The 57,671-nt window shown below is 53.1% G+C and carries 56 protein-coding genes (2 of these 56 running past the window's edge); 14 read left to right on the top strand and 42 right to left on the bottom strand.

Features of this window, described 5'->3' with window-relative positions; all coding sequences use genetic code 11:
- Positions 1 to 772 carry the 3' portion of an ABC transporter permease gene (locus MKX64_RS15145; protein ID WP_095264796.1) on the top strand. The gene continues 62 nt to the left of window position 1, outside the view, so 772 of the gene's 834 nt are visible here — the last part of the coding sequence; its start codon lies off the left edge, out of view; it ends in the stop codon at positions 770 to 772.
- A 2-nt stretch (positions 773 to 774) separates the two neighbouring features.
- Positions 775 to 1,695, top strand: coding sequence for a glycine betaine ABC transporter substrate-binding protein (locus MKX64_RS15140; RefSeq protein ID WP_155618817.1), 921 nt, complete (start codon positions 775 to 777; stop codon positions 1,693 to 1,695).
- 119 nt (positions 1,696 to 1,814) lie between these two features.
- Here the strand turns inward: MKX64_RS15140 and MKX64_RS15135 are convergent, their stop codons facing one another.
- Positions 1,815 to 2,792 (bottom strand): LacI family DNA-binding transcriptional regulator, encoded by a 978-nt coding sequence (locus MKX64_RS15135; RefSeq protein ID WP_095399286.1) that lies wholly within the window; start codon positions 2,790 to 2,792, stop codon positions 1,815 to 1,817.
- 284 nt (positions 2,793 to 3,076) lie between these two features.
- Between MKX64_RS15135 and MKX64_RS15130 the strand changes: the two genes are divergently transcribed.
- Positions 3,077 to 3,250 (top strand): hypothetical protein, encoded by a 174-nt coding sequence (locus MKX64_RS15130; protein ID WP_176475650.1) that lies wholly within the window; start codon positions 3,077 to 3,079, stop codon positions 3,248 to 3,250.
- A 74-nt stretch (positions 3,251 to 3,324) separates the two neighbouring features.
- Here MKX64_RS15130 and MKX64_RS15125 read toward each other — a convergent pair whose 3' ends face one another.
- From MKX64_RS15125 to groES, 5 genes are all read right to left on the bottom strand, one after another.
- Positions 3,325 to 4,137: an undecaprenyl-diphosphate phosphatase gene (locus MKX64_RS15125; RefSeq protein ID WP_095264793.1), complete on the bottom strand. Its 813-nt coding sequence runs from the start codon at positions 4,135 to 4,137 to the stop codon at positions 3,325 to 3,327.
- Positions 4,138 to 4,252: 115 nt separating this feature from the next.
- Positions 4,253 to 5,353: a copper amine oxidase N-terminal domain-containing protein gene (locus MKX64_RS15120; protein WP_341036468.1), complete on the bottom strand. Its 1,101-nt coding sequence runs from the start codon at positions 5,351 to 5,353 to the stop codon at positions 4,253 to 4,255.
- A 494-nt stretch (positions 5,354 to 5,847) separates the two neighbouring features.
- Positions 5,848 to 7,208 (bottom strand): IS1182 family transposase gene (locus MKX64_RS15115; RefSeq protein ID WP_095268202.1). Its coding sequence is split into 2 segments (ribosomal slippage): positions 5,848 to 6,641 and positions 6,641 to 7,208, totalling 1,362 coding nucleotides; the frame shifts between segments, so codons are not numbered across the junction.
- A 170-nt stretch (positions 7,209 to 7,378) separates the two neighbouring features.
- Positions 7,379 to 9,001, bottom strand: a complete 1,623-nt coding sequence (gene groL, locus MKX64_RS15110) for a chaperonin GroEL (RefSeq protein ID WP_095264787.1) — start codon at positions 8,999 to 9,001, stop codon at positions 7,379 to 7,381.
- Positions 9,002 to 9,062: 61 nt separating this feature from the next.
- Positions 9,063 to 9,344: a co-chaperone GroES gene (gene groES, locus MKX64_RS15105; protein WP_095264786.1), complete on the bottom strand. Its 282-nt coding sequence runs from the start codon at positions 9,342 to 9,344 to the stop codon at positions 9,063 to 9,065.
- 379 nt (positions 9,345 to 9,723) lie between these two features.
- On the opposite strand from groES, the gene MKX64_RS15100 reads away from it, so the two are divergent.
- The gene (locus MKX64_RS15100) at positions 9,724 to 10,311 is read left to right on the top strand and encodes a TetR/AcrR family transcriptional regulator (RefSeq protein ID WP_155618071.1); all 588 of its coding nucleotides are present in this window, start codon (positions 9,724 to 9,726) and stop codon (positions 10,309 to 10,311) included.
- Positions 10,312 to 10,492: 181 nt separating this feature from the next.
- On the opposite strand, the gene tatC is transcribed toward MKX64_RS15100, so the two are convergent.
- The 5 genes from tatC to MKX64_RS15075 all read right to left on the bottom strand — a co-directional run bounded on the left by tatC (position 10,493) and on the right by MKX64_RS15075 (position 13,520).
- On the bottom strand, positions 10,493 to 11,269 hold the full coding sequence (gene tatC / locus MKX64_RS15095; RefSeq protein ID WP_155618070.1) for a twin-arginine translocase subunit TatC: 777 nt from the start codon (positions 11,267 to 11,269) through the stop codon (positions 10,493 to 10,495).
- 81 nt (positions 11,270 to 11,350) lie between these two features.
- Complete coding sequence (gene tatA, locus MKX64_RS15090; RefSeq protein WP_095264783.1) at positions 11,351 to 11,587, bottom strand: twin-arginine translocase TatA/TatE family subunit; 237 nt, start codon at positions 11,585 to 11,587, stop codon at positions 11,351 to 11,353.
- A gap of 214 nt (positions 11,588 to 11,801) precedes the next feature.
- Positions 11,802 to 12,293 carry a MogA/MoaB family molybdenum cofactor biosynthesis protein gene (locus tag MKX64_RS15085; protein ID WP_155618069.1) on the bottom strand — a complete coding sequence of 164 codons (492 nt, stop codon included), beginning with the start codon at positions 12,291 to 12,293 and terminating at the stop codon, positions 11,802 to 11,804.
- A 58-nt stretch (positions 12,294 to 12,351) separates the two neighbouring features.
- Entirely contained in the window at positions 12,352 to 12,834 is a 483-nt protein-coding gene (gene moaC, locus MKX64_RS15080; RefSeq protein ID WP_095264781.1) for a cyclic pyranopterin monophosphate synthase MoaC, read from the bottom strand.
- A complete protein-coding gene (locus MKX64_RS15075; protein WP_155618068.1) occupies positions 12,825 to 13,520 on the bottom strand; it encodes a 5-formyltetrahydrofolate cyclo-ligase in 696 nt (231 codons plus the stop codon). The genes moaC and MKX64_RS15075 overlap by 10 nt, the downstream gene beginning before the upstream one ends.
- A gap of 176 nt (positions 13,521 to 13,696) precedes the next feature.
- Between MKX64_RS15075 and MKX64_RS15070 the strand changes: the two genes are divergently transcribed.
- A complete protein-coding gene (locus tag MKX64_RS15070; RefSeq protein WP_095398113.1) occupies positions 13,697 to 15,646 on the top strand; it encodes an ABC-F family ATP-binding cassette domain-containing protein in 1,950 nt (649 codons plus the stop codon).
- A 537-nt stretch (positions 15,647 to 16,183) separates the two neighbouring features.
- Here MKX64_RS15070 and tsaD read toward each other — a convergent pair.
- From tsaD to MKX64_RS15040, 6 genes are all read right to left on the bottom strand, one after another.
- Positions 16,184 to 17,221: a tRNA (adenosine(37)-N6)-threonylcarbamoyltransferase complex transferase subunit TsaD gene (gene tsaD, locus MKX64_RS15065; protein ID WP_341036465.1), complete on the bottom strand. Its 1,038-nt coding sequence runs from the start codon at positions 17,219 to 17,221 to the stop codon at positions 16,184 to 16,186.
- Positions 17,218 to 17,688: a ribosomal protein S18-alanine N-acetyltransferase gene (gene rimI / locus MKX64_RS15060; RefSeq protein WP_095264823.1), complete on the bottom strand. Its 471-nt coding sequence runs from the start codon at positions 17,686 to 17,688 to the stop codon at positions 17,218 to 17,220. Before rimI ends, tsaD begins: the two co-directional genes overlap by 4 nt.
- 74 nt (positions 17,689 to 17,762) lie before the next feature.
- A complete protein-coding gene (tsaB, locus tag MKX64_RS15055; protein ID WP_155618066.1) occupies positions 17,763 to 18,551 on the bottom strand; it encodes a tRNA (adenosine(37)-N6)-threonylcarbamoyltransferase complex dimerization subunit type 1 TsaB in 789 nt (262 codons plus the stop codon).
- Between the two features lie 3 nt (positions 18,552 to 18,554).
- Positions 18,555 to 19,037, bottom strand: coding sequence for a tRNA (adenosine(37)-N6)-threonylcarbamoyltransferase complex ATPase subunit type 1 TsaE (gene tsaE / locus MKX64_RS15050; RefSeq protein WP_413773608.1), 483 nt, complete (start codon positions 19,035 to 19,037; stop codon positions 18,555 to 18,557).
- A gap of 361 nt (positions 19,038 to 19,398) precedes the next feature.
- Positions 19,399 to 19,581: an H-type small acid-soluble spore protein gene (locus MKX64_RS15045; RefSeq protein ID WP_095264776.1), complete on the bottom strand. Its 183-nt coding sequence runs from the start codon at positions 19,579 to 19,581 to the stop codon at positions 19,399 to 19,401.
- Positions 19,581 to 19,874, bottom strand: coding sequence for a hypothetical protein (locus tag MKX64_RS15040; RefSeq protein ID WP_095398116.1), 294 nt, complete (start codon positions 19,872 to 19,874; stop codon positions 19,581 to 19,583). Before MKX64_RS15040 ends, MKX64_RS15045 begins: the two co-directional genes overlap by 1 nt.
- A 266-nt stretch (positions 19,875 to 20,140) precedes the next feature.
- On the opposite strand from MKX64_RS15040, the gene ku reads away from it, so the two are divergent.
- The 3 genes from ku to ligD are packed head-to-tail and all read left to right on the top strand — an operon-like array spanning position 20,141 to position 22,898.
- Complete coding sequence (gene ku / locus MKX64_RS15035; RefSeq protein ID WP_095264774.1) at positions 20,141 to 21,070, top strand: non-homologous end joining protein Ku; 930 nt, start codon at positions 20,141 to 20,143, stop codon at positions 21,068 to 21,070.
- 37 nt (positions 21,071 to 21,107) lie between these two features.
- Positions 21,108 to 21,977 carry an ATP-dependent DNA ligase gene (locus tag MKX64_RS15030; RefSeq protein ID WP_230875690.1) on the top strand — a complete coding sequence of 290 codons (870 nt, stop codon included), beginning with the start codon at positions 21,108 to 21,110 and terminating at the stop codon, positions 21,975 to 21,977.
- Between the two features lie 3 nt (positions 21,978 to 21,980).
- Positions 21,981 to 22,898: a non-homologous end-joining DNA ligase gene (gene ligD / locus MKX64_RS15025; protein WP_095398118.1), complete on the top strand. Its 918-nt coding sequence runs from the start codon at positions 21,981 to 21,983 to the stop codon at positions 22,896 to 22,898.
- Here the strand turns inward: ligD and MKX64_RS15020 are convergent.
- The 3 genes from MKX64_RS15020 to cls all read right to left on the bottom strand — a co-directional run bounded on the left by MKX64_RS15020 (position 22,881) and on the right by cls (position 26,639).
- Positions 22,881 to 23,870, bottom strand: a complete 990-nt coding sequence (locus MKX64_RS15020) for an SPL family radical SAM protein (protein WP_095398119.1) — start codon at positions 23,868 to 23,870, stop codon at positions 22,881 to 22,883. The genes ligD and MKX64_RS15020 overlap by 18 nt on opposite strands.
- Before the next feature lie 258 nt (positions 23,871 to 24,128).
- Positions 24,129 to 25,046: a YitT family protein gene (locus tag MKX64_RS15015; RefSeq protein WP_095264770.1), complete on the bottom strand. Its 918-nt coding sequence runs from the start codon at positions 25,044 to 25,046 to the stop codon at positions 24,129 to 24,131.
- Positions 25,047 to 25,208: 162 nt separating this feature from the next.
- Positions 25,209 to 26,639 (bottom strand): cardiolipin synthase, encoded by a 1,431-nt coding sequence (gene cls, locus MKX64_RS15010; RefSeq protein WP_095264769.1) that lies wholly within the window; start codon positions 26,637 to 26,639, stop codon positions 25,209 to 25,211.
- Positions 26,640 to 26,943: 304 nt separating this feature from the next.
- Here cls and MKX64_RS15005 point away from each other — a divergent pair, with 304 nt between their 5' ends.
- Together MKX64_RS15005 and MKX64_RS15000 are read left to right on the top strand one after the other, a co-directional pair.
- Entirely contained in the window at positions 26,944 to 27,915 is a 972-nt protein-coding gene (locus MKX64_RS15005; protein WP_341036463.1) for a M23 family metallopeptidase, read from the top strand.
- 27 nt (positions 27,916 to 27,942) lie between these two features.
- The gene (locus MKX64_RS15000; RefSeq protein ID WP_095398120.1) at positions 27,943 to 28,362 is read left to right on the top strand and encodes a bactofilin family protein; all 420 of its coding nucleotides are present in this window, start codon (positions 27,943 to 27,945) and stop codon (positions 28,360 to 28,362) included.
- A gap of 125 nt (positions 28,363 to 28,487) precedes the next feature.
- Here the strand turns inward: MKX64_RS15000 and MKX64_RS14995 are convergent, their stop codons facing one another.
- From MKX64_RS14995 to MKX64_RS14980, 4 genes are all read right to left on the bottom strand, one after another.
- A complete protein-coding gene (locus MKX64_RS14995) occupies positions 28,488 to 29,261 on the bottom strand; it encodes an ABC transporter permease (protein ID WP_095398121.1) in 774 nt (257 codons plus the stop codon).
- A complete protein-coding gene (locus tag MKX64_RS14990) occupies positions 29,254 to 30,165 on the bottom strand; it encodes an ABC transporter ATP-binding protein (protein WP_095398122.1) in 912 nt (303 codons plus the stop codon). The genes MKX64_RS14995 and MKX64_RS14990 overlap by 8 nt, the downstream gene beginning before the upstream one ends.
- A 141-nt stretch (positions 30,166 to 30,306) precedes the next feature.
- Positions 30,307 to 30,474, bottom strand: coding sequence for a hypothetical protein (locus MKX64_RS14985; RefSeq protein ID WP_341036459.1), 168 nt, complete (start codon positions 30,472 to 30,474; stop codon positions 30,307 to 30,309).
- Positions 30,475 to 30,823: 349 nt separating this feature from the next.
- A complete protein-coding gene (locus tag MKX64_RS14980) occupies positions 30,824 to 31,774 on the bottom strand; it encodes an LCP family glycopolymer transferase (protein WP_341036458.1) in 951 nt (316 codons plus the stop codon).
- Positions 31,775 to 32,815: 1,041 nt separating this feature from the next.
- Here MKX64_RS14980 and MKX64_RS14975 point away from each other — a divergent pair.
- A complete protein-coding gene (locus MKX64_RS14975; protein WP_095264761.1) occupies positions 32,816 to 33,184 on the top strand; it encodes a helix-turn-helix domain-containing protein in 369 nt (122 codons plus the stop codon).
- A gap of 115 nt (positions 33,185 to 33,299) precedes the next feature.
- On the opposite strand, the gene MKX64_RS14970 is transcribed toward MKX64_RS14975, so the two are convergent.
- The 5 genes from MKX64_RS14970 to MKX64_RS14950 form a co-directional block, all read right to left on the bottom strand.
- Complete coding sequence (locus tag MKX64_RS14970; RefSeq protein ID WP_341036455.1) at positions 33,300 to 33,446, bottom strand: hypothetical protein; 147 nt, start codon at positions 33,444 to 33,446, stop codon at positions 33,300 to 33,302.
- A 408-nt stretch (positions 33,447 to 33,854) separates the two neighbouring features.
- Positions 33,855 to 38,450 carry a glutamate synthase large subunit gene (gene gltB / locus MKX64_RS14965; protein WP_341036454.1) on the bottom strand — a complete coding sequence of 1,532 codons (4,596 nt, stop codon included), beginning with the start codon at positions 38,448 to 38,450 and terminating at the stop codon, positions 33,855 to 33,857.
- Positions 38,451 to 38,860: 410 nt separating this feature from the next.
- On the bottom strand, positions 38,861 to 41,128 hold the full coding sequence (locus tag MKX64_RS14960; RefSeq protein ID WP_341036452.1) for a YhgE/Pip domain-containing protein: 2,268 nt from the start codon (positions 41,126 to 41,128) through the stop codon (positions 38,861 to 38,863).
- A gap of 72 nt (positions 41,129 to 41,200) precedes the next feature.
- A complete protein-coding gene (locus MKX64_RS14955; RefSeq protein ID WP_341036450.1) occupies positions 41,201 to 41,332 on the bottom strand; it encodes a hypothetical protein in 132 nt (43 codons plus the stop codon).
- Positions 41,333 to 41,818: 486 nt separating this feature from the next.
- A complete protein-coding gene (locus MKX64_RS14950) occupies positions 41,819 to 42,412 on the bottom strand; it encodes a TetR/AcrR family transcriptional regulator (RefSeq protein WP_341036448.1) in 594 nt (197 codons plus the stop codon).
- A 376-nt stretch (positions 42,413 to 42,788) separates the two neighbouring features.
- On the opposite strand from MKX64_RS14950, the gene MKX64_RS14945 reads away from it, so the two are divergent.
- On the top strand, positions 42,789 to 43,958 hold the full coding sequence (locus MKX64_RS14945) for an MGDG synthase family glycosyltransferase (RefSeq protein ID WP_095264746.1): 1,170 nt from the start codon (positions 42,789 to 42,791) through the stop codon (positions 43,956 to 43,958).
- Between the two features lie 176 nt (positions 43,959 to 44,134).
- On the opposite strand, the gene MKX64_RS14940 is transcribed toward MKX64_RS14945, so the two are convergent.
- The 3 genes from MKX64_RS14940 to thpR form a co-directional block, all read right to left on the bottom strand.
- Positions 44,135 to 44,818, bottom strand: a complete 684-nt coding sequence (locus MKX64_RS14940; protein WP_341036445.1) for a metal-dependent hydrolase — start codon at positions 44,816 to 44,818, stop codon at positions 44,135 to 44,137.
- Between the two features lie 45 nt (positions 44,819 to 44,863).
- Positions 44,864 to 45,766, bottom strand: a complete 903-nt coding sequence (locus tag MKX64_RS14935; protein ID WP_095264744.1) for a cell wall hydrolase — start codon at positions 45,764 to 45,766, stop codon at positions 44,864 to 44,866.
- A 94-nt stretch (positions 45,767 to 45,860) separates the two neighbouring features.
- Positions 45,861 to 46,442 (bottom strand): RNA 2',3'-cyclic phosphodiesterase, encoded by a 582-nt coding sequence (gene thpR, locus MKX64_RS14930; RefSeq protein WP_095264743.1) that lies wholly within the window; start codon positions 46,440 to 46,442, stop codon positions 45,861 to 45,863.
- A 253-nt stretch (positions 46,443 to 46,695) separates the two neighbouring features.
- On the opposite strand from thpR, the gene MKX64_RS14925 reads away from it, so the two are divergent.
- Positions 46,696 to 47,649, top strand: coding sequence for a D-2-hydroxyacid dehydrogenase (locus tag MKX64_RS14925; protein ID WP_095264742.1), 954 nt, complete (start codon positions 46,696 to 46,698; stop codon positions 47,647 to 47,649).
- Between the two features lie 34 nt (positions 47,650 to 47,683).
- Positions 47,684 to 48,004, top strand: a complete 321-nt coding sequence (locus MKX64_RS14920; protein ID WP_095264741.1) for an MGMT family protein — start codon at positions 47,684 to 47,686, stop codon at positions 48,002 to 48,004.
- 405 nt (positions 48,005 to 48,409) lie between these two features.
- On the opposite strand, the gene MKX64_RS14915 is transcribed toward MKX64_RS14920, so the two are convergent.
- The 10 genes from MKX64_RS14915 to MKX64_RS14870 all read right to left on the bottom strand — a co-directional run.
- On the bottom strand, positions 48,410 to 49,390 hold the full coding sequence (locus MKX64_RS14915; RefSeq protein WP_341036441.1) for a TRM11 family SAM-dependent methyltransferase: 981 nt from the start codon (positions 49,388 to 49,390) through the stop codon (positions 48,410 to 48,412).
- 18 nt (positions 49,391 to 49,408) lie between these two features.
- The gene (locus MKX64_RS14910) at positions 49,409 to 50,476 is read right to left on the bottom strand and encodes an MsnO8 family LLM class oxidoreductase (protein ID WP_341036439.1); all 1,068 of its coding nucleotides are present in this window, start codon (positions 50,474 to 50,476) and stop codon (positions 49,409 to 49,411) included.
- Between the two features lie 102 nt (positions 50,477 to 50,578).
- Positions 50,579 to 51,994 (bottom strand): deoxyguanosinetriphosphate triphosphohydrolase family protein, encoded by a 1,416-nt coding sequence (locus MKX64_RS14905; protein WP_341036438.1) that lies wholly within the window; start codon positions 51,992 to 51,994, stop codon positions 50,579 to 50,581.
- 202 nt (positions 51,995 to 52,196) lie between these two features.
- The gene (locus MKX64_RS14900; RefSeq protein WP_095264737.1) at positions 52,197 to 52,973 is read right to left on the bottom strand and encodes a glycoside hydrolase family 73 protein; all 777 of its coding nucleotides are present in this window, start codon (positions 52,971 to 52,973) and stop codon (positions 52,197 to 52,199) included.
- Positions 52,960 to 53,412 (bottom strand): phage holin family protein, encoded by a 453-nt coding sequence (locus MKX64_RS14895; protein ID WP_095264736.1) that lies wholly within the window; start codon positions 53,410 to 53,412, stop codon positions 52,960 to 52,962. Before MKX64_RS14895 ends, MKX64_RS14900 begins: the two co-directional genes overlap by 14 nt.
- Positions 53,413 to 53,558: 146 nt before the next feature.
- Positions 53,559 to 53,696 (bottom strand): XkdX family protein, encoded by a 138-nt coding sequence (locus MKX64_RS14890; protein ID WP_095264735.1) that lies wholly within the window; start codon positions 53,694 to 53,696, stop codon positions 53,559 to 53,561.
- Complete coding sequence (locus tag MKX64_RS14885; RefSeq protein WP_341036434.1) at positions 53,689 to 54,297, bottom strand: hypothetical protein; 609 nt, start codon at positions 54,295 to 54,297, stop codon at positions 53,689 to 53,691. Before MKX64_RS14885 ends, MKX64_RS14890 begins: the two co-directional genes overlap by 8 nt.
- 12 nt (positions 54,298 to 54,309) lie before the next feature.
- Positions 54,310 to 56,895 (bottom strand): hypothetical protein, encoded by a 2,586-nt coding sequence (locus MKX64_RS14880; protein WP_341036432.1) that lies wholly within the window; start codon positions 56,893 to 56,895, stop codon positions 54,310 to 54,312.
- Positions 56,895 to 57,440 (bottom strand): YmfQ family protein, encoded by a 546-nt coding sequence (locus tag MKX64_RS14875; protein WP_095264732.1) that lies wholly within the window; start codon positions 57,438 to 57,440, stop codon positions 56,895 to 56,897. The genes MKX64_RS14880 and MKX64_RS14875 overlap by 1 nt, the downstream gene beginning before the upstream one ends.
- Positions 57,437 to 57,671: the final stretch of a baseplate J/gp47 family protein gene (locus MKX64_RS14870; protein ID WP_095264731.1), read on the bottom strand. Its footprint extends 824 nt past the window's final position; only the last 235 of its 1,059 coding nucleotides appear in the window; the start codon falls outside the window, past its right edge — the gene reads right to left on this strand; the stop codon is at positions 57,437 to 57,439. Before MKX64_RS14870 ends, MKX64_RS14875 begins: the two co-directional genes overlap by 4 nt.

Raw genomic sequence — 57,671 nt, 5'->3', positions numbered from 1 at the left:
CGCCGGATTATTTGATACGATTGCATTCATTATTCAAAAGGTTGTTGGATTCTTCAATTATGTATTCATGCTGCCGCATCCTTATCTGTTCATTCTGATTCTGGCGGTGCTTGCTTGGTTCCTGGGTCGACTGCCGCTGACGCTGTTCACGGCCATCGGGTTCCTCGTCATTGATAATCTGGGCTACTGGTCCCAGACGATGAGCACGCTCAGTCTGGTCATTACATCGGCCTTGATATCCGTACTGCTCGGTGTGCCGCTAGGCATTCTGACCGCCTACAGCAAGACCGCATCACGCATCTTGATTCCGATTCTGGACTTTATGCAGACGATGCCGGCGTTCGTATATTTGCTGCCTGCGGTTACATTCTTCAGCCTGGGCGTGGTACCGGGCGTGATCGCATCCGTTATCTTCGCGATTCCGCCAACCATTCGCCTGACCCGTCTTGGCATTATGCAAGTATCCGGCGAACTGACCGAGGCCGCAGACGCCTTCGGCTCCACATCGGCGCAGAAGCTGTTCAAGGTTCAGCTGCCGCTGGCACTGCCAACCTTGATGGCAGGGATTAACCAGACGATCATGCTGTCCCTGTCGATGGTCGTCATCGCCTCCATGATCGGTGCGCAAGGTATTGGCGCCGAGGTGTATCGCGCAGTTACCCAGCTGCAGATTGGTAAAGGGTTTGAAGCCGGCCTGGCTGTCGTCATCTTGGCGATTGTGCTGGACCGCTTTACACAAAATATATTTAAATCTAAAAAAAGGGGTGCTTAAGCATGAAAAAAACGAAGCTTTGGCTGATGTTTAGCCTTGTCGCCGTCTTGATGCTGTCCGCATGTAACAGCGGAACTAACAGTGATCAGGGCAACAACGGAGGAACGGGTGAGGGAGAGTCTTCCGCTTCTGTCGGATCTCAAGTGAATCATCAAATCATCGGTATTGATCCAGGCGCAGGTATTATGAAAGCAACCGCTACCGCTATCGAGGAATACGGTCTGAGCGACTGGACGCTTGTGGAAGGCTCCGGTGCTGCGATGACAGCTACGCTGGATAAAGCGATCAAGAATGAAGAGCCCATCATCATTACAGGCTGGACACCACACTGGATGTTCGCCAAGTATGATCTGAAATATTTGGAGGATCCAAAGCTGGTCTATGGTGAAGCCGAAGAAATCCATACCGTGGTTCGTCTCGGCCTTCAAGAGGACCAGCCGGAAGCCTATCAGTTCCTGAGCAACTTCAAATGGACTTCCGATGAGATGGGCGAAATTATGACAGCTATCCAAGAAGGACAGGACCCTGAGGAAGCCGCTCGCGCTTGGGCGGAAGCCAACAGCGACCGGGTGGACGAATGGACTGAAGGCGTGAATCCTGTAGACGGTACAGAGTTCAAATTCAGCTATGTCGCTTGGGATTCCGAAATTGCAAGCACCAACCTGCTGAAAGTGATTATGGAAGACAGACTTGGCTTTAAAGTAACGGCCCTTCAGGTCGAAGCCGGCCCAATGTGGACGGGTGTTGCCAACGCCGATGTGGACGCTACGGTTGCCGCATGGCTGCCGCTGACGCACGCCGACTACTGGAATCAATTCCAGGATCAAGTTGAAGACCTTGGCGCCAACATGGAAGGTGTAAAAACCGGCCTGGTCGTTCCAGCTTATATGGACATTACCTCGATTGAGGATCTTGCCAACTAACAGCATCGAAGATTGTTCCATCTAATAAACGCCCCGATCCTTTCTGCCTGTGCAGAAGGATCGGGGCGTTTTCAGGCATTCGCCTGTCTATCTTCTTTCAGGTGTTTCGGCGTGCCTATTCAGACCGAGGCCCGTTCGATCAGCTCAAAATCCAGCTCATGGCGGACAGGTGCGGTCTGGGTGCCTTCAATGTGCTCATGCAATATCGCAAAGGCCATCTCCCCCATCTGCAGCAGCTGATTATCGATGGTGGTGAGTCCAAGCATCCGGCCTATCGGATGATTGTCAAAGCCGATCACAGCCAGCTCCTTCGGAATGCTAACCCCCCGCCGCTCCGCTTCATATATCAGTCCGGCCGCAACGTGATCCCCCGTCACCAGCAGGGCGCTGGGGCGCTCCTTCATGACGAACAATCGCTCCATAATCGCTGCCCCGTCTTCAATATCCAAACACCGGTCCAGTATCCATTCCTTGCGATAAGGCTCTCCCAGCTCCTCCAGCATCTCCCGGTAAGCAATAAGCCTCGCCTCCGTGCTCGGACTGTCCATTCTCCCCACCGTAAAGCCGATATGCCGATGGCCCTTGCGGATCAGATACCGAATCGCCTTTCGAAACGCTTCGGTATGGTTGATATACACGGATGAGAATCGCCTCTCTCCGGCATCCTGACAGCATACGACCGGCCCATACGCACAGTATGCCTCAATCTCTGTCGGAGAAATGGAGGATGACAGCACCACGATGCCGTCCACCTCGCGGTTTCGCAGCATATCCAGCGCTTCCCGCTCCTTATCCTGGCTGTACCCCGTCTGGCACAAAATAAGCCGGTAGCTGGCCGATAACGCTCCTTTCCCCACCCCTTCCATCAAGGCGGAAAAGTAAACATGGTTGACAAACGGCAGCATAATCGCGATATTCATCGTCCTGCCTGTGATCAGGTGGACGGCATTCATGTTTCTGGCATACTTCAACTGCTTTATCGTATCCATAACTCGATTACGCTTCTCTTCACTCACGTAGGGGTGATTGTTCAGCACCCGCGATACGGTTGACACCGACACCCCTGCCTGTCTGGCAATCTCTTTAATATTCGCCATCGTCCGTCATAAGCCCCTTTCACCGCTGACTTCCATGTCTGCATACTACCATGAATGCGAAGCGATGTTCAAAACCTTCCGCAACATGTCACACAAAAAGCTTGCTCTGAAATGCGTTTCATCCTGTATGTTAAAGCTGCGGGGCTCTTCTGCATGTCAGCGTGACCACCAGGGCGTGATGGCATGCAGAAGAGCCCCCGTTTGTACCGACTGAAATTTCCGTAACCTCCATGAAACTTAGACTCTCTCTCCGCGTATAATCACAACAAAAGGAGCTGATGGATTTGGAAACATTCGGAAGAGGCTGCCTCTATATTATCGTGGGCATGATCTTGCTACTGCTGGTGGCTATTCTGTTGCAGACATCGATTCATATTCCCTGGTTCATTTTTATTCCGCTCGTGATCATAGCATTTGTTATCGCGGCCAATCGAAGCAACAAGAATAAGGACGATTAACCCGAAAAAAAACAACCGTCCCTCGCCACAAAAGGCAAGGCCACGATTGTTCCTGTCACATTCAACCTGATGAGTTACAAAAAGATCAACAGCAAGGTTCCCGCCAAGAAGCAGTAGTACGCAAAGTATTTCAGATTGCCGCGGGCCATAATGTTCATCAGCCATTTCATGGCAAAATACGTACATATCAACGTAGCTACAAATGCGATAAGATAAGGCACAAACAGTGTCGAGCGTTCAGGATCGCCCATAATATCCGACACACCAAGCACCGCACCGCCGAGACTGACCGGGATGTACAGCATGAAGGCAAAGCGCAGCGCGGTATCCTGTTTCATGCCGACAGCAATCGAGGCAATGACGGTAGCACCCGAGCGGCTGATGCCCGGTATAAGCGCTACGGCCTGCGCCAAACCGACGATAGCCGCGTCCTTCACCGACAGATCCCCGTCCCGCTTGCGGCCGCGAAGGTTCCGGATCAGCCATAGCGCAACCCCGGTGAACAAGAGCGCAATTGCCACGGTATGTACGGAGGAAAATACAGCTTCAATCTGCTCTTTGAACAGCAGTCCGATCACCATCGCCGGGATCGTACCGATCACGATATACAGCACAAACATAAAATCCGATCTGTACTCGGCCTTGCGCGTCCGCAAGAAAGCGAGTCCGTTCACAATCAATCGAGCGATGTCTTTGCGATAAATAAACAGGATGGCTGCAAGCGAAGCCGTATTCGTCAATATTTCAAATGACAACCCGTTCTGCTCCATACCCATCAACCGCTGGGCAATGATAACATGCCCGCTGGAGGATACCGGAATCGGCTCCGTCACCCCCTGAATAATGCCTAGCACGAGATACTTTAACCACAATATTAAATCTTCCATAGTTCTCCCACTCTATCTTATGATCATTTTTACATTCCAATCTATCATATCGTAAATCATAGGGAAGGGGCAAACCCGGATCGATTTCAGTCCGGAGAGCAAGGGTACCATCACGTTAGCGAATGCGGTATTTCTCGAATTCCGGGAACGGATGGAAAGTGACGGCAACCGGCTCGAACCCGCGCTCTGACCGGTCATACTCGAACTCAAAATCTCCGATATAATTCGCGAATCCAATATTAGCGGCAGCTTCGGCCGTCAGCTTCCCGCCGTCCACATCGTAATAGATAACCCCGCCAACACCGACCTGGCTGTTATAATGATCGCCCGGCTCAACATCCGGAATTCGGAACGACCATGCCTGTGGCGTCTCCCCTTTAAGCTTCACGTCAATAACCAGCTCCGAGCCTTCCAGGGTGATGCGGGATTCAATCCATTCATCGGCCGCCTGCTCTGCAGACAACACCGGAATCTCTTGACCGTCCAGCGGATCTACCACATGAATTTCTTCCATGTGCAGCCCTGTGCCAGTCCCGGTCGTGAATATGACAACAACCTCCGGCTGGCCGTCCCCGTCCACATCTTCCGCATGCAGCACCGGTTCATAACTCGGCAGCCTAGGCGCCTGCCAATCGTAGGAATAGCGGGCAGCTCCGGCCTCCAGAATGAAGCCTCTGTAATTCTGTCTGTCCTTCAAGGCAGCATACAGCTTGTAGCTGCTGTCCTCTGCGGTCGCCAGCGGTTCCTTCGGTTCCCGGACGCTGATGCTGACCGATCCCGATGTAATTGTCACATCCTCGATAGAACGATACGTTACTTCTGCCCCGGTCAACGATGAGAGGGAATCGACCGGAATGTACACATGCCCTTGCCGAAGCAGTACCGGTGCATCAAGCTGAAACAAAGCTTCGCCCTGCACAGTTACCTCTCTACTGCCGCTTTTGAGGATAACTACTCCGTCCGGTGCATCAAGCTGCAAGCTTTTCTCCGCATTATCCCAACGGAAAGTATACGGATAGTACGTCCCCATCACCCTTGCCGGGACATATAAAATATCACCGGAATAAAAAGGATACCCTGGCGAAGGAACAGCTTCCCCGTCCACAATCACGATTGGGGCTGCCTCATCCTGCGCTTGCACGCGGTCCTGAAGCAGCTGGCTCATAATGACGATAAGCAGTAAAGCGGTAATGCCTGCGATGATGTACGATTTCAATGTCTGATTCCCCCCATGAATAAGCTGCTTCTTCAATTATAAGGGGAGAAAAATCGCTTTACATTACTTGATTGTAACAATTTGGAGACAAGCTTGTGACCATCTTTCTTGCGGCCATGCCTGATGTGATCATCCTGCATGCACACGCGAAGGAGCCCCTTCGGATCTCGGTTCGAAGGGGCTCCTGCATCTATGTTAAGGGGTATCTTTATATTAGGACGCCAATCTTAATATAAGCTTAAAATGCGATTAGAATAACATAAATTCATTTTTTCTTGTCAGCCCTTATCCACGGCCAACAGGAAATTCCGAAGCTCACGACTGCACCGAGGACATGTTCATCCGACTCGCCTCCTTTCCGGTCGACGCACTCAAGCTGTAATGAAAAAGGCTCCCTCCCGGGAGCCCCAGATTGTCGAGAAACCCTGCACTTTTTTCAAAGTACAGGGTTTCTCCCTTTTTAAGTGGTCACTTCAAGAGGGGAAATGGGGGGATTACCCCCTGTTTTCCAGGCGATCCAAGTGGATCGCCATCTTCTTCATATTCTGCACGGTTGCTGTCATCAGAGCTTGTTCCCTGACGTTTTGCAACCCGCGCAACCGGCAATAGCGAAACCCATGGAGCTCTTTGGCATCCGCGAAGCTTCGCTCAATCGTTTCTTTTCGTTTTCGGTATAAATACTTACCGGATCGACTGAGCCGGTTGTTTCGTACCCATTCCTTGCTGTCTTCCCAGACATGGCGCGTGACGACCTTGCGGTGATTCCGTGAACGGGTACATTGCTCCAGCATCGGGCAAGTCTTGCAGTGCTTCGGGTCGGAGGCATATTGCCGGTATCCTTCTCGATTCGTGGTGCGATACAACAATTCATGCTGGAGCGGACAAATATAACGGTTACGCTCGGCATCATAGGTAAACTTCCACTTCGGAAACAAGCCTTGGGTCGGATGAAATCTCCGGTGAGCAATCACGCCAAAGATCCCCCGTTCCTGCAATCCTTTGCAGATGGGGGTTGTTAAATAACCTGAATCCAGGGCAACGGCTTCAACTTCAAAACCAAATCGCTCTCGTTGGCGATCCAAACGCGACAAATACGGTACAGAATCATGAACGTTTCCCGGCGTGACGTGGACATCGGTAATCAGATTGTATTTTAGATCAACGGTCCGGTGATCTAAATAAAAGAATCCTTCCGGTTTGCCATCGCGAATCATATAACCGCTATCCGGGTCGGTTTTGCTCACCTTGATTTCTTTCTTCTCGACCACATCCTCTCTGGGTTTTAAAGCTTTTTTCCATGCGCCTTCCGGTCGGCTTCTACTGCGCCATTGAGTTCGTCCATGTAATCTCGTGTGTTTTGTAGAACCTGCTGCTTGGTGTACTGGTGTTTGTTCGCATTGGCCTTCACATGCGTGGAATCCGAAACCAGGACTCGTCCGCCGACCATGCGATGCTCGATTGCCTGCAGCACAATCTCATCGAAGATATCTTGAAAGATAGTAGTGTCTTTGAAACGAGTCCGTCGGTTCCAGCTAATGGTGGTATGGTCCGGAACTTTGTCTGTCAATCCCAAACCAAGAAACCAACGGTATGCCAGATTTGTCTGAATCTCGCGTTCCAGTTGACGTTCTGAACGGATGCCGTAAAAATAACCGAGGAAAATCATCTTAAATAACACGACAGGATCGATGGCTGGTCGCCCATTATCAGCACAGTAAAGCGGACGGACCTTTTCGTCGATGAAAGAGAAATCGATATACTTGTCCACTTTACGAAGCAGATGATCGTGGGGAACCAATTCTTCAATCGAAACAAACTCGTAAGCCTGCTGTTTTTCTCGGTTAGAACGCAACATATTTAACACCCTTCCGAACAGTTTATTTACTAAATATTATACAATATTAACGCGGTGTCGTGTTGAACTAAATACACAAAAAAATAGCTGTCGAGACTTTCTCGACAGCCTGAGGCTCCCTCCCGGGAGCCCTTCATCTTGCCATATTGCAGGGTTGTTGAACCCTTATATTACATCATGCCACCCATGCCGCCCATGTCTGGAGCAGCAGCTGGTTTTTCCGGTTCTGGCTTGTCAGCGATCACCGCTTCAGTCGTCAGGAACATCGCTGCTACGGAAGCAGCGTTTTGCAGTGCGGAGCGAGTGACTTTCGCAGGGTCAACGATACCTGCTTCGAACATGTTCACCCACTCGTCAGTAGCTGCGTTGTAGCCGATACCGATTTGTTCTTTCTTCAGACGCTCAACGATGACGGAGCCTTCTTGACCCGCGTTCGCAGCGATCGTACGGATTGGCTCTTCAAGCGCACGCAGCACGATGTTCACGCCTGTCTTCTCGTCGCCTTCTGCGTCTACAGCAGCAACCGCTGCGTATACGTTCACGAGAGCCGTACCACCACCGGATACCATACCTTCTTCCACAGCAGCACGCGTAGCGTTCAGAGCGTCTTCGATGCGCAGTTTGCGCTCTTTCAGCTCAGTTTCCGTAGCTGCGCCGACTTTGATTACGGCTACGCCGCCAGCCAGTTTAGCCAGACGCTCTTGCAGCTTCTCTTTGTCGAACTCGGAAGTGGTTTCTTCGAGCTGCGTACGGATTTGTTTCACGCGAGCTTCGATGTCTTCCTTGTTGCCTGCACCGTCAACGATGATGGTGTTTTCTTTCGTTACACGCACTTGACGAGCGGTACCGAGCTGCTCGATCGTTGCGGATTTCAGGTCAAGACCAAGCTCTTCGGTAATCACTTGACCACCAGTCAGAGCAGCGATGTCTTGCAGCATCGCTTTGCGGCGATCACCAAAGCCAGGCGCTTTAACAGCTACAGCGTTGAATGTGCCGCGCAGCTTGTTCACGATCAGCATCGCTTGCGCTTCGCCTTCGATGTCCTCTGCGATCAGAACAAGGGATTTGCCTTGTTGTACGATCTTCTCAAGGATTGGCAGAATTTCTTGCGTGTTGCTGATTTTTTTGTCGGTGATCAGGATGTATGGATTTTCAAGCACAGCTTCCATTTTATCCGTATCCGTAATCATGTATGGAGAGATGTAGCCACGGTCGAATTGCATACCTTCTACGATTTCCATCTCTGTCAGGAAGCCGCGGGATTCTTCAACGGTGATAACGCCGTCTTTGCCCACTTTTTCCATCGCTTCAGCGATCAATTGTCCTACTTCTTCGTCCGCAGCGGACACGGAAGCAACCTGAGCGATTTCCTGCTTGTTTTTCACTTCTTTAGCAATGTTGTGCAGCTCGGTTACAGCCGCTTTAACCGCTTTGTCGATCCCTTTGCGAACGACCATAGGGTTAGCGCCAGCGGTTACGTTCTTCAGCCCTTCGCGAATCATCGCTTGAGCGAGCACAGTAGCTGTCGTTGTACCGTCACCGGCAACATCGTTTGTTTTCGTAGCAACTTCTTTAACAAGCTGAGCACCCATGTTCTCGAATGCATCTTCCAGCTCGATTTCTTTAGCAATGGTCACACCGTCATTCGTGATGAGCGGGCTTCCGAATTTTTTCTCAAGCACCACGTTGCGGCCTTTAGGACCGAGCGTTACTTTTACTGCATTAGCCAAAGCATCTACACCGCGAAGCATTGAGCGACGGGCTTCTTCACTGAACTTAATATCTTTTGCCATGGTATAACATACCTCCCTAGTCGATTATGGATATTCAAACATGATATATGCAGGCGCGTGATTAGCCTAAGATCGCGTGGATGTCGCTTTCTTTCATAATCAAGTATTCTTTACCTTCATATTTGATCTCTGTTCCGGCGTATTTGGAGAAAATGACACGGTCGCCTTCCTTCACTTCCAAAGGTACGCGAACACCGTCTTTCAGGGAGCCGCTGCCTACAGCAATGACTTTGCCTTCTTGCGGCTTTTCTTTAGCGGAATCAGGAAGTACAATCCCGAATGCCGTAGTTTCTTCTTGTTCGATCGGTTCTACCAATACGCGTTCACCTAAAGGTCTGATCATGAAAAATAGCCTCCTTTAAATATGTTGTACATGCTTTTATTACAAAAAGCCATATGTATTAGCACTCGACGTCTGCTAGTGCTAACAACCAACTTTATGATACTCAAGTTGTCACAAGATTTCAAGCCCTTTGCTCATTTTTTGATCAATTTTTTGGGACATGAAATCCTGCTTGCCCATGGCTGAAAACACCCCTCACCATTGTATCCAAGCCTGACCGAAATATGCCTATTATCCCGCGTGTCGATCCCCGTCGCTGCCAAGGCCGGAACCGGCCTCGAAATTTATCAAAACCCGTTTCCTGACCGATATGTTATGAAGAAACGCACGCTTAACCTGTCGGATTCTGAAGTCTAAAGCGAGGTCGAGGTGATCAATAATGTATGAGCTCACCGATGAATGCAGCATGGAGCACAGCACCCAGGCGATGAAGTCCGCCCTGATCGAGCTGATTCTGGATCAAGGCTACGATCAGGTAACCCTCTCCGATATCGTCCGAACAGCGGGCACCCATCCGGATACCTTCCGCGAACATTTTGCGGACAAAGACGAACTGCTCGAGCGGGTGACAAACGATTTTCTGAACGGTCTGGGACATGTCTTGATTCGCCCCTATGTACGATCTCGAACGCTCCACGCCAATCAGCTGGCTGCTGAAGCACTACGAATCTTTCGCTATATCTATGAACACCGGCCGGTATTCCAGGCGCTGCTGGCCGCTCCTGCCAATCTGCATCAGCGACTGTACAGCCGGATTCGGTCGCATCAATCGACCACGGTCCGGCTGCTGAGCGGCCGACCTGAAGAGATCGATGACGACCTCCTGATCAGCTACACCATAACGACAGCTCTGGGGCTTGTGATGGAATGGACCAGGCAGGGCTTCAAAGCTACCGCCGTCGACATGGTCCGGCAATTGAACGAGCTTGTAGGCACGAGACTCAGCAATCCGGCCTGCCGGCCATAATCCATCGGCCACACGAGCTGCCGCATCCCCGCTCCCTTGAACCGCCCATAAAAAAAGACAGATCGCTTATTCCATAGGTCACGATCTGTCCACTGTTAATATCCTGATTGTTGAATGGCTTGGCAGCCTGTCAGCTAAGCTCTTTCCCTGCTGAACCCATCGCCCGCTGAGCCTGAACTGCCTAGTTGTCGTCCTCGCTGACCTGCACATACCGGCTTTCTCTTTCCATATCCGCCTCCAGCTGCTTCCGGTAGATCGCTGCCGACAGGAACACACTGAACTCATACAGCAGCAGTAGCGGAATCGTCACCAGGAAATCGGAGATGAAATCCGGCGGCGTAATAACAACCGCGATAAAGACCAGTGCAAAATAGGCCAGCTTGCGCATCTTTTTCAATCTTAACGGATTTAATATCCGGATTCTCGTCAAAAACATGACCACCAGCGGCAGCTCAAACACCAGCGCCAGCGGCAGCACCAGATTAAACATGAAATTGAAATACGAGATAATTCCGTACGTCTCCGTCAGTCCCATGTTCTGGGTGATCGTTGTCGTAAACGTCAAGGTCATCGGGAAGACGATATAGTAACCGAACAGCACCCCGACAATAAACAACAGAAACGCATAAGGAATATAGGCGACCGTGGCCTTCTGCTCCTCCTTGCGTAGTCCCGGCTTCACAAAGGCCCAGAGCTGGTAGATGATGAACGGAATCGAGATGACGAGCGAGAACACGGCTGCAATCTTCATGTAAATGCCAATGCCATCCCAAAAAGAGAGCGCATGCAGCTCGAACGTGCGGGCATGCTTCGCTTCAATCAAGTATCTGTAAATCGGATCCGCCACGAACAGCCCCGCAATCAGCCCGGCTACAAATACAATGAGGACCACAATGATCCGCTTGCGCAGCTCGCCCAAATGCTCCGTTAACGCCATTTGCTTCATTTGATCAGACATATTTGAACTCACACCATCCTATCTGTAACCCGTGACATAAGAAAATCCCTCCCGAAGGAAGGGATATTCCCACACCAACCGTTATTCAGGCAGACGTTTGTTATCCGCCTTCGTTTCTTCCACTGCAGCCGTCTGGCGAGCTTGATCTTCCTTCTTCGGAGCCGGCTCGTCTTCGATAATCTCACGGGCGCCGTTCTTGAATTCACGGAACGTTCTTCCGACCGCACGGCCAAGCTCCGGCAATTTATTCGGACCGAACAACAGCAGCGCCAAAATCACGAGCAAGATTAAGCCCGGTACACCTATTGTACTACCCATTCTATGTTTCCTCCTTGTCCTGTGTTGCTGACCTTCAAGGACCTATTGGGATATTTGTCCACAGTCGATACTCCGGCACAGCTTGCCATCATTGTCACATTGATTCCAGCATACCATAATATTTAACAACTATACAGATGACGTTCTTGCAAAAAGCGCGAAAGCGCGAAAGAATTACCGGCTCGACAAGCCTGAAACGCCTGTCCGATCTGTCCTACAACTGCTCCCGGTATTGCCCCGTCACCATCAAGAGCGCTTCGGGAAGCTGATCCATGACGGCCGCCAGATTCTCATGGACACCCTTCGGGGACCCCGGCAGGTTCAGAATCAGCGTCCGCCCGCGGATGCCGCATATTCCGCGGAACAGCATCGCTGCCCGGTTCTTCTGCATCACCGTCGCTCTCATCGCCTCGGCGATGCCAGGGACCTCGCGTTCGATGACCCGCTTGGTCGCCTCTGGTGTGACATCCCGAATCGCCAGCTCCGTTCCGCCGGTTGTCAGCACCAGATCCAGCTGATAGTAGTCTGTCAGTTCAATCAGCGCCGCAATAATTTCATCCTGCTCGTCCGGGACGATCCGGTATTCAATAATTTCTCCACCAAGCTCTTCTTCCACCAGTTCCCGGATAACCTGGGCGCTCGTATCTTCACGCTCCCCCCGCGCGCCTTTGTCACTCGCGGTCAGGATCGCCGTTTTCCACACCATGAAGGCCCCTCTCCCTTCCCTCTCTATCCGAAACTTTGTATTTATCCTGCTCTTTAATTCATTGCTCGCTCTGTTCCTTTATGTAATCGCCGCTTTTTCCGCCGGTTTTGCGAACCAGCATCGTCGGCCCGATCACCATATCCTTCTGAAGCGCCTTGCACATATCATAGACGGTCAGCGCCGCAGCCGAAACGGCCGTCAAAGCCTCCATCTCAACCCCCGTCTTGCCTGTCGTTCTCACTGTGGCCTCGACATACAGCTCGTCCTTCGCATTATCGGCGAACGTGATGTCAATTCCGGTCAGCGGCAGCGGGTGGCACATCGGGATGAAGTCCGCTGTTTTCTTCGCCGCCATAACGCCAGCCACCTGGGCCACCGCCAGCACGTCTCCTTTACCGATCTTGCCCTCCTGAATTTTGACCAGGGTATCCGGATGCATCGTAACCGTCGTGCGGGCCGTGGCCGTGCGGGCGGTCACTTCCTTGTCGCTAATATCGACCATGCGGGCTCTGCCCTGTGTGTTAAAATGACTCAGTTCCATCCTTCACCCTCCGTATGCTGCTCGTTTCGTGTCGTACAGCCCTCGTTCGTAACCAGGCCGTCCAGTACCGCATCATGCCTGTCCATGGGCACCTGATCCACGACTTGAATCTCGTAGGCAAGCCCCATCCACATCGTGCTCTTGCTTGTGCCAGGCGCATTCCGTTCCGGGTCCTGACGCAGCCTGTTCAACTTGTCATGCAGCCGGTCGTAGTACCCTCCCCCGTATCCGAGCCTGCCTCCCTTCCTGTCAAAAGCAAGTCCCGGGACCCACACGATATCCGGGGCAGCATCCTCATGCCGCTCTGCAACAGCAGGGTCCGGCTCAAGAATGCCGTAAGCTCCCGGTACGAGCTGATCCCAGCTGCGCAGCAGGTACAGCTCCATCGACCTGTCGCGGGGAATGCTTCGCGGCACGAGCACCTCGATGCCTGCCCCCCACGCCCATTCAACAAGCGGCCGGGAATCCAGCTCGGAGCGAAACGGGACGTAGACCAGCATCCGCTGCAAGCCGCGCTGCTCCATTAGCTGGGCCGCATGCCGGCAGGCAAGGAACGAAAGCTCCTGCCGCGCTTTCTCGGCAAGCGCATCTCGCCGCTTCGACATCTGCTGCCTGAGCTGCTGTTTCAACTGACGCTGCTGCTTGGCCGGAGGTCCGATCTGATACTCACTCTCAAAAGGCAACATGACCTGTCCCCTCACGTTGATTTAAGTTTAGTTTACCACTGTTACCCTCGTTCGCCAAGAATCCCCCCAGCCTCTTTCAAGGTCGATTGTTCGACCATTTTCATGTAAACTGAAAATTAAGAATCGAAGATTTGCATATCATCGATGCATACAGAAATATGGAGGTTCCTTATCATATGCTGCTGCAAGCTAATGGCATTACGAAATTATATGGTGTTACCCCTGTGCTTGAAGGAATCCATCTTCAGGTGCTGGAAAGAGAGCGGATCGGTCTTGTCGGCGTTAATGGCGCAGGCAAGTCGACCCTTCTGAAAATACTCGCAGGCGAGATGTCCTATGACAGCGGACAAATCTTCAAGGCCAAGGAAACGACCGTCGGTTATCTCGCCCAGAATAGCGGACTGCAATCCGCGCGGACCATCTGGGAGGAAATGCTCGACGTATTCACCCCGCTGCTGGAGACTGAACGGGAACTGCGCCAGATGGAGCAGCTGATTGCCGATCCGAAATCGAGCGAGGACCCGAAGCGCTACCAGGACCTGCTGGACCGCTACGCCGTCCGCTCAGACTGGTTCAAGGACCACGGCGGGTATGAGATCGAAACGCGGATTCGCAGCGTACTGCACGGGATGGGCTTCGGCTCCTTCGCACCGGACACGCCGATCGCCACGCTCAGCGGCGGGCAGAAGACCCGGCTGGCGCTGGCCAAACTGCTGCTGCAAGCTCCGGACCTGCTGATGCTGGACGAGCCGACGAACCATCTGGACATCGCCACGCTGACCTGGCTCGAAGACTACCTGCGCGGCTATGCAGGCGCACTCGTCGTTGTGTCCCATGACCGCTACTTTCTGGATCGGCTCGTGACGACCATTGTCGAGATTGAACGCCGCCACTCGAAGCGTTACACCGGCAATTACAGCCGCTACATCGAGCTGAAGGCGGCCGAATACGAATCCCAGATGAAGCAGTACGAGAAGCAGCAGGATGAGATTGCCCGCATGGAGGCGTTCATTCAGCGCAATCTGGTCCGGGCTTCAACGACCAAGCGTGCGCAGAGCCGGCGCAAGGCGCTGGAAAAGATGGATCGCATGGACAGACCGATGGGGGAGCTAAAGAAGGCTCACTTTTCGTTTGAAGTGGAATATATGTCTGGCAAAGACGTGCTTCAGGTGAGCGGTTTATCCGTCGCCTTTGAACCGGGAAGTCCGCTGTTCCGGGACGTCTCTTTCGATCTGCATCGCGGCGAGACCGTGGCGCTGATCGGGCCCAACGGTGTCGGCAAATCCACGCTGCTCAAATGCCTGATCGGCACGATGCAGCCTTCAGAGGGAAGCTTTCAGTGGGGCACGAAGGTCAAGCTCGGTTATTACGACCAGGAGCAATCGGAGCTCAATCCGAACCATACCGTGCTGGAAGAGCTGTGGAGTGCTTATCCGCATATGGAAGAAGCCCGAATCCGGACCGTGCTTGGCAACTTCCTGTTCAGCGGCGAAGATGTGCTCAAGAAGATCAGCTCATTAAGCGGCGGGGAGAAAGCCAGGGTCTCTCTGGCCAAGCTGATGCTCCTTGAAGCCAACATGCTCATTCTGGACGAACCGACCAACCATCTGGACCTGTATAGCAAAGAGGTGCTGGAATCCGCCCTCATGGATTATGAGGGGACACTCCTGTTCATCTCCCATGACCGCTACTTCCTGAACAAAATGGCCGAGCGCATCGTCGAGCTTCATCCGGACGGCGTTCAGCATTTCCTGGGCAATTACGACGACTACACCGAGAAGAAGCAGGAGCTGCTGGACTTCAACGATGAGCCCTCCGAGCCCTTTGCGCGGCATTCGGCCAAGACGGAGCATAAACCGGAGGCTCCGGAGAAGCAGGGCGCAGTATCCTTTGAAGCCGAGAAGCAGGCGAAACGGGAGGAGCGCAGCCGCAAACGGAAGCTGGCGAGCCTGGAGAAGCAGATTCATACACTGGAGACGGAGATTGCCCAGATTGAAGAAGAGATGACCCGTCCGGAAATTTTTCAGGATTATGTGGCGCTTCAGGAGCGGCAGGAAACTGTCGACAACAAAAAAGAATTGCTCGAGCAGATTTTTGCCGAATGGGAGTCCCTGCTGGAGGAATAAAAAAATTTCACAAACCTGTTTCAAAATCGAATATTGCACTTATGCACAGCGTTATCCCCAGCTTTAGTGTATAAGTAGGATTTGAAAATGGCCTTCGCGGCCATTTTTTTGTTGTTCTGCACCCATTTCCGCGCAATATCCAGCTTTATCCACTAAATTATTCACATTATCCACAAAAAAATCCCGGGTTTCTGAAAAGAATATCCCCTCTTTTCAATCCGTCTTCAAACGCCGTTATTTCGACATTTTTCTTACTTATACACAATTTTCACAGGATATGTGGATAACGTTGTGCACATCTTGACAAGAATCGCCACACTTTTGCGGACATCCTTGCGACCTCCATCACGATAAAAAAGAGCGGTCCCGTTTGGACCGGACACACTCCCGGCAGCCGCCGCCCAAGTCAAGATCTCATCTCGACGAACGTCTGCAAGGGGAATGCATCCGGTCAACCCGGAACTGCCCTCTGGTATATTCATGGAACTATCGCATGCCATCGCCACAGCATGCCAAGCATGCCGCTAACGTTTTGGCTTACATCCAGCTTTCCAGCGAAAGCTGCGGATCTGCCTTCAAATCAAGCGGATCTTGACGCTCCCGCTTCCATTTCAGATGTGCGGCCGCCGCAATCATCGCCCCGTTGTCCGTGCAATACTTAAACGGCGGGATGGTGAGCTGAATCCCTTCGGCCTCGCAGCGGTCTGTCAGCGCCGTCCGCAGGCCCTTGTTAGCAGCCACACCGCCGCATAGCAGCAGCTGCTTCGCTCCGAACTGCTTCACAGCCCGGACGGCCTTCTCCACCAGCACTTCCACCACCGATTCCTGGAAGCCGCGGGCAATCGCTCCGGCCGGCACGTCTTCCCCGCGCATCTTGCTCTTGTTAACCGCGTTCAGCACTGCGGATTTCAGTCCGCTGAAGCTGAAGTCATAGGAGTCCGCCTCCAGCCAGACGCGCGGCAAATCGGCTGCCGCCTCGGCTTCAAGCGCGAGACGATCCACGTGAGGCCCACCCGGATACGGAAACCCGAGCGCACGGGCTACCTTGTCGTACGCTTCGCCCACCGCATCATCTCTCGTTCTGCCGATCAGCTCGAAGCTGCCTTCCTCTTTCATATACACCAGCTCCGTATGTCCGCCGGATACGACCAGCGCCATCGACGGATATTCAATCTCGCCTACGAAGCGGTTCGCATAGATATGCCCCGCAATATGATGCGTGCCAATCAGCGGCTTATTCAAGGCAAACGCCAGGCTTTTCGCCGCCATCATTCCTACGAGAAGCGCCCCGACCAGCCCGGGCCCCTGCGTCACCGCAATCGCCGACAAATCGTTCTTCCCGATGCCGGCCTCGCGGATGGCTTCCTCTATAATGTTCGTAATGCTCTCGACATGTTTCCGCGATGCCACCTCAGGCACCACCCCGCCAAAAGCCTTATGGGTTTCAATCTGGCTGGCGATGACGCTGGAGAGCACCTCGCATCCGTCCTTCACCACAGCGACCGAGGTTTCGTCACAGCTTGTCTCAATCGCCAATATACAGCTATGCTGCCGATCCGTCTTTATATCATTCATGATAGCCTTTGACTTCCTTCCGTGCCTTCGTCCTCCCGGTAGGGAGGCAAGTCCGCCCACATAATCATCGCATCCTCATGGTTATCGGAGTAGTATCCTTTGCGGATGCCGGCTGGCCTGAACCCTTTTTTCAAATAGAGCCTCTGGGCAACATGGTTGGACACCCGGACCTCCAGCGTAATCTTCTCCATCCCCATATAAGCCGCCGTCTTCATCAGCTCCGTTAACAGCCGGTCCCCCCATTTGCGGCCGCGATAGGCCTCCTTGAGGGCAATGTTCGTAATATGCGCTTCATCTACGATCGTCCACATGCCGGCATACCCGATCGTCCGGCCTTCATATTCCATCACCATATAATGAGCAAAATGGTTCAGCTTCAGTTCATTATGGAACGCTTCCTCCGTCCAGGGGACGGTGAAGGCTTCCCTCTCCACGGCCAGAACATCAGGGATATCCTGCTCCGTCATTAATCTGAAGCTCAAGCCTTCCTCATCCCATGGCGCGCTCGATTGCGACTCGTTCACTCGTTCCGACGCTCCCTTCACCGTTTCCGAAGCAGGTTCGCTTCCGCCTCGGACAACTGTGTGTAGTTCGGCACCAGCGAATGCGGCTCGTCCGCCTCTTGGGCCAACAGCCGCTTGGCGCCGAGATACCCGACCCAGCGGCCCTCCAGCGAATAAGGCGAAATCGATACCCCGGTCCCCGCGAATCCTTCCAGCTCCCTTGCCGCCTCGGCATGAATGTCGACCTCGCCGACAAAAAAGACGTGCTGCGGCCTCCGCTGCTCAGGCAGCCCGGCAATCCGCTCCTTAATCTCTTGAAGCCACGTCTGCATCAGACGGATGCCGTCGTTCTCCAGACGCACCGGCGCGCTCATCTCGCTGCCCTCCGTCCCGAACAGGGCGGTATACACCTGCCCGCGCCGCGCGTCCAGCAGCGGAACGATCCAGCTGCCGCCTTCGGGCGGCTGCCCATTCTTCCCCGCAGCCGCAAGGCCGCCCCACGCCAGCGCGTGCAGGCTGGACACGCCGACGACCGGCAGATTCAGTGTCCAGGCCAAGGTTTTGGCTGCCGTAACGGCAATGCGTATGCCCGTATAAGAACCGGGGCCGACACCGACCGCTATGCCACTTACCTCGTCCATCGTCATCCCGGCTTGCTGCAGCGCCTCGGCCATGACCGGATGAAGATGCACCGAATGGTTGCGCTCTGCGCTTGTGTTCATTTCGGTCAGCAGCGTCATTTCCTCCAGCACCGACACGGCCAGCTGCGCCGTGGACGTATCTAACGCCAAAAACCGCTGGCGCGGCTCTGTGTTATGATCATTCATTTTCTATTTACCCCATTTTTCAGTCAATTCCCGGCACCAGCTGCCGTACGGCTCGCCAACGCTTGTCAGCGTGATGGTGCGGTGAAACTCATCGATCGTCTCCATGTGAATATGAAGGTATTGCTCCGGCAGCAGCTCCGTAATGAGACGGCTCCACTCCACAATGCATACCCCATCTCCGTAAAAATATTCATCCAGCCCCAGCTCGTCCGCCTCATCCAGCGACAGCCGATAGACATCCATATGATACAGGGGGAGCCGTCCCGCATACTCCTTAATAATCGTGAACGTCGGACTGTTCACAACGCCGCTGACGCCCAGCTGCTTCGCAAAGCCCTGGGAGAATGCCGTCTTCCCGGCCCCGAGATCCCCGTCCAGCCCGATCACCGTGCCCGGCCCCGCCTTGTCTGCCAGCCAGGCAGCCAGCCGCTGTGTATCCTCCGGCCCCGAGGAGGTCAGTTGGAACTGTGCTTCGCTATGGCTTATATCCACCGTTAACCCACCTTTATCCTGCTGCATGAAGATGAACAACTTGTCCCCTATCCATGCTGCAATAACCTGATCTTCATTATATCGGTCCGCTTTCCCCCCTGCAAGGATTGTTGATCAGCAAGGAAGCCCGGAGTCCAAACATAATCCGGCAGCATACCGCATATCTTCATCTACAGCGCTGGGTGCAGTTATGAAAAAACACCTTAATCCTCGCCCGGCCTTCATGTACAAGCACGGAATCGGATGAAAGGTGTTTGACGTTCGCTTAATCTCGATATCGCATCTATATCATTGTATATCGGTGCACATACAGAATGAAGCATAAGGCAGCAGCTAGGCAGCCGGGAGCATGCTGCTATTCATCTTCCTTGAGCCTATCTACGTTTACGGTCAGCGTATTGGTTGGACGCGAACCGACCTGAACTGTCGCCATGCCATTATGCGGGTCCACATGCTCAATCCATACCGGCTCGCCTTCCAGGCTCACCTTATAGGTTTCGCTGGCGTTATATATATCCATTGCACGTTGTATATCCATCAGTCATCTCCTTCCTGCGCTTCTCTCGGCGCTTCGTTCACCTGCTTCATCGTATCGGTGGTGGAGGCACCGATCCAGCCGTTGTCCTCGGTCACATTGCCTCCACCCAGACCTTCATTGATCATCCGGTCGATATCAAACATCGTCGACTCCCGGACAGCCGGATCTTCCTTGCTTGAGGTCAGTCGGCTCCAGTCCGGTTGATGTCCGGACACCGGGCCCGAAGAGGCATGATCGGAGGCCCGATCCTTCTGAATCTCTTCGGACTGTCTGTTTGCTTCAGGCTCCAGCATGACGGTATCCCTCCTTGATATGACGCATCACCGTCAATATGCCACATTCATGCCGGGATTATTCCCGGAACTGAAGGAGTCCAAGCCGGCAGGCCCTTTGTGGTCGATTTGGAGCCTTTATATTTGCCATAGGTTTTGGGCAAGCTAGTAGAAACTGCTATATTGCGGATTTGTGCCCCTATAGGTTCATTCATTCAGGAATCATATCAGCCACAGATCGAGCGGAACGGTACAGCCGAATCTTTATCAATAGGAGGGTTTCATCGATGCATACGGTATGGAAGGGCGCGATCAGCTTCGGACTGGTCCACGTCCCTGTCAAAATGTTCTCCGCCACCGAGGACAAAGACATCTCGATGCGCTATGTCCATAAGGAATGCGGCAGCCCGCTGTCGTATGTGCGCAAATGTCCGGTCTGCGAGGAGGAGGTTGGCTGGGAGGAAATCTCGCGAGGATATGAATATGAGAAAGGAAAGTTTGTGCTGTTTGAAAAAGAAGAGCTCGACCAGCTTGCCGGAGAGAACAACAAGAACATCACGATTCTTGATTTTGTTGATTTGAAGGAAATTGACCCGATCTATTTCCAGAAAACCTACTACCTCTCCCCCGACCAGGCGGGAACGAACGCCTATCGATTGCTTATGGAAGCGATGCGTCAATCCGGCAAAATCGGCATTGCCAAAATGGCGATCCGCTCCAAAAGCAGCCTAGCCGCCATCCGCGTGCTGGATGACTGCCTGTCGATCGAGACGATTTTCTATCCGGATGAGATCCGCCCGATTTCACAGGTGCCGAACCTGCCGGAAAAAGCCGAAGTGAACGATAAAGAGCTGGACATGGCCCGCCTTCTCATCGACCAGCTTTCCACACCGTTCGATCCGGAAAAATATACCGATGATTACCGCGAGCGGCTGCTTGATCTGATCAACAGCAAGGTGACTGGCGAAGAGATCAAGATTGCCCCGGCCCGCCAGGAGACCAATGTGGTCGATCTGATGGCTGCCCTGCAGGCCAGCATCGAAGCGGTGAAGCCGATCGGAACCGATCCGGGCACCGCCACCAAGCCGCGTAAGAAAACGACGCGCAAGACAGCAGCCAAGGAGCCTGCTGCTAAAGCCAGCGGTGATCAAACGGAGCCGGAAGGCCCGAAGCCGAAACGCCGGACCAAATCGAAGAAGACCGAGACCGGTTCCTGATATGAAATCGCTAGAGGAATTGCTTCCGAAGGAGCCTATGGCTCCGATAGCAACAGATGCCCTTCTGGACGGCGAGGAATGGGGCTACCAGCTGAAATGGGATGGTGTCCGGATTCTCGCTACACTGGATCAGGGCCGCGTCTCGCTCTATTCCCGCAAGCTCCTGAACAAGACCTCGCTCTACCCCGAAGTGGTCCATGCCGTCGAGAAGCTCGGCCGTCGCCGTCTGCTGCTGGACGGCGAGGTTGTTTTTTTCGACCCGGAGCTCAGTCGGCCTGTGTTCCAAAAAGTGCTTCAGCGTGAACGCTCGCGCAGCGCAGGTGCCGGTGCGCCGGCCTTTACCTATGTGCTGTTCGATCTGCTCATTGACGGCAGCGAAGACCTGCGTACGCTCCCCTATGTGGAGCGGCATCAGCGGCTGAAAGCCCTCGCGCCGAACATCCCCGGATTAATCATTACCGATCTGTTTCAGGAGGGGGCCAGCCTGTGGCAATGGGCGGAGGAACGCGGCTGGGAGGGCGTTGTGATGAAGCGCCTGGCCTCCCCATACCGGGAAGGGAAGAAGCATAAAGACTGGTATAAGAAGAAAATCGCCGTCGAGATGGACGCCTCGGCGATGGCTCTTATCATAAGAGAAGGGCGCGTGGCCAGCCTTGTGCTGTTTAACGAAGAGGGCCATTATATCGGCCGAGCTTCACTCGGCCTGAACGAGCAGACCAAGGCGCGACTGCTTAACTATGCCGGACAGCATCGCGCCGAGCTTCATCCCCCCGTCCTTCATGCCGACTTGAAGAAAGAGCAGCTGATGTGGCTAAGCCGGCCCATCCAGGTATCCGTTACCTTTCTGGAATGGAGCCAGGACGGCCTGATGCGCCACCCGAAGCTGCTCGCCATAGAAGGGGTGTAGCGGATGCCGCGTCAAGTCAAAGGAACCCTCGTCATTGAGGGCCAGGAAATTCAAATCTCGAACCCGGACAAACCGCTGTGGCCGGAGGTGGGCATCACCAAGGCGATGTACCTGCAGAAGCTGGCGGCACTGTCCCCCTTCCTGCTCCGCTACTGCCGCAACCGGCTGCTGACCACGATCCGCTATCCTCATGGGGCGGGGGACGAATCGTTCTATCAGAAGAACGCCCCGGAGCCAACTCCGGACTTCGTGCAGACTGCCGTCCATGAGAATATCCGGTATGTGCTGCTCAACGGCCTGCCGGAGCTGCTGTGGCTCGGCAATCTGGCTGCGCTTGAATTTCACCCATCGCTCCATTATGCAGGCAGCCCGCTGCCCTGCGAATGGATGATCGATCTGGATCCGTCACTGCCGGAAGAGCCGCGCATCATGGAGGCCGCCTCCATTGTCGGCGACACGCTGCGCTCGCTCGGCATCGAGTCGGTGCCGAAGACGTCGGGCGCGACCGGCGTCCAGATTATTGTGACGATTCCCGAAGGCGTGACATTTGACGAGCTGCGCTCGGTGGGGCTGTTCGTCGGTCAATACGTGACCGAGAAGCATCCGAAGCTGTTCACCATTGAGCGGCTGAAGAAACATCGCGGAGACAAGATCTATTTCGACTACCTCCAGCATTACAGCGGCAGAACGCTCGCAGCTCCCTATACGCCGCGGGCCCGTCCGCTTGCCACCGTCTCCACGCCGCTGACCTGGGAAGAGGTGAAGTCCAATGTGTCTCCAACCGACTTCCATCTGCTCAATATCGAAGAGCGTCTGAAAGAAAAGGGCGATCTTCTGCAAATGCTGCCTCCGCAGCCGGTACAGGATATCATTCGTCATCTGAAGACCGGAACGGGCCGGGGCTCAAAACGGAAAGGATAGCTGCTCGACCTCCGGTGTAAGCTCCCTCACCGTCACTTCTGCGGAAGGACGAGGGAGCTTTCTCGTGCTTGCAGCCTTCACCCGAGGCTGAGCCGGTGCCGATCCGTCGTTCATGCCGCACTGCGCAAGCAGCTTCGCAGCCATCTGCTTGAATGAACGGACGTATCCTTCCTCTGCATAAGGACCTCGGTACAGCTCATAATACGAAGCGAGCTTGTCCGGAAATTGCTCCTTCAGCGTCTGCATGTACCAGCGCTTCACATCCTTGGACAGCCGGAGCAGAGAGATCATGGCAAACGCCGCTCCACGCTCCTTCGCTGCCATAAGCAGCTGGCGCAAACCTTCTTCCTCGTCGGTAATGAACGGAAGCACCGGCGCAGCAAATATCCCGGTCTGAATACCGGCCTCCGATAGCCCGAGCAGCGCTTCAAGCCTCTGGTGCGGATGCGGGGAGGCAGGCTCCAGCTTGCGGATGATGCCGGGATCCAGCGTATTGATGCTGATGTTCACCGATACATCCTTCATCTGCGTCAGAATGTCCAGGTCTCTGAGCACGAGGGGCGACCGCGTTGTAATGCTGGTGCTGATCCGGTATTTGGCCAGCACCTTCAGGCACGCCCTCGTAATTTCGGCCTTACCCTCAATCGGCTGGTAAGGATCGGTCGCAGTCCCGATGGTCACCTGACCGATCTGTCTGCCCAGCGCATCGATGTCGTGGCCGAGCTTGCGCGCCATGCCAGACAGCTGCTTCTCCAGCGCCTCGGCTGCATTGCTCTTCATCATAATGCGAAATTGGAATTCATCCTCCGCTCCAAGCCCCATGAAGGACTGAAAGGCCCTTGCATAGCAGAAGCTGCAGCCGTGAGCGCAGCCCCGGTACGGATTAATCGACCAGTCAAAAGGCATTCGCTCCTCCTGAACCCGATTTAACGTCTGCTTCGTAGTTACGGTCTCATAAGTTGTCGTTGGCATGGCAACCCGCCTCCCCTTCTAATGCCAGTGCTGCAATCTATATTCCCCATCATAAACCAAACATATGTTCTGTTTCAAATGGAATTTTCAGCAAGCTTCCAGAAGGCCAAAAAAAAGACCGCCCGCAAGAACGCACCCGCATTCTCTTGGACAGCCTGTATCTATGACTACTATATCTATGACTACTATGTTCCGCTGATCCTCTATATCGTTCCGGTCCAGCCTGAGCGATGCGAAGTCCGGCCCGGCTCTTCCGGCCTAATGAATATCCTTCTTCTTGAAGCGCCCGCCCTTCACATCATGAATGTTCCCGACGGCCAGGAAAGCCTGGGAATCCCAATCCTCCACAATCGATTTCAGCTTCGCTTCCTCCAGCCGGGTAATGACTACGAAGATGACCTTTTTGCTGTCGCCGGTATAAGCGCCCTCTCCTTCAAGGTAAGTGACGCCGCGGCCCAGACGCTGGGTCAAGGCTTCGCCGATCTCCCTGTACTTGTCGCTGATGATCCAGACCGATTTGGACTGGTCGATGCCTTCAATCGTAATATCAATCAGCTTGAAAGCGAGGTAATAAGCGATCAGCGAGTACATCGCATGGTCCCAGCCGAAAACAAAGCCCGCGCTGCCCAGGATGAACACGTTGATGAACATCACAATTTCCCCGACCGAGAACGGCGTTCGCTTGTTGATCAGAATCGCCACGATTTCCGTACCATCCAGCGATCCGCCCGAGCGAATGACAAGCCCGACGCCCACGCCGAGAAATATGCCGCCGAAGACGGCCGCCAGCAGCGGATCAATCGTAAGCGGCTTGACCGGATGCAGAACGTACGTTGCGGTGGACATCACCAGCACGGCATACAGTGTGGACAAGGCAAATGTCTTGCCAATCTGTTTATACCCTATAAACAGAAATGGCAGATTGAACAAGGCGAGGAATATCCCGAGCGGAACGCCGGTAAAATGGGCAACCATAATCGATACCCCGGTGATCCCCCCATCAATAATTTTGTTGGGGACTAAGAAAATCTCCAGCCCTACAGCCATAAACAACGCACCGAAAGTCAAAAACACCAGACGGCGGAGAAGCCTTTTCGGGACCGCGCCCGCCTTCAGATTCTCCGGCTTCTGCTGCTCCTCTTCCTCATGCGCAAGAACCTTTACATGACTTGACATAAATTTCCCCCGTTCATTCTGAGGATCTGTGTTTCATATATTTATGAGCTGCAGCTATATATATATTTTAACATAAAATGATGAAACGCCATATACCGCAAGCGTGCACCTGCGCTGTGTCTGCCACCAACCGGAACTTATGATCACATAGATATCAGGCTGCTACAGCAGCGGAGACAGCATTCTGCACAGAATCTCCGCCGCTTTTTGCCTGCCTCCACGCTTATGGAAGGACTCCCACTCGATCGGGCGGCTGTTCCGCAGATCCTCTTCAAAATCGGCGACAAGATCGTCAATCGGGCGCTTGTTGAACATTACAGCCGTCAGCTCGAAATTGCAAAAAAAGCTGCGCATGTCCATATTCGCCGTGCCCACCGAGCCCAGAATCTCATCGACGATAATCACCTTGGCATGAATGAACCCTTTTTCATATTCGTAAAAGGACACGCCCGCAGCCATAAGCTCCTCCACATAAGACAGGCTGGCGAGCTTCACCAGGCGCGTGTCGGCTTTGTCCGGAATAATGATGCGGACATCGACCCCGCTCACGGCGGCCGTCTTGATCGCTTCATACACGCCTTCATCCGGGATGAAATAGGGACTGGTGATCCATATTCGCTCTTTAGCAACCGAGATGGCCCCAAAGCACATTTCCTGAATCGCGTTCCAGTTCTGATCCGGCCCGCTGCTCAAGATCTGAACCTGCTCTTCGCCTGTGCAGCCGTGCTCGGGGTACAGCAGCGGGTCCGCGATGCGTTCTCCGGACGCCAGCCGCCAGTCATGCAGAAACACATTTTGCAGAAAATAAACCGCATCCCCCTTCACTTCGAGATGCGTGTCACGCCAGTACCCCATCTTCGGATATTTGCCTAAATAGTCATCCCCGACATTAATGCCGCCGAGAAACCCGACGGTGCCGTCCACGATCACAATCTTGCGGTGATTGCGGTAATTGACGCGCCGACTGAACATCGACACCATCGCCGGAAGAAAGAAATAGAACTCCACCCCCGATTCCTGAAATCGCCGGATGAACGCTTTTTTCAGCTTATAGCTGCCGAGGCCATCGCAGATGAGACGAACCTTGACGCCCTCTTTCGCCTTACGGATCATCACATCCTGAAACTTGGTGCCAATCTTGTCATGTCTGAAAATATAAAATTCCACATGAATATGATCCTTCGCCTCTTCCATCGCCTTGAGCATCGCGGCATAGGTCTCCTCGCCATCGGTTAACACGCGGGTCTCGTTGCAGCCGGTAATCGGGCTCTCAGACAAATGGTTCAGCAGGTTGAACAGCCGCAGATGCCCTCTGAATTCAGGATTGTTCATCTCCTCCGGCTTCTCGACCACCGTCACCCGCTTCCACAGATGTTCGCGAATTTCCCGAAATACTTTTGATCCTTTGTCGCGGAACTTGAACCGCTTCTGATAGTCCCTGGCGATAAAAAAGTAGAGCACGAAACCGAGAAACGGAAGACAAAATAAAATAAACAGCCATGCCACCGTCTTCGACGGATTGCGGAATTCCAGCAGCAGGACCGCTGCCATCTGTAAAACAAAAGCCATGAGTGCAAGCAGAAGCCACTGCATAGGGGCAGCCTCCTAACTAGTATGATAATCGCTAAAATTGGAATAATGCGAACAGCGAGTCCGTGCCGCTGCATCGGTATAATGCCCTGCACAGCAGGAGCAGCCTCAAGATTCATCATTGTCCATTCTTCCAGCTATTTATTCAATACATAACCAATAACCTGTCATGATGAATAAAAATAGGCTCGCCCTATTTTTTTGACATGTTCTCCGAGAAAGTAGAATACATAGAAGATAAGGAGTATGCTCGACCCGATCTGACGTATGGAAATCCCCTATTTTCCGAATCGAAAGGAGTGATGTCATGAAAACCGCGCAGCACAAGGGACGCTTGACCCTCCTCGTTCTTCGGGATGCCCAGCATTCTGTCAAGCAGGTACAACTGTCCAAGCCGATGATGATCGCCGTGCCTGCCGCAGCTGTTCTGTCCATTGCCGGGCTGATCGTCTCCCTCCAGATCCAGTCCGCCCAGACCATTACACAGCTGGAGCAGCAGCTCGCGCTGAAGAGCCTTGAAGCGCTGCAGATGGAGGTTACCGTCACCGATAAGGACGCGGCCATCGAACGGCTGAACAAGGCCATCATCGAGCTGTCAGGCGAGGCCAAGGAGACCAGAGCCCAGATGGAGCGGGTTCAGCAGCTGGAGCAGGAGCTCCAGGAGTTCATCAAGGAAAACGGTACGTTCAAGGATGCAACGTCATCGGTCAGCATGGAGCAAGGGATGTTTGTCGGCGGGGAATTTATCGCGGTCCATGAGAATGAAATGCTCGCGCTGGCCAGGGAAACCCGCGATGATTTTGCCGAGATTCAGGCGCTGATCTCCCGGATGGAATCCCACATTCCCCGCACGCTGGGTCAGGCGCTGGAGACCCAGGTCATGCTGGAAGGAACACCGTCACTGTGGCCCACGGTTTCCAAGAGGATCTCCTCCAGCTTCGGGTACCGCAGCGATCCCTTCACCGGCCGTTCCGCCTATCATGCCGGCATCGACATTGCCGGAAGTGTCGGCGATCCGATCTATGCGGCAGGCTCCGGCATAGTCACCGCCGCAGAGCGAAGCGGCGCCCGCGGGATCTACACCGTCATCGAGCATCCGAACGGCTTGGAAACGTGGTACATGCATTTGGACAGCCTTAACGTGTCTGTTGGCCAGCAGGTCCAGCAAGGCGACATCATCGGCAAGCTCGGCAATACCGGCCGCAGTACAGGACCACATCTTCATTTCCAGGTGGTCAAAAACAATCAAACCGTCGACCCGATGCCGTATCTGCAATGAAAATAAAAGTAAACAGGAGGAATCAACATGCGAAGAAACAGGAAAGCCAGACGTCAAGCGCTTCGAATGGACACACTCGTCGGTCCGGGAACGGAAATGGAGGGCTCCCTGCAGAGCAATGCCGACCTTCGGATCGACGGCAGCTTCAAGGGAACGATCGAAAGCCAAGGCAGCGTCACGATTGGCGAAAGCGCAGTCGCCCGCTCCAACATTACGGCTAACGAAGTCATCGTCGCTGGCATGGTCTATGGGGACATCACGGCGGAAACCAAGCTGACGATCACGCCGACCGGGAAAATGTTCGGCAATGTGGTGGCTTCCTCCCTGATCGTGATGGAAGGCGGCCAGCTTAACGGCGTCAGCCGCATGGAGGATCAGACGAACAGCGCCGCTCAGGAGAGCTCGGAGCTCAGCGTACTGCCTGTAAAGCATTCGGATGTGGGCTAAGGCAGTAATGAATGCCTCCATGATGCGCACTGGCCCGGCATTCACGATCATCCATACCCGCTTTCGCAGAAACAACAAAGGAGCCCCCTCGCATCTGGATGAGATGTATGGGAGCTCCTTTTGTATCATGTTGTAACATCCCTCTTGGTGAATACCCACCAGGATATGAGCAGGAACAGGATGGAATACCCTGCCAGGATCGCAATGGAGAACGCCAGGCTTGTCCCTCCTGGGCCTACCGGTGAATGGATATACACACTCAGATCGGTATGGAGCAGAAGAACATATTTCGCCCAGACATGCTTCTCCGGATTGAACAGCATGCCGAACAGATCCTTCGTAAACAGAATAAGCAGCGACAAGCCGATCGCCAGACTGCTGGAGCGAAACACGGTGGACAGCATGAAGGTGATCGTGGCAATGACCACAAGCTGAATGAGATCGGTCAGCACCAGCAGCATGGAATCCAGCATCCGCGACTGTTCGAAGCCGGCGCCCATCGCCTGGTTCCCACTGAATAACAGAGCTGATGAAACAATCCCGACAACAGACAATATGACAGTGCCCAGCAGTCCGAACAGCAGCATGGCAATATATTTGGAGAACAGGATTTTGCCCCGGCTCCAAGGCCGGATCAGCAGCAGCTTGATCGTTCCCCAGCTAAACTCTCCAGCGACCAGATCGGAAGCAATGACAACTGCAAATATGATGTTCAGCAAATAGGTGAAGCTTTCGGTCCACGTAAACACCGTCCACAGGTCCATATCGGCTCCGGTCAGATAGAGCAGGACCGGCATCGCCAAGCTGAACAGCGCCAGCAGGCCCAGCATGACCCATGTGCGCGGACGGCTGTAAATTTTCATATTCTCGTTCGCGACAAGACGGATGAAATTATTCAATCGCTTCCCCTCCTGTCACTTCCAGGAATTGATCCTCCAGCGAACGCGTAACAGGCATAATCCCGTATACGTTCACCCCTGCACTCACTAGCCGTGCATTCATCTCCGCCACCATGTCCGGGGTGCCGCGCACAACGACGCTGCTGCCCTGAACGGTCGGATCAGCGGATTGCAGCACCTCTGCCGCTCTTGCTGGATCGCTGACGATAAAGGCCGTATCCTCCGCTTCCGGCTCGCCGTGAGCGTTCCTCAGGGCGCGGACATCGACCAGTTTCCCCTGACTGATAATGCCCACCGTATCACACATCAGCTCCATCTCCGACAACAAATGGCTGGAGACAAACACCGTTGTCCCCTCCTCCTGCGCCAGCTTGCGCAGGTAGTCCCTCAGCTCGCGAATTCCTTGCGGATCAAGCCCGTTCGTCGGCTCATCCAGAATGAGCAGCCTCGGACGATGAAGAAGCGCCTGAGCCACGCCAAGCCGCTGACGCATGCCGAGCGAATAGGTCTGCACCTTATCATGGATTCGATTGCCCAGGCCGACAAGGTTGACAACCTCCGTTATCCGCTCCTCGGTAATGCCGGGCATCATGCGGGCATAGTGAATCAGATTTTTATAACCCGACATAAATTTATACATCTCGGGATTTTCAACGATGGCACCGATCTGGGCGGCAGCCTGTTCATAATGATGACGAATGCTCCGGCCCCCGATCGTAATATCCCCTTCGGTGATGGACATCAAACCGACCATCATCCGGATCGTGGTTGTCTTCCCGGCCCCGTTCGGCCCGAGAAAACCGAATACCTGACCCTGAGGAATATCAAAGGTCAGGTTGTCCACGATCACCCTTGATGATATTTTCTTGGTGACTCCCATCAGTCTTACGAGCGGTTCCTGCATATTCAAGTTCTCCTTGTATGTGTTCTTCAGGCGTAACGCATCCATTACCTACTACAGATTAACCCAACTACGGTCACCATAATGATCCATCATTTCCTTATTATATCACAGTGGTTCTTGAAGCTGGACGTTGCCCTTACCCTAATGCTCCTCGCTGTCGCCGCCGGGCAGCCTGTTCTTTTGTTGACAAGCAACACAGATGCCCATTGGCGTATGATATCGATAGAATCCCGTCTTGAACACTTCCCCGCCCTCGGCCACCTTCACGATCCGCCTGCAGATCAGGCAGTACATTTTTATATCACTCATGTGGATAGTTCCTCTCTAGGGGAATCATAGTATTATTCAGGATACAAATTGTATCCTAACCTGAAATGTATTAAATTTATCCGGGATTGTCAACATAAATCGACATGGATTCTGCGCAGGTTGTCGTTATTTCGAACTGTTTGCCGGGCGACGCCAGCGGCAGCCGCAGTCAAAACCGCAGCGACCATCCCGCATGCGGCACCTGAGCGACACGCAAAAAAGCATCCATGCTCGCTGTCTAAGCGACTATGGATGCGCAAGTGTTCATTCCATGATATATTGTCTGCTTCTCTGTAATAGCACAGATTATCTTTGATCGTATTAGTTTGGTTTACTGGTTAGGTTTCCTTTACTCACCGCTGTTCATATGACTGTACAATCGGGACTGGATTTGCTCCTGCTCCTGCTGGTTGACGATGTAATACCAGATCCCATTGATTCTTTGGCCATGCCCCTGGATTTCAATCTGTTCAATCTGCCGGAGCTTCTGGCGATAATCCGACACGAGAATCTTCATCTCGTCAAAGGATATATTCGTCTTCACACTGCCTTTAATATCATCGAGGATCTGTTCCAGCTTCCAGGCCGTTGATACATTCATCGCCTTGTGCATGATCGCCTTAATAATTTCCTGCTGCCTTGAATTTCGGCCGAGATCGCCTCTCGGGTCCTCAAAACGCATCCGCGAAAAAGCCAGCGCCATCTCCCCGGTCAGCGTCACTTCACCCTTGCCAAAATGAAAGCCGGCATAATCAAACTCCATGTCGTTATGTACAGTCACGCCGCCCAGCGTATCAATGATATCCGCGAAGCCTTCCATATCCACCTTGATATAATAATCGACCGGCACCTTTAAGAAATGCTCCACCGTCTGAATGGACATATCCACCCCGCCGAAGGCATAGGCATGATTGATTTTGTCTACTGTGCCCCGGCCGACGATATCTGTCCGTGTATCGCGAGGAATATTAAAGATCAATACGGAGCCCTTGTCCGGATCAACCGCCATGAATATCATCGCATCCGACCGCCCGCTGTCCGATGGCCTCTCATCCACCCCGAGGATCAGCACGGTAAACGGCGTCGCCTTGCGGGTAATTTTCGGTGCAGCGCTCGGTGCATTGCTCCCCTTCACGTCTTGCACCTGGACGCCCTCCGGAAGCATCTGTGGACGCGGTCGTTCTTCATAGATCTCGTTCACCGTGGATTTGATGGATAAATAGACGTAGGTCATGTAGCTGGAAGGTAGTACGAGCAGTGCGATGAGCGTTCCGATGAGCCACTTGGTTCTTTTCGTCATGGATGGCTGCCCTCCATAGTTAATCACGCTTATTCACGTCTGGTTATACATGAGATGATCGATGGTGCCCTATGCACGGCATCGGTCTAGGTCGTTGGAAATGAGAGTGAAGGCATTGCGGGTTCGAATCGGGGTGTCGTTTGGCGCATTCGGTGCAAGAACCGTCCCCTGCCTCGCCGCCGGATTCACGTCCGGGAGCAGGCGGCCGATGCCGATGAGCCACGAAAGGACCTGTGTATTTAAGGTAAAAGAACTAATGACCGCACTTCTTAAATATAGTAAAATGGCTTTAGCAACTTCATATTTTCACTGGATGATATATTTATTGCTGTGTGGGTACGGCAATCGTCCCTGCCTGCAGTCCGTAATCATCCGGTTGAGCATGCCCGTTATCCTTGACTTCTGGTCTTGGTCTGCGTATATTTCGGCATGATAAAGATAGGAGCTCATGAAAGGCTCCTCTGTTACAATGCGTCCTGCTACGCTAATTTGATCGGTTCCATCATTAATTTCATACCCCAGCTTCACGTTAGGAGTAATCGGAATCGGCCATCGGCACAGGAAAACCAGCCTCTCGGGATGAAGCTCGAGCGGGGTTACAGCATGTAGTTCTCCTTGAATGTTCAAGCTGCCGATTTTGAGTATCCGAACTCCAACTCGAATGAGGTGGCTCATTTCATTTGACATAGGATTATCCGGTTCGCTCCTTTAATCCAATGAAATTCTGGTATGAGACATGAATTCCAAGGATAAAATGATACTATATGTCACTATTCGGCATATCCAAGATACGTATTGTATCGTTTTATTTTCCAATTTTACGATACATATTGTATCCAGTCAAGTCCTTATATGCGTTTTTATATTTCTTTACAAGCATGGCTCGCTTATTGTATTTTCGGATAGGTCCACATCCGATGGCCCTATAGCAGGACAATAACGGAACGCATGAAGAGAACCGATTTGAGGCAATCCATGGAAGTCATTTTTACATTGACCATAAATAATAACAGCATCCTAGATTCGAAGGGGGGATCCATAATGAACTACGGAGAACGAATCTCAGAGTTACGTGAACGACGCGGCTGGACCCAGGAGGAGCTTGCCAATTCGGTAGGCATTACTCGGGCGGCGCTGTCTCATTACGAAAAAAACCGGCGCAAGCCGGATTTTGATACCTTGACCCGTCTTGCTGACCGGTTTAACGTGTCGATTGATTATTTGATCGGGCGGACAACCGAGGAGAAAGCGGTGCTGGATTCGGCAGCCAGAGATTTTGTTGATGATCTTGAGCTCTCCGATGAGGATATTCTGCAGCGTTTCAATCTGACGGTAGACGGGCGCAAGCTGACGGAGGAAGAAGCCAGACGCTTTATTGCTTTCGTTCGGATGGAACGTTCCATGAAATAAGATGCTGATGCCTTTTCAGCATAAGATGAACCACAACAAATCCCCGGAAGCCAGGAGTCAGAGCATGTCTCCTGGACATTCCGGGGATCTTTGTGTTGACGAGCCGGTATGCAGCTTATTTTTTATATGTCTCGTCGTATTGCCGCCATTTGTCGGGATGGATTCCCAATTGAATCATGAGCTCCAGGATGTCCAGACTCACCTTTTGCTCATCCGGCTGCTGCTCGCCACCGACAGAGCTTCTCTCCTTATCCATACTCATCTTCATTCTTCCCCCGCTTATCCACTGATTTCCTATCCATCCCTGCCGCTATGTATCGTTGTTGATTCCAGTCCTTGAATCTGTATTCCTGAAATGAACCGCCGCCCTTTAGCCTGCAAACTTACTTATCAATATTATAACGAAGGTGCTTGTTTTATGTTGTCGTCTGATGGAAATGCTGTTCCATGATTGGGGTTCTATTTTTGTCGAATAGGTTTGTTGCAAAAAATCAATTTCCCGTAAAATTCATATTTTCGTACGTTAACATCGGGACGATAAGAAAAAAACACACTGCATTCTTAGTCGAAATGCAGTGTGTTTTTCACATTTATGAAAGCAACTCCGCTGCGGATTAAACCGCCGCAAAGGAGGGAATCGCCTTTATTGCTTGATATTTCAGGTTACCGCTTAGCTTCCGGCCCGGGCCAATTCCTTCATGTTGGCTTCGAATGCAGCCAGCAGCGCGGCGTCTCCGGATAGTCCTTGAGCATGAACTTTCTCGATCTGCTGAATCATCCGCTTGTAGTCCTTCGGAATGACCCGAACGAAGCGATGGAGCGCCTGATCCCAGTCAGCAAGAACCTGCTGCGCCGGCACGCTGTCCGTATAGATGGAATGCTGCTGAATCATCCGGAACAGTTGATCCGCTTCCTTCTGATCCTCCACGCGCTCAAGCAACACCATCTCCAGATTGCAGCGGCTGACAAAGCTGCCTTCCGGATCATAGACATAAGCGATGCCACCGGACATCCCTGCGGCAAAGTTCCGTCCCGTCTCGCCCAGAACAACGACGCGGCCGCCTGTCATGTATTCACAGCCGTGATCGCCGACACCCTCGACCACAATATTCGCTCCGGAGTTCCGGACCGCAAAGCGCTCGCCCGCGATGCCGCGAACGTAAGCTTCCCCGCCGGTTGCTCCATAGAAGGCGGTATTGCCTGCGATGATGTTCTCCTCAGCCTTGAATGTTGCCTTCGGCGAAGGCTTCACGATCAATTTGCCGCCGGACAATCCTTTGCCGATGTAGTCATTGGCGTCCCCTTCAACGGTCAGCGTCATGCCTTTCGGTACGAACGCGCCGAAGCTCTGCCCTGCCGAACCGACAAAGGTGAACCGAATGGTATCTTCAGGCAGACCTGGCGCACCATACTTGCGGGTGACTTCGCTGCCGAGAATCGTGCCAACGGCGCGATCCACATTCGTAATCGGGAAGGTTCCCTCTACCGGTGTGCCCGATTCAAGAGCAGGCTCGGCTGCCTTCAGCAGCTGACGCATATCCAGCGTCTGCTCAAGCCCATGATTTTGTTTTTTCGTACGATAACGTGTGCTGCCTTCCGGAAGCTCCGGCGTGTACAGGAGCGCAGAGATATCCACGCCTTTTTTCTTCCAGTGGGAATCGGCTTTCACCGCGTCCAGGCAGTCTGTGCGCCCGATCATTTCGTCTACCGTGCGGAAGCCCAGCTGCGCCATCTGCTCGCGCATATCCTCAGCAACAAAACGCATAAAGTTAACGACATGTTCCGGGTCGCCGGTAAAGTTCTTCCGCAGCTCCGGATTCTGGGTTGCTACCCCGACTGGGCAGGTGTCCATTTGGCAGACCCGCATCATAATGCAGCCGATAGCCACCAGCGGCGCGGTCGAGAAGCCATACTCCTCGGCTCCGAGCAGAGCAGCGACGACGAGGTCGCGGCCGTTCAGCATTTTTCCATCGGTTTCCAGAACGACACGGTCCCGCAAGTTGTTCATCATGAGCGTCTGGTGTGTCTCGGCCAGCCCCAGTTCCCAAGGCATGCCGGCATGCCGAATCGAGCCCTGCGGCGATGCTCCGGTTCCGCCATCGTAACCGCTGATCAGAATGATGTCTGCACGGCCTTTCGCCACCCCTGCGGCGATCGTGCCGACACCGACCTCAGACACCAGCTTCACGTTAATATCTGCACGAGGGTTGGCGTTCTTCAGGTCATAAATGAGCTCTGCCAAATCCTCGATGGAATAAATATCATGGTGTGGAGGCGGCGAGATCAGACCCACGCCTGGCGTAGAGCCGCGAACCTCAGCGACCCAAGGATACACTTTGCGTCCCGGCAGCTGTCCGCCTTCACCCGGCTTGGCCCCTTGCGCCATCTTGATCTGGATTTCATCCGCATTCACCAAATAGTTCGAAGTTACCCCGAAACGGCCGGATGCAACCTGCTTGATCGCGCTGCGGCGGGAATCACCATTAGCATCCGGCACGAAGCGTGCCGGGTCTTCCCCGCCCTCACCGGTGTTGCTCTTGCCGCCGATGCGGTTCATCCCGATCGCCAGGCTCTCGTGAGCCTCCTTGCTGATGGAACCGAAAGACATCGCTCCTGTCTTGAAGCGGCGCATAATCGATTCCACCGGCTCCACTTCCTCAAGCGGCACCGGCTCTCCTGCAGGCTTGATCTTGAGCAGGGAACGCAGTGTCAGGTGCTGCTCGTTCTCGCCTTGTACGAGCTCGGCATATTTCTTATACGTTTCATAATCGCCTGTGCGAACCGCCTGCTGGAGCAGATGGATCGTTCTCGGGTTAAACAGATGCTCTTCCCCGTCTGCTCTCCACTGGTATTCGCCGGCAGAGTCCAGCGCTTTGTCTTTCCCGTCCTTGTCAGTAAAGGCGCGTTCATGATGCGCAAGCGTCTCCTGCGCGATCTCTTCCAGGCCGATTCCGCCAATACGGGACGGTGTGCGTGTGAAGTATTGCTCGATAAAGTCTTCCTTCAGGCCGACAGCCTCGAAGATCTGGGCACCGCGATAAGACTGGATGGTGGATATGCCCATCTTGGACAACACCTTCACCACGCCTTTGCTGGCTGCCTTGATATAGTTCTTCACAGCCTTCTCGTGCGAGATGCCACGCAGCATGCCTTCCTGGATCATGTCATCCAGCGTCTCGAACGCAAGATACGGGTTCACCGCGCTCACGCCATAACCGAGCAGCAGCGCATAATGATGAACTTCCCGCGGTTCGCCGGACTCCAGAAGAATCGCGACCTTCGTCCGCGTTCCCTGGCGGATCAGATGATGATGCAGCGCCGACACGGCCAGCAGCGACGGAATCGCCGCATTCTCTTTATCCACGCCGCGGTCAGACAGAATCAGGATGTTATGGCCTTTGGCGATGACGCGATCGGCCGCCTCACACAAGCCGGTAATCGCCTTGCGCAGCCCCTCTGCCCCTTCCGCTGCCGGGAAGAAGATCGGAATGGTCATCGACTTGAAGCCCGGACGATGAATATGGCGCAACTTCGCAAATTCCTCGTTGGACAGCACCGGCGTATCCAGACGGATATGGCGGCAGCTTTCCGGCTCCGGCTTCAGCAGGTTCCGCTCCGGCCCAATCGTCGTAGCGGTGGAGGTGACAAGCTCCTCCCGGATCGCATCGATCGGCGGATTCGTTACCTGGGCAAACATCTGCTTGAAGTAGTTGAACAAGCGCTGCGGACGTTCGGACAGCACCGCAAGCGGGGCATCGTAGCCCATCGAAGCCACAGCCTCGGCACCTGTCAGCGCCATCGGCTCCATCACTTTACGCAGCTCTTCAAACGTATACCCGAACGATTGCTGCAGCTGACGAACATTCTCATGCTTCGGATCCGGAAGCTCCGGCGCCTCAGGCAATTCGTCAAGCTCCACCAGATGCTCGTTCAGCCATGTTTTGTAAGGATGCTCGGACGCGATCGCAGCTTTCACCTCTTCATCGGAGATGATGCGGCCTTCCTTCGTGTCAACGAGCAGCATGCGTCCCGGACGCAGGCGATCCTTGTACAGCACATTCTCCGGTGCAACATCCAGCACACCGGCTTCGGACGAGAGAATGATCAGATCGTCCTTCGTTACATAGTAACGCGATGGACGAAGACCATTGCGGTCTAGCGTCGCGGCGATTTGGATCCCGTCCGTAAACGCCATCGCTGCAGGTCCGTCCCACGGCTCCATCAGCGTGCTGTGGTACTCGTAGAACGCTTTTTTCGTTTCGTCCATGCTCTCATGGTTATTCCAAGGCTCAGGGACCATCATCATCGCTACATGCGGCAGCGAGCGTCCGCTGAGATACAAAAATTCAAAGGTGTTGTCAAACATCCCGGTATCGGAAGCGTCCGGAGTAATGATCGGCTTGATATTCTCGAGGTCGCTGCCGAACAGCTCATGCTCAAACAGCGACTGACGCGCATGCATCCAGTTCACGTTCCCGCGCAGCGTATTGATCTCGCCATTGTGGATCATGAACCGGTACGGGTGGGCACGCTCCCAGCTCGGGAATGTGTTCGTACTGAAACGGGAGTGGATGAGCGCAATCGCAGATTCGAAACGCTCTTCCTGAAGATCAAGGTAAAACTGTCCCACCTGTTCGGTGGTGAGCATCCCCTTGTACACGATTTTCCGGCACGACAGACTGGATACATAGAAGCTGTCGCCTTCCGGCTTGCCGCTGTAGCGGATCGCAAGCTCAGCGCGTCTGCGGATCACATACAGCTTGCGCTCGAACGCAAGAACATCCTTGATGTCTTCACTCCGTCCGATAAAGACTTGACGCACGTACGGCTTTGCCGCTTTCGCGGTCTTGCCCAGCATTTCATCGTTGGTCGGAACGTCACGGAATCCTAGCAGTGTCTGCCCTTCCTCGGCAATAATGGATGCAAGCAAATCTTCATGCGCTGCACGCACCTGAGGATCATGGGAGAGGAACAGCATGCCCGCTCCGTATTGACCGGCAGCCGGCAGTTCAAAGCCCAGTTTTCTCGCCTCTTCTGCAAAGAAAGCATGCGGAATTTGTATCATGATGCCCGCTCCGTCGCCGGAGTTCGGCTCGCTTCCCTGGCCGCCGCGATGCTCCATGTTCGCCAGCATCGTCAGCGCACTGCTGACGATTTCGTGGGAAGGCTTGCCTTTGATGTGGGCAACAAAGCCCATGCCGCACGCATCTTTTTCAAACTGAGGATCATAGAGGCCCTGCTTCTGTGGGAAATCAGTATGTTTCATAAGATGCAACCTTTCTTTATAAGATTATAAAAATACATTGGTATAACGGAAGATAGGTTTGCACTTCACCGCAACCCACTTCGCGCAGAAACGCTTCTAAGAGGTAATGCAGTATTGTGCAAAAGCGACAAAGGTTAACATTTACCTAACACGTAGATGAATTAGTTCTATATATTTTATCATCACAGATGGTAGCAGGCAATTCAAAGTTTTTATGAATATGATAAGAATTGTTTTTGTGAGTAGAGTCACACTTTCCGGATCATATTTATGTAGAAAAGTGCAAAAAAACATGCAAATAACACATACCGAACCGCCACGCCGGCAGATATGCAGCCATCCCTACGAAAAAAGAGCGGCCACGCCCGGGAATCCCGCGCATGATCGCTCTTCTTTCTAATCATGAGACCTCAGGCAGTCGCAGTCGTGCTGCTCCCGGCCGATTTATGCTTACTGTGATGAATCAGGAAATATAGTGATGTGATGATCAGAGACACGGCGCCAAAACCGATCAGCACTCCGGCGCTGCTCCACATGCCGCTGAAGTTTCCGGTCGACACAACATCCTTGAAGCCCATAACACTGTAGGTCATCGGCAGCAGCGGATTCAGCGCCTTCATCCAGCCCGGAATCAGCTCTACCGGGAACGTGCCTGCGCTTGTCGTCAGCTGCAGAATGAGAATGATGATGACCACGAAGCGCCCGGGCTGGTCAAGCCAGGTGACAAACATCTGCACCAGGAACATGAACGACAGGCTTGTGATGAACGAGAACAGGTAGAACAGCGGCACGCTTTGCACCTCCAGCTTCAATCCGTACAGCACCACAATGACCGCCAGCAGCGATTGCACGAGCCCCATGCCGGCAAAGGATAACGCCCGGCTGACAAAGCGGTTCCAGCCTGTCGCGCCTTGCACCGTCGTATCGCGGATCGGCAGGATGATCGTGGAGATCAGCGCGCCGACGAACAGGCCAAGGGACAGAAAATAAGGCGAGAAGCCGGTACCGTAATTCGGCACCTCATTCACTTTCATCTCATCGACCTGCACAGGACCGGCAAACATGCTCACGGTCTCATCGGTCGTATGAAGGCCGCTCGTTTTGTCCGCTGCCTCACTCAGCTTCTCGGCCAGCTCACCGCTGCCCGCCTTGAGCGTGTCCATGCCGCTTACCAGTTCACCCGCACCGGAATCCAGCTGTCTGGACCCGTCAGCGAGCGCAGCGACACCAGAGCCCAGCTCGCCAGCCCCGGCGGCCAGCTGGCCCGTGCCTTCCGACAGCTTCACTGCCCCGCCGGCCAGCTCCTTGCCCCCGGCAGCGGCTTCGCCCAGCTTCGCGCCGAACAGCTTCATGCCGTCCAGCAGCTGCTTCTGGCCTGCATTCAGCTGCTTCGCCCCAGCGAGCAGCTCCTGGCTGCCTGCGGCCAGCTGCTCGCCTCCTTGCGCCAGCTGCTCCGCTCCGGCGCTCAGCTGCCCGGCCCCGGCGTCCAGCCGGGCCGTGCCTTCCGCAAGCCCGGCTGCGCCCTGGGCCAGCTGCTTCTGGCCTGCGTTCAGCTCGCTCGTGCCAGCGGCAAGCGACTGGCTTGCCGCCAGCAGCTGCTGAACGTCCGGGCTGGCGGCAAGCTCAGGCTGGCTGTCCGCCAGCTGCTTGAGCCCCTCCGCTACGCGCTTCGCCCCTTGCTCGAGCGCTGCCGTCGCCTCCAGGGATTGGTTCAATCCCTGTTCAAGCTGACGGCTGCCCTCGTGCGCGCTGTGCGCGCCCTGGGCAAGCTCCGCGGCGCCGGCCCGGTTGGCATCCAGGCCGGCCTTCAGCTCGGCGCTGCCCTCGGCCGCCGATTCCAGCCCGGCCTGGAGCTTCGCTGCGCCTTGGCCGGTCTGCTCGGCACCGGCCAGCAGCTCGCCGTGCCCGCCTTGAAGCTGCGCCAGGCCCGAAGCGAGCGCGCTGGCGCCCGACTTCAGCGTTCCGGCTCCGGCGTCAAGCTCCTGCACGCCTGCCGTCAATGGCGCGATGCCTTGCTGAAGCTCAAGCGTTCCATCGGCCAGCTTCGCCAGATTCTGCTTCAGCTTGAGCGCTCCTTCATCAAGCTCAACCGCCCCTTCAGACAGCCTGCTCGCGCCGTCTCCGGCTTCGCTCAGGCCGCCCGAAACCTTCTCCACCTGATCGAATAACGTTTCGGTGTACGCCTCGGTGACTTTCGCAGATACCTTGGATTGAATTTCCTTTACCGCTGTGCCGCCGATCTGTCCGGCCAGGAAATTGTAGCCCTCATTCGGTTTAAACACGATTTTGGCCGGCTGCGGATGATCATCCATCAGCGTGGTCGCCTGCTGCGAGAAATTATCAGGGATGACGATGGTCATATAATACTTGTTGTCCTTCATCCCCTGCTCGGCCTCGCTTTCACTGACGAACTGCCAATTAAACGCCTTCGCTTTCTTCAATTCCGCGACAAGATCGGCACCCGCCTGCAGCGACTTCCCTTCAAACTCAGCGCCGGTATCGTTGTTGACAACAGCAACAGGCAGCTCATCCATCTTGCCATACGGGTCCCAAAATGCGCCGAGAAACATCCCGCTGTACAGCACCGGGATAAATAACACTGCGATGATCGTCACCAGAAACTTCCGGTTCCGGACAGCAGCGCCGACATCTTTAGCAAATACAGATAATGATTTCATCCTGTCTCTCTCCTTCTGTTTCTCTTTCTATATATCATCTCTAATTTCTAATTTTCAGGTTCATATCAGACATCAGCGCTTGACGATTCGCGAATCATGCCGCTGCGGAAAAGGAAGGAACATCCTGGTCACTTTCCCCTCCGTTTTCTTCATAACCCCATCAGCGAATCCGAAGACAAAAGCGAGCCCTTGCTTCTCCAGCATCTTAAGCCCTCCCTCTTCTCCCTTCGCTTCAGACAAGTTTATAACGTCAAACACGGGTCATCCGATTGATCCAAATTTTAATATTCTCTTTTTTACAGATACCAGTTGACCATTTTCCTCATTTGGTCATTTTAGAGCATAAAAATAATACGAACTCCACCACCTCAAAAAAACATTTCCATTCAGCCAGACTGCTATGCTCTAGCGCGCCTTGTCCCAGGCCGAAATTCATGATACGACGATATGAGCCAGCTTTACGAAACCTGACCGGCATGGGGCATTAGCATGCCTTTCGCTGGTCAGCCACCTGCCTCTCCACTAAACCGCTGCTGATCGGGCAGAGAAAGAGCGAGTACGAGGAACCCACCTCCAGGCGGTCCCTCATCTCCGTCGTCTGTTTCATCGAATGCTTCAGCTCATTCTGCCCAGTATCAGTTCCTTCTATATAACCAATAACAACAACCGAACCAAGCGAGCTGTATTATGTTAACGCGCCCCCGGTGACCCTGCCTTCAATCCTTCCGCCAGAAACAGCATCATATACTCCTTGATCTGCTCCTTATCCAGCGGCTCGCGCAGCTGATTAAAGTCCGTCGTGAGCGCTACGTACAGCTTCAGCATGACAAAGGACACGACCTGTGCATCCATCGGCTTGATTTCCCCGATCGAGATGGCATGCTCCACAATGCCCTGCAGGTAACCGATAATGCTGTTCTCCACCTTCGCCAATCCTTCATGCGCCATCGGGGTTCCGATATCCCGAAGTTCCTGGGACAGCTTAATAAACAGCTCATGCTCGCTCCGGTACTCCAGCAGCGCATCCAGCACCCGGTACAGATTGTCGAAGAAATCCCGGTCCTCCCGAATCTCCCGCTCGCTAATGCGCCTCATCTCCACAATGGACGATTGCAGAATCTCGTCAAACAGCTCTTCCTTGTTCGTAAAAAAGGTATAGATCGTTCCTTTCCCTACATTCGCAATCTTCGCCACCTGTTCCATCGTCGTCGCTTTATACCCGAATAAAGCAAACGATTTGGAGGCAGCTTCCAGCACCTGCTTCCGCCGATCCACAGCTGGCACGCTAACCCCTCCTGTACGGTTATTATTGTTACCTCTTCATTGCCGCATAAATGACCAAAATCCATTTTCGGTCATTCAGTCAACAATAAATGTAACAGATGGCTTTCTCTTTTGCAAGCAGGTACTGAAAAAAATTCAGCCCGTTCCAGGGTCAATATGACGGGATTTGTCTAAATAACAAAGAGCAGGGCTGTTCGTTCAACGAAGAAGATGCCGCGGCGTACCGCGCTTGGCGACAAGCATGAAAAAAAGTTGAACTGCCCGCCGTGTTCACACGTATACTATTATACACTCCTATTTTTCAAGAATTTACATCTAATAGACTGGTTATGTCAGAACTAGAAACTGGATAGGAGTAGAAAAAAGTAGGTGAACTATGAAATATACAAGAGTGCTTCTATTCTCGGAAGGATTCGGAACCGGACATACCCAGGCGGCCTACGCGCTGGCCAAAGGCATGCAGCAAATGTGCCCCGACGTGCACTGCCGCGTAATGGAGCTCGGCCATTTCCTGAATCCGACGGTAGCGCCGATGATCCAGTCGGCATATCGCAAAACCGTGAGCGAGCATCCCCAGCTGGTCGGAAAGCTTTACCGTTCCGGATATGCAAAATCATTAAACCGCCTCACCAGGCTCATGCTTCATCGCATCTTTTATGCGCAGGCCGAGCGGGTGATCGAGCAGCTGAAGCCGGATGTCATCATATGCACCCATCCGATCCCGAATGCCGTTGTCTCCCGGCTGAAGCGCCAGGGACTGCCCACACCGTTATACACGCTCATCACGGACTACGACGCGCATGGCACATGGGTCAATCCGGAGGTCGATCAATATCTCGTATCTACGCCGCATGTGAAGAATCTATTGATGCAGCGCGGGGTGGAGCCAGAATACATACATGTGACAGGAATTCCTGTCCATCCGAAGTTCTGGGAACGAAGATGCCGCGAGCAGCTTCATGCCGAGCTTCACATCAAGGATATGCCCACCATCCTCATTATGGGGGGCGGCTGGGGGCTGATCTTCAACCAAGAGCTGACCCGGATTCTGGCCCGGCGGGCGGACGATATCCAGCTCATCTTCTGCATGGGCGATAATGAGAAGCAGATTGCGGACATGCGTGAGGACCCGCTTTTTCGTCACCCGCATATTCACGTCTTCGGGTATCGCGATGATATCCATAAGCTGATGGACGTATCCGATCTGCTAATCACGAAGCCCGGCGGGATGACATGCACCGAGGGCGCAGCCAAAGGAATCCCGATGCTGTTCTATGAACCGATCCCGGGTCAGGAGGAAGAGAACTGTCAATATTTTGTAAGCCAAGGCTTGGGAGAAGTGCTGGATTCTCCTGCCGTCATTCATAAATGGCTGGACATGCTCGCTCATCGCGACAAGCATGCCGCGGAATATCGAAACCGGGCTGTCACCCTCCCGATTGTGACACCGAGCCGCTGCGCTTCCCATGTGCTTGCTTTGCTGGAGGACAGAGCAGCCGAGCCATATGGGGACATGCCTTACACGTTCACGGCGGATAACTCCTAGCCTAGCCCCAAGGCCTCAGCTTATGCATGCCTGTATAATCACCATAAAGAAGCTTCCCATGCCAATCATGCACGGGAAGCTTCTTCTCATTTCATTCGATTCTATTATTCAATGAACCTCAGTTCTTGTCGTGTGGAAAAGATGCCTACCGCGAGTGATCTCTTGATGTTAGCATGCTACAGCGTCAAGCTGTCACCCGGCTTCAGCGCATGTCCTTGAAGACCCGCCTTCTCCATCTCGGCACAGAAAGCTTCGGCATCCTGGGCGATGGCCGGGAAGGTGTTGTAGTGAACAGGGATCACATGCTTGGCACCGATCCACTTCGCAGCGAGCAGCGCTTCCTCCGGCCCCATCGTAAACAGGTCGCCAATCGGCAGCGCCACCGCATCGATCTTGTTCAGTTCCCCGATCAGTTTCAGATCGCTGAACAAGGCGGTATCACCGGCATGGTAGAATGACTTGTCCCCCATCGTCACAATGACGCCTGCGGCCTCTCCCGCATACCGGAACTGGCCGTCCACCTCAATCGAAGATGTATGGAAAGCCTGCGTATACTTGACCTTGAAACCATCAAACTGAGCGCTTCCGCCGATGTTCAATCCCTGTGCCTTCACACCTTGACTGCCGCAGTAGGAAGCAAGCTCAAATATCGCAATAATCGGGCAGTCGTTCTGTTTTGCAATTTCGATACTGTCCCCAAAATGGTCGGAATGTCCATGGGTCAGCACAACCGCATCCACCTGAATATCCTGGGGAGCGATTCCCGAAGCTGGATTGCCGGATATAAACGGATCAATGATAACCCGGACTCCACCTTCTTCCAACAGCAAACTTGAATGGCCGTAATACGTTATTTTCATGGTTAAACACACACCTCCTACCTTGTAGTTTACCCGAGAAAGGGACTACTTGTAAAAAGAGTGGTTTCCAATTTGTTTAACAAATGTTCTTGAATGATGCACCGTCAAATCCTGGGCCAATTTCAGCGACAGGAAAAAGTACGTATCGTCAGCGACTTCCTTGTGACCGCGCAGGGCCGCCTCCACTGACCGGATCGTCTCTTCATTCGGCGTAACACGCTTAAGACGCCCGTTGGCAACCGGACTGAATTGGTGCTTTTGATAGATCACATCAGTAATAGTATTGGGAAAATTGGCTGACCGCAGCCGGTTTAAGACAACATTGGCAACTGCCACTTTGCCTTCGTACGGTTCGCCTTCCGCCTCTGCCATGACAATCTTCTCTAGCAGAAGCCGTTCTTCAGCTGACACCTCGTAGGTCCAGGTCGCCTGATCTTTCTCGGCCTGGGTTAACGTTTGGGTTCTTGTGAAGAACAAGGTTGTGGGGGGGTTATGGCTTTCAGCTTGCGCTTTGACAGCTTGGTTCCCCTGCTTATTCTCTGTTTCTCCCCCTACTGCTTGCTTGGCATCTGTCTCTTTGCTCTCCAAGGCAGCAGCTTTGGTCTTATTGTGAGAAGGCAGGTTTTCCGCTTCAGCTGAATCGTCTTCCTTCAGGTTGAGAAGAGATACGATCTCACCTTCTGGTACATTCCAAGGCTGGAAAACAATTGAAGTTAAAAGTTCGATAGATTCCCCGTCATTCGTACTCCTCGCAGCTTCTTCTGTTTTGTTCAGCGCATGGACCGGGTCTGGAGCGGCTGCTTTAAAGCTTGGCATCTCCCGCTGTTCTTCCCCTGTCGTTGCAGTTGTTGTTTGCATTCCAAACATACTTATAAGAGACAAACTCACCAGCAGCACTCCGATCAAAAGAGCGATCCAGCGATTTTGCCTTAACATTCTGATAACCATATTTTTCCTCCTATGATGTCGGCACATTCCTACACTATGTAACCACATTTTTAGGCGGTGAAAACATGGTAATTTTATGAACATTTAAATCCCTTTATTTGGAATGTCCGTGAAGCCGCGCCACATCTAGCTTTTCGTACATTGGGCTATGTCCCAAACGCGTTCGAAATAATGTTAGTTCATCAACCTTCCACTGGATGGGATTGGGTCCAGACCCAAGCAAATCCATCATAAACGGGAATTTCCCTTCGAATTTGCGGGCTACCGTAATATGCGGACGATATGGCCTTGATTCCGGTACATACCCGAAGGCCTCCATCGAGGATACAACCGACCGATGAAGCGCAGACAATGCCTTGATATCTCCGTTCAAGCCTGCCCACAAAATTCTCGGCGAAGCATTCGTTCCGAACACGCCGGCATTCGAGACACCCAGCATAAACGGGGCATGAGCGGACGCAGCGGTTTGCAGCGCCTGAACAATCTCCGGAATACGACCAGCTGGCGTATCTCCCAGAAACTGCACCGTCACATGATAATCGGCAGGATGCACCCATTTTCGAAAGGACGCTTGTCCGGATAATTTCTCTGCCCATTCCCTTATGTTCGCCGATGCCTCTTCAGGAAGATGCACCGCAATAAATAATCGCTCCATCGATTCGCCAAAGCCGCTCATAAGCCACGCTTCCTTCCACATGAAAATATCATCTAAATTTCATCGTTCATTCCGATCTGCCGCGTTAAGGACATCATGTTGGCTCTCAGATGAACATGTCTTCGTTAGTCTGAACCATTGTACAACAATTTACTATGGCGACCAAAAATTGAGGGCGCGTATGCGCACAAGACTGAAATTTGATAAACTATTTCCAAAGAAAGATCGTTCCAAGGCTGCCATCAGCCTGAATTCACGCCCAGGAGGTAGTTTCATGCCCAAAATTTTAGCACTGCATGAGTTGACAACCGAACACAAGAACATGATCCAGGCCGCCGCCCCCGGCTTCGAACTGATCACATCCAAGATCGGCGAGCTTGCTCCCGGCATGGTCCGGGAAGCCGAGATCTTGCTTGGCTGGTCCAGCAAGGTAGAGGGCGAGGCTGTCGCTCCTGACAGCCATACGAAATGGGTTCAGGTATGGTCGGCCGGCGTTGATAAGCTGCCGCTTGACGCTTTTCGGCAAAAAGGAATCTGGCTGACCAATGCCAGCGGCGTACATAGCATTCCGATTACGGAGCATATTTTTGCCATGATTCTCGGCTTTGTCCGCAATTTGCATCACGCCGTCAGACAGCAGACGAACCGCCATTGGGACACGGCAGGCACCTTTACCGAGCTTGCCGGCAAAACCATCGTCATTGTCGGCGTTGGGCAAATCGGAAGGCAGACTGCCCAGGTGGCCAAGGCCTTCGGGATGCGCACGATTGGCGTCCGGAATTCCGGCGAGCCGAGCCCGCACATCGATGTGATGTATAAGGTTGATGAATTGACGAAAGCCCTGTCCGAGGGTGATTATATCGTCAATATTCTTCCTCTGACCCCATTAACAACCCATATCTTTGACCGCGACAAATTTGCAGCCATGAAGGATTCCGCCTTTTTCGTTAATGTGGGCAGAGGACAATCGGTTGTTACAGACGCCATGGTCGAGGCGCTCCAAGCCGGCAAGCTGGCCGGAGCCGGGCTTGACGTATTCGAGAAGGAGCCTCTCCCTCAGGACCATCCGCTGTGGAGTATGGACAATGTGATCATTACGCCCCATAAAGCCGGGGATACAGATCAATATGCCGAGCGGGTCATAGATATTTTCCTGGACAATCTCAAGGCCTATACCCAGGGCCGCCCACTCCACCGGAATGTAATTGATTACGATAAATCGTATTAGTTCTAAATCATGTCACGCATTGGAGGGACTACACTTGCAGCCCTTTACCCGGCGGGTCATCGAAATTATTAAAGCCATTCCGGAAGGATCTGTCATGACTTACGGACAGATTGCCAGGCAGGCCGGAAGCCCGCGCGCGGCCCGGCAGGTCGTTCGAATTCTTCATTCCATGAGCCGGGCCCACCAGCTGCCGTGGCATCGCGTAGTCAACGCGAAAGGAGAGATTGCTCTCCAGGAGCCTGAGTCCAAACTGATGCAGGAGTTGTTCTTGCGTGAGGAAGGAATCGAGCTTACTGCCGACGGCCGCATCGATCTTGGCAAGTACCGCCATGAACCCGGCTTCGATGACCCATAATAACGTCCTGATGATCGCATTATCGTCTGTAACCGCAACAAGGCAGCCCGCAGGATCACATCCTGCAGGGCTGTCTTTCATATCTGACATGATTCGCATGCAACAGCATACCATGAATGTTCGGATTCGCCAAGTCCATGTCCGATTTCCTAGGGCCCCCCCTTCTTCCCCGTCGTAGAAAGTCTATCACAAAGCTTAACTTGAGCATCTTTAGAATCATTTTTGTCGGCCTCCGAATTCGCATTCACGCAAATTCAGCCGCGATTTCCCGGATTCTCGCGAACTTCCATCCCCGTCCATCCCTGACGATGACAAACGAAATCTCCCGTCCAAAGCCTGCAATCGTAATTCGGTTGTCGCATCCGTTCTGCTTCGGTCCGGGTCTGTTCAGTTCCGTTATTATGGTTATTCACACAGCCACACTTCCCGAACGAAGGAGCCTTTGGTCGTAATCGCCCGACCCAATACGTTCCATCCGGCAAGTCTCAGCTGCTCCTCCAGTGGCTCGGTGCTGACAATCACCGCCCGGCGTGCCAGACGCCGCAGGCTGCGCAGCATTTGAAGCCTGTCCTCCTCCGGCAGAACTGAGCATACATTGTAGGGCAAGTCAAGAATGGACGCTTCGTAGCTGCCGGACAGCTCATTCATATCCTGAATCGATACCAGCTGATCATCATATCCGTAATGGCGAAGGTTCACTCTCGCTCCTCGGATCGCCAGCGGGTTGATGTCCGATCCTTGTACCTGAATCCCCATCGACAGAGCCTCGATCAGCACATTGCCCATTCCGCAGCATGGGTCGAGAAGCACAGTATTGTCCGGCTCCGGTACCGCCATGTTCACAAGCGCGCGGGCAACCCGGGAGCTGAGACCGGTCGAATAGTTGTATAGCTTCTGCTTATGCGTGAGCCACGCCCGTTCCGGTTCATGGAGCTCTCCTAGGCTCCAGATTCCTTCCGTTCGGATCAAGCCCAGCGTCACCTCCGGCGATTTCATCTGCGCCGTCCCCTTGATATGCCGACCTACCTGGCGCTCAACATCTCTTCTTTCCTCATACGTAAAAGGATCACCAGCTTTCAGGCACACCACCTTGAAGGTAGCTCCTGATAGCTGTATTTGCCCGGCCTGTGCAGCAATCGCCTCCACCGAATCACCGCTCAGCCCAACCTCCAGCCGTGCTGACACAAAGGGGCTTCGGTCGGGGTCTACCCGGCGGCTCGTCTGCAGCCAATCCTCACCCGACTTCAAGGGAGTCCCTAATAATTGGGCCAGCTCCAAATGGCATAGCTCCCGTTCAGTTTCATGACAGGCGAATGTATATACATATTGCGGCTTGTCCGATGTAGACGGATACAAGTGCCTAGCCGTTCGGCTTGAATTCGACATAGCTTCAACATCTTTCTTCTATAATATAGGTGCAGACTCCCCCGCTAATAGCCGGTAGCAGTTCAGCCTCTCTTCGTAGTCGGCAACCGGAACCGTAACCAAAAATTCATCATTTCCATACCGCTCCTTCATCTCCAGCAGCTGTTCTCTGACAGCGAATGGCGTGCCTGTAATGACATGTTTCAACATGCCCTGTCCTTGAGGAACCGATAGCGCTGACTGCGAACTCGGCATACCATGACGTTCTTTGGAGTCACATTGTTCGTTACGTTCACATTGTTCGTTACGTTTGCGCTGCTCATTGGGTTCATGCTGGTTGTTGGATTCACGCCCAGTCGTGCCACGGGTTGCCTGAGCTTGCATTGCCAGCTCTTGCGCACGCCGCTCGGTGTCTCCACAGATGATGCTGACTGCGACCATGCTGTGCGGCTCGCGCATGGCAGCCGAGGGGCGGAAATGCTCCCGGTAAGACTTCAATACATCCGCCCCGTCCACCTCACTCATAAAGTGTCCGAAAACAAAGCCGGCCCCGAATTCAGCTGCAAAGCCTGAACTCTTCGTGTTGGTGCCGAGCATCCACATCACCGGGGGCTTCGCCGGGACTGGACGTGCAGCTATAGGAACGTCCTCGTAACGATAACGATCCTCCAGCAGCTCCGTCAGCGCCCGGATCCGGTTCGGCAGATCGGCCACATGGCCGAGATAGTTACCGCTCAGCGCCATGCTCGTATGGGCAGAGCCGCCCGGGGCCCGCCCGATCCCGAGGTCGATGCGGCCGGGATACAGCGCGGCAAGCATCCGGAAATTCTCGGCTACCTTGAGCGGGCTGTAATGCGGAAGCAGCACGGCTCCCGACCCCAGCCGGATGCGCGTGGTCTGCGCCCCGATATGGGCCAGCAGAACTTCCGGGGAGGCGCAGGACAAGTGCTCCAGGTCATGATGCTCGGCAGCCCAATAGCGTTTATAGCCCCAAGCTTCCCCGTGTCTCGCCAATCTTCCCGCCTGCCGCAGCGCCTCTTCATAGGTGCTTTCGCCGAGGCGAGGCACCAGATCCAGCATGCTTAACGTATACGATGATGCCGTCATTTAGAACCAGAGCCCCTTTCTACTTTACGGAGCGACAGAATTCGGATTTCTTGTGCCCCGATTGTCCGCCGCTGTTCCCGTGCGCACTCACACGCGGCCTATTCAATCCAGATCATAGATCGAGCCCACCTTCAGGCCATATAATTCGTTATAGATTTTCTCCGCGAACGCATCGGTCATCCCGGCGATGTAATCGATCACCATATGCTCCCATGTCCAGATCGGCCGCGGGCGCTTCTGATCTGCCTCATAACGCTGCAGCCAGTCCGAAGGAATAATCGCTTTCGAAGCCACCGGATCCAGAAATGCGTCCCACAGACGTTTAATGATCCATTCACTTCGTTTCTGAAGCCGCTGCACCCGCAGGTCACGGATCATCGTCACCCAGGCGAAGCTTTTCAGAACGCTGACCGTACGCAGCATATCCTCGTCCTCGGCTCCGTCCTTAACGAACGTTACCTTCTTCCATCCATCACCATCGATAACGCCAAGACTGCCTACAAACAAGCTGACCCAATACGCCTTCACCTCGCGCCGTGTCCGGGAATAATCAAACTCGCAGGTCGGCATCTTCTCATTCCATACGCGCAGGAACTCTCCAAGCACGGCCTCCACCTTCGGATAGATGCGGTCCTCGGTCCATCCCTTCCACACCTCGTCCTCCAGGGTCATGATCTTCTGGACGATCAGCTTGTTCAGGTAACTGTCTCTAAGAAAATGCTCATGTACCTCGATCTTTCCAGCCTTGATGCCATCCTCCAGATCATGCGCCGAATAAGCAATGTCATCACACAGGTCCATCAGCTGAGCTTCCAGCGTTTTATGCCCCTCCGGAATTCCCCATGCCTCGCGGATATGCGATATATATTCCCACTCATGGCGGTACATCCCCTTCGGGTTAACGAGCCCGGGGAAGGGATATTTATTAATGCCGAGCAGCACCGCATCGGACAGGTTCAGGCCGTTCACATTTTCCCGCTTCTCCAGATACATGATCAGGCGAAAATTATGTGCGTTCCCTTCGAAATGCTCATACTTCTGCCTCATTTCCTCCCGAATCCCCGCTGCCTCTAGCGGTGTTGGCGTATAGGGCAGACTGGATATGATCTGCTCCGCTTTGCTGTCTATCAGCTTCTCCAGAATGCCCTGCAGCACTTCCTCGCCCTTGTGACCGAACGGAGGATGGCCAAAATCATGCGCGATCGCCGCACATTCCACCACCTCGGGATCAATAATCAGACCGGCGTTCTCCGCCGCCTCCGGCATCACTTCCGGATAGCTGCGGCTCAAGCTCCGCGCCGCCTCTCTGGCAATCTGGGCAACTTCAAGGGAGTGTGTCAGCCGCGTCCGGTAATAGTCTCCGGTGCCTGCGCCGAATACCTGCGATTTCCCCTGCAGCCTGCGAAAGGTCGGCGAATGAATGAGGCGGGAATAGTCCCGCTCATATGCCGCCCGGGAAGCATCCGACTTCGTCTGTTCCGGGTATTGGCGATGCTCTCTAAGCTCCTTCAGCGTCATAGCTCTCCACCCCTGTGCTTATGTCTTTATTCTCATTATTATATGCCATCTGGTGTTTCAAAGGAAAATGCCAGCAGGGACAAGAAGCTTGTCCACTACGGCGAGCACATAAGGAAGCTTGGTATGGAAGAGAGCCGTCACTGGTGCAGAGATAGACATCTTATAACCGGAGAAAAGCATGAGCTCCCTCGGCTTTTTAGCTTTATTTTGGAATAAGGCCCATCCGGTGCATCAATGTCACCGTCCGATAAAAATCATAACTGCCCGCAGGATCGTTAAGGATCTCCGCCTCCTGCGCCGCCTTCACCGCCGCTTCCGCCCAAACCGGAATGTTCTCAGGGTGAAGACTTTCCAGCTTCTTGAGCCGTTTATTCAGCTCACGGATCGTATGCTCCTGTTCGGTTGTTGTTTTCAAAACCGTCGCGAGACTGGTGTTCAACTGCTGAATCTGCTTTCTCGCATCCTTCAGCTCGGCAGTCAGCTGCTCCATGTTCACGCGCTCCACCTCCTTCGGATTCGGGACATCATATTGATACAGTGAATGCTGCTCGATAACAGCAATCAGCTTGTTCGGATAGTTGGGGTCTGTGGCGTACCCGCCTTTCCAGATTTCGGTTGCCGCTGTTTTGTAATCCGCCCACAGGACACCGTGGTAACGGTTCGGCTTGTCTTTCGTGCCGTTAAGGATCAGCTTCGTATGATCAGCCACCGATTCCTGCCAGTTGTTGTATTTGCGGAATTGGGCGTTCGTTCGATAGGGAGTCTGTCCCCGGTACTCGGTCGTCTGCATCGTTACGCTGCCCGCCGGTCCGGTGCCCTTGATGCCAAACAGATTGTTCGCCTGCTGCGTCAGCCCGCTCTTCCCCCAGTTCGATTCCAGAATCGCCTGCGCGAGCGTCAACGAGGCCGGAACCCCGTAGCGCCGCATATCCTCGGTAGCAATCGGAGCCAGCTTGTCAATAAAATCACGCGGATTCATCCTTCTTCCCTCCTTTAGGTGCGGGGCCCTGTTCCCCTTCTTCCGATTTGATCTGGAAAAGTTGTACTACATTACGCAGCGATTGTGGAATCGGTATCCCCATGCGCCCGACATTCTCAATAATAGACAACAATTCATTCGCCAGATAAAAGAATATCACCGTGTTCTGAAAATAATTCATCTCTCCCAGCACCCGGTCAACCAGATGCATCAAAGCGATGAGAAGGAAAATGGTGATTTTCCGGGCAATGCCCTTGTAGCCGATCCGGCTCCGCAGCTCGCCGTTCATCCAGGCCGCCCCCCATCCGGTCAGCCAATCAATCACCACGAGCCACAACAACAGATGAAGCGGAAGCGACCACCCGCCCCATACATACACAGTCACGGACCCCGCGCCCGCCACCAGCAGCTTAAACAGTTGACCGATGTGCTCATACATGCGTCTCTCCTCCTTTAAGTGTATGAAGATTTAAAAAGCCCCCGGGAATGCCGGGGGCTGAAAAACAAAACGGTAATGCATTGTAACTATGGTTGACTCATGAACGGAAACTCCGTTCTTGTCTAACGGGTCATTAATCCGTGGAATTAAAACGCCTCTCCCGTAATCAACTCGTATTCCTCTGGTGTGATGACACCGTAGCCGACATATTGACGCAGTTGGGGCTTCTGAGCCCATTTTTTCTCGTAATAATATTTCAGTCGCTCATAATCGTTCTCAAACATAAGTCCCCTCTCCTTCCGATGAATTGGTCTCCAGTGACAGCATCCGTAATTCCAGGCCTACAACCTGAGCGCCCAGCGCTTCATTCTGCCGGCGAAGCTCCAACGCTTCCAGTTCCCGGGCCACCAATTCAGCCCCCAGCCGATCAACTTCACCAGGCACTGCCGGTTGTGGCTTGGTCAACTCCTCGATCTCCTCGGGAGACAGTCCCTCTTCCCACAGTTCAGGCAGCGAGGGCCACATCAGGACCGGCTGCTGGCCCCGCTCCTCTTCCGGAAGCTGATGCCAGCTGTTAAGCGCTTGCTGATATTCAGCCTGCGCAGCAGCCAGCGCTTCCTCGTATGCCTGCCAGCCAACAAGATCAAACCTCGGATGGAACAATCCTGGGGGAACCGGAATGCCTACCATGTAACCGGCGACCTCCGCTTCAGGCCGCTGGCCTTCGTCCTTATCTTCACTGTCCGTTGCATGAGACGCCTTTCCATCCAAGACAGCCGGTTGTAACGGTTCGTTATAAAAAGGGACGACACCGCTAAAGGCATCGTCCACAAGTGCGTCCTCCATATAGAGGCCGTCTGTATTTACTTTCGGTACAGCTTTCATGTGATACCTCCTTTATTGTTCGGCTAGGAATGAGATGTCGATAAGTACAAACGAATTATTTACACCGTGCCAAGCGTTTACGGTGCCAGACACTTGCACATTTAAGGATGCCGGCACGACTGTGGAGCCGTTAAAACTCAACAAAGTGAATCCCATTTGACTTAGTGGTCTATAACCCTTCGGAAGGGTAAACATCGTACCGGTTCCATTCTTTATGGCACCTATGATGCGAACTATATTATTGCTATCTTTATAGTATTTTAATGAAGGCCAAGGAGACCCGTAGACTTCCCACCCATTAAGCAAAGTCGGTATGATCCATCCCGGCGAATCCTTCTCCGCCTTCTTCTGTTCCACCACGCTCACCCGCTGCAGTGCCTCAGCCACTCCCGTCGTTAGATCGCTAATCTGCGCCTTTTCGTTGGCTGCTACAGAGCCAACAATCGGCTGGATCGGTGATTTATCGAGTTTAAGATATGTGACACTATAGGCTGCGGTCTGGTCATAGTTATATTCACGGATAGAAGCTATTTGCTTCCCATATGCAGCATTATAATCTACGAAAGCCCATTGCCCATCTTTTACATTATTTTTATATACTGAAATTAGTTTTTCAACTTTATTTCTGAGATTACTTGAGACATACATACCTTCATCGCGGTTAATGTAATAGTTATTTGTCCTGTTAAATACAGGCTTTACATTCTCTCGCAGGACAATTCCCGTCCCTACCTCGATCTGATTCTCGCCCTCATTCAGCATCAGGCAACCTTCTGACACAACTGGTTCGACAGTTGGCGTCGATAGTTGGTATAAGAGTTGGTACGGTGTATATCCCATATCATTTATTGTATTAGGTACAGTGGTAGTTACTGTCCCGTCAATTATTGGCGCTCCAACAGCATATGGATGTTTCGGGCCTACACCGTTATATAATTTGTACCACACTTTTGTCCCGATACCATTCCATGCTGGGTACGTGACATCGTTGTTATTCCCCATTTTCCAACCCATGAAATACGCCTTAATGTCATCTTGGGTTGGAGTATATTGTTCTCCCCATCCAGAGTCACTATTGGATATCCAAACATAAACACTCACATTATCAATTGTAACCCTGTCTTTCAAAGGAATGCCTCCGTATTCCGGCAAATAACTCCCGTCATACTTAGTACCTTGAGCACTGCGGTCTTTCACTACTTCTCTGTGCTGGTAATACACAAGTTTAAAGCCAGTGTTAGATTCACTGCTTGGATACCACTCGTGTGAACCATCCAGTACAACCTTCTTCCATTTTGCTAGCTTGAAATACTGCCCCTCGCGCTCAAACAGAACATCCGGATTGCTACCGTCGATAGAATTGGCGTGCAGCTCTGTCTGGAAAGCGAGCATGGAATCCTCATGCGGCTTGAAAGGTTGGGACCCGGTGCCAATAACAAGCATCGGATTTTTGAAGACAAACTTTCCTGTGCCTGTGTCGGTGTTTACAAGAACCCGAATATATGCTGTTTCTTCGGTTGCGGTGAATGTTCCGGATCGGCGCTGCCCGTCTAAATTTTGCTTTTCTCGGTCACAAAGGAAGGCGTACAACTTAGACTCATCGCTTGCTTCCCCGCTGAGAGTATACGAGACATTAGGTAGGGCGGGAGCAAAATATTGATACCACCTTCCCCCATTTTCAAGCCCTTCGATGGAGCATTCGTAAGGGGACTTGATGCGCCCAAATCCGCCAGTTCGATCTTCCCATTCATAAAACGGAGGCAACAGATTCTCCCCATATCGAATCACGTATGGGTTTTGTACCGATTGGAGACTATTTACATACGGATATTTTGCTATCTTTTGCGGCTCGGAAAGAAATGGTAGTTCGTCATAATCATCCTTTGAAATTTCGTGTAAACTCACGTTTTTAACATCAAAGTTTGCTGCTGCAAATCCTTCTTGCGCGTAACATGTTCCGACAAGAATGCTAAAAGTCGTATCAGCCGAAAGAGTAAATCCGTAACTTACCCGCTGCCAAACTCCCATCTTGGTTTTATCGACAGTAGCTGCACCAACTGCCGGGGCGCCTGAGCCACCTACTTTAATATTGCCACTACCTGTGACGTGGTTTAATTTTACATCCGCGAATATCGCGTAATATTTTCCAGCATATGCAACAAAGTCCCTACCGTCTACTTGTCTAAATACAATGTAACCTTCATCCGTATTTGTTACGTCCACATTTATAATCTCTGTGTTACTTCCCGTTGTTCCAAGTCCAACACTAATAGTTGTTGTTTTAGTATCATTTACAGTTCTATTAGTTTGCCGTCCTGCCAGATTCACCAACGTCCGTCCCTTAATCCCACTCAGTGAAAAAGGTGCAGTACGCTCTGCATGCACAACCTGCAATCCCGGCTGGAGCACAACCTCTCTGCGTTCCTCGGTATCCAATCTCGAGGCGAGAGAATCGAGGGATTGCTTCGTCTCACCAGCAAACTGATCGACCACATCCGCGTTCTGATCAATATATTTCTCCAGATCAAAATACGTCGTTGACGGTGATGTTCGGTCAATTTTATTCAACCCGATATTCGGTGTAACCGGATTTGTCATCAGGCTCCTCCTCCCAACAATCGATCTTGTGTAGTTCCTTCGACCTGATCCAATGTCATACTTTCCACCTCGGCTATCGTTAAGTAACGAAGCGCATATTCCACCATCATGTGTGCGGGTTTAATCTCCTCCATCGCTGCCTTCAAATCCCCCAGATTAGGCGGAAGACCTACGGTATCGCGAAAATGTATCGTCACCTTATACTCCGCAGGCTGGACGGTCACTTCGATACTCCCGCGTTCGTATGCCTGCGCTACATTTTTCAGCATGCTGGCCGATACTTTTCCGCTGCCGCGCATCTTGGAGATCACAACTGATCGTCGCTGTTCAAGCGGCTTGGACAGGTGGACCGGAATGTTCAGGTCCTGTTCATATCGGGAAAGCGACCAGGTTGCCGTCTCGGGATAATACTGATCGATCAGATCCTCCATATCCCGAGTCAGTTGGTCCAGTTCTGCTCCCTCGGTGTTGGCAATGGCTTTCATCTCCCGAATCCCATGGTAATAGGAAGGGAGATAATTCAGCCAAGCTTCGGCTTTGCTCATCGGACGGTCACCGTCCCCAGAACGGCTACCGCCTCCGGATCGATGGGGATGCTCTCCGTCCCCCCATTAACCGTGAGAACCTCATAGTCGATAACTGAAGGAATGTCCAGAATCACATTCGCAATCCGGTTATACCGGACAAGCGGATCCAGCATCGCCAGATCTTTCAAATACTGCCGCACTCCAGCTTCGATAGCTTCTTGAACGCCATCCATACCTGCTCCGTCCAGC

The sequence above is a fragment of the Paenibacillus sp. FSL M8-0334 genome, assembly GCF_038000405.1.
Lineage (GTDB): Bacteria > Bacillota > Bacilli > Paenibacillales > Paenibacillaceae > Paenibacillus_AQ > Paenibacillus_AQ campinasensis.
Note: the sequence above shows the minus strand (reverse complement) of the source record. Positions and strands in the feature narration are given on the sequence as shown.

Coding starts and splice junctions, on each gene's coding strand:
- MKX64_RS15140 (WP_155618817.1), top strand. CDS start 775: ATGAAAAAAACGAAGCTTTGGCTGATGTTTAGCCTTGTCGCCGTCTTG.
- MKX64_RS15135 (WP_095399286.1), bottom strand. CDS start 2,792: ATGGCGAATATTAAAGAGATTGCCAGACAGGCAGGGGTGTCGGTGTCA.
- MKX64_RS15125 (WP_095264793.1), bottom strand. CDS start 4,137: ATGGAAGATTTAATATTGTGGTTAAAGTATCTCGTGCTAGGCATTATT.
- groL (WP_095264787.1), bottom strand. CDS start 9,001: ATGGCAAAAGATATTAAGTTCAGTGAAGAAGCCCGTCGCTCAATGCTT.
- groES (WP_095264786.1), bottom strand. CDS start 9,344: ATGATCAGACCTTTAGGTGAACGCGTATTGGTAGAACCGATCGAACAA.
- MKX64_RS15100 (WP_155618071.1), top strand. CDS start 9,724: ATGTATGAGCTCACCGATGAATGCAGCATGGAGCACAGCACCCAGGCG.
- tatC (WP_155618070.1), bottom strand. CDS start 11,269: ATGTCTGATCAAATGAAGCAAATGGCGTTAACGGAGCATTTGGGCGAG.
- tatA (WP_095264783.1), bottom strand. CDS start 11,587: ATGGGTAGTACAATAGGTGTACCGGGCTTAATCTTGCTCGTGATTTTG.
- MKX64_RS15085 (WP_155618069.1), bottom strand. CDS start 12,293: ATGGTGTGGAAAACGGCGATCCTGACCGCGAGTGACAAAGGCGCGCGG.
- moaC (WP_095264781.1), bottom strand. CDS start 12,834: ATGGAACTGAGTCATTTTAACACACAGGGCAGAGCCCGCATGGTCGAT.
- MKX64_RS15075 (WP_155618068.1), bottom strand. CDS start 13,520: ATGTTGCCTTTTGAGAGTGAGTATCAGATCGGACCTCCGGCCAAGCAG.
- MKX64_RS15070 (WP_095398113.1), top strand. CDS start 13,697: ATGCTGCTGCAAGCTAATGGCATTACGAAATTATATGGTGTTACCCCT.
- tsaD (WP_341036465.1), bottom strand. CDS start 17,221: ATGAATGATATAAAGACGGATCGGCAGCATAGCTGTATATTGGCGATT.
- rimI (WP_095264823.1), bottom strand. CDS start 17,688: ATGACGGAGCAGGATATCCCTGATGTTCTGGCCGTGGAGAGGGAAGCC.
- tsaB (WP_155618066.1), bottom strand. CDS start 18,551: ATGAATGATCATAACACAGAGCCGCGCCAGCGGTTTTTGGCGTTAGAT.
- MKX64_RS15045 (WP_095264776.1), bottom strand. CDS start 19,581: ATGGATATACAACGTGCAATGGATATATATAACGCCAGCGAAACCTAT.
- MKX64_RS15040 (WP_095398116.1), bottom strand. CDS start 19,874: ATGCTGGAGCCTGAAGCAAACAGACAGTCCGAAGAGATTCAGAAGGAT.
- ku (WP_095264774.1), top strand. CDS start 20,141: ATGCATACGGTATGGAAGGGCGCGATCAGCTTCGGACTGGTCCACGTC.
- MKX64_RS15030 (WP_230875690.1), top strand. CDS start 21,108: ATGGCTCCGATAGCAACAGATGCCCTTCTGGACGGCGAGGAATGGGGC.
- ligD (WP_095398118.1), top strand. CDS start 21,981: ATGCCGCGTCAAGTCAAAGGAACCCTCGTCATTGAGGGCCAGGAAATT.
- MKX64_RS15020 (WP_095398119.1), bottom strand. CDS start 23,870: ATGCCAACGACAACTTATGAGACCGTAACTACGAAGCAGACGTTAAAT.
- MKX64_RS15015 (WP_095264770.1), bottom strand. CDS start 25,046: ATGTCAAGTCATGTAAAGGTTCTTGCGCATGAGGAAGAGGAGCAGCAG.
- cls (WP_095264769.1), bottom strand. CDS start 26,639: ATGCAGTGGCTTCTGCTTGCACTCATGGCTTTTGTTTTACAGATGGCA.
- MKX64_RS15005 (WP_341036463.1), top strand. CDS start 26,944: ATGAAAACCGCGCAGCACAAGGGACGCTTGACCCTCCTCGTTCTTCGG.
- MKX64_RS15000 (WP_095398120.1), top strand. CDS start 27,943: ATGCGAAGAAACAGGAAAGCCAGACGTCAAGCGCTTCGAATGGACACA.
- MKX64_RS14990 (WP_095398122.1), bottom strand. CDS start 30,165: ATGCAGGAACCGCTCGTAAGACTGATGGGAGTCACCAAGAAAATATCA.
- MKX64_RS14985 (WP_341036459.1), bottom strand. CDS start 30,474: ATGAGTGATATAAAAATGTACTGCCTGATCTGCAGGCGGATCGTGAAG.
- MKX64_RS14980 (WP_341036458.1), bottom strand. CDS start 31,774: ATGACGAAAAGAACCAAGTGGCTCATCGGAACGCTCATCGCACTGCTC.
- MKX64_RS14975 (WP_095264761.1), top strand. CDS start 32,816: ATGAACTACGGAGAACGAATCTCAGAGTTACGTGAACGACGCGGCTGG.
- MKX64_RS14970 (WP_341036455.1), bottom strand. CDS start 33,446: ATGAGTATGGATAAGGAGAGAAGCTCTGTCGGTGGCGAGCAGCAGCCG.
- gltB (WP_341036454.1), bottom strand. CDS start 38,450: ATGAAACATACTGATTTCCCACAGAAGCAGGGCCTCTATGATCCTCAG.
- MKX64_RS14960 (WP_341036452.1), bottom strand. CDS start 41,128: ATGAAATCATTATCTGTATTTGCTAAAGATGTCGGCGCTGCTGTCCGG.
- MKX64_RS14955 (WP_341036450.1), bottom strand. CDS start 41,332: ATGCTGGAGAAGCAAGGGCTCGCTTTTGTCTTCGGATTCGCTGATGGG.
- MKX64_RS14945 (WP_095264746.1), top strand. CDS start 42,789: ATGAAATATACAAGAGTGCTTCTATTCTCGGAAGGATTCGGAACCGGA.
- MKX64_RS14940 (WP_341036445.1), bottom strand. CDS start 44,818: ATGAAAATAACGTATTACGGCCATTCAAGTTTGCTGTTGGAAGAAGGT.
- MKX64_RS14935 (WP_095264744.1), bottom strand. CDS start 45,766: ATGGTTATCAGAATGTTAAGGCAAAATCGCTGGATCGCTCTTTTGATC.
- thpR (WP_095264743.1), bottom strand. CDS start 46,442: ATGAGCGGCTTTGGCGAATCGATGGAGCGATTATTTATTGCGGTGCAT.
- MKX64_RS14925 (WP_095264742.1), top strand. CDS start 46,696: ATGCCCAAAATTTTAGCACTGCATGAGTTGACAACCGAACACAAGAAC.
- MKX64_RS14915 (WP_341036441.1), bottom strand. CDS start 49,390: ATGTCGAATTCAAGCCGAACGGCTAGGCACTTGTATCCGTCTACATCG.
- MKX64_RS14910 (WP_341036439.1), bottom strand. CDS start 50,476: ATGACGGCATCATCGTATACGTTAAGCATGCTGGATCTGGTGCCTCGC.
- MKX64_RS14905 (WP_341036438.1), bottom strand. CDS start 51,994: ATGACGCTGAAGGAGCTTAGAGAGCATCGCCAATACCCGGAACAGACG.
- MKX64_RS14900 (WP_095264737.1), bottom strand. CDS start 52,973: ATGAATCCGCGTGATTTTATTGACAAGCTGGCTCCGATTGCTACCGAG.
- MKX64_RS14895 (WP_095264736.1), bottom strand. CDS start 53,412: ATGTATGAGCACATCGGTCAACTGTTTAAGCTGCTGGTGGCGGGCGCG.
- MKX64_RS14890 (WP_095264735.1), bottom strand. CDS start 53,696: ATGTTTGAGAACGATTATGAGCGACTGAAATATTATTACGAGAAAAAA.
- MKX64_RS14885 (WP_341036434.1), bottom strand. CDS start 54,297: ATGAAAGCTGTACCGAAAGTAAATACAGACGGCCTCTATATGGAGGAC.
- MKX64_RS14880 (WP_341036432.1), bottom strand. CDS start 56,895: ATGACAAATCCGGTTACACCGAATATCGGGTTGAATAAAATTGACCGA.
- MKX64_RS14875 (WP_095264732.1), bottom strand. CDS start 57,440: ATGAGCAAAGCCGAAGCTTGGCTGAATTATCTCCCTTCCTATTACCAT.